The 57,671-nt window shown below is 44.2% G+C and carries 49 protein-coding genes and 1 tRNA gene (2 of these 50 running past the window's edge); 22 read left to right on the forward strand and 28 right to left on the reverse strand.

Annotated features, from left to right (window positions below; genetic code table 11):
• Together JW968_05550 and JW968_05555 are read right to left on the reverse strand one after the other, a co-directional pair.
• A protein-coding gene (locus tag JW968_05550; GenBank protein ID MBN1386408.1) for a hypothetical protein crosses the window boundary here: on the reverse strand, positions 1 to 7,194 show its 5' portion. 1,968 nt of this gene lie to the left of the window's left edge; 7,194 of the gene's 9,162 nt are visible here — the first part of the coding sequence; it begins with the start codon at positions 7,192 to 7,194; its stop codon lies off the left edge, out of view.
• A complete protein-coding gene (locus tag JW968_05555; GenBank protein MBN1386409.1) occupies positions 7,191 to 7,448 on the reverse strand; it encodes a hypothetical protein in 258 nt (85 codons plus the stop codon). The genes JW968_05550 and JW968_05555 overlap by 4 nt, the downstream gene beginning before the upstream one ends.
• A 352-nt stretch (positions 7,449 to 7,800) precedes the next feature.
• On the opposite strand from JW968_05555, the gene JW968_05560 reads away from it, so the two are divergent.
• On the forward strand, positions 7,801 to 8,580 hold the full coding sequence (locus JW968_05560) for a hypothetical protein (GenBank protein ID MBN1386410.1): 780 nt from the start codon (positions 7,801 to 7,803) through the stop codon (positions 8,578 to 8,580).
• Here JW968_05560 and JW968_05565 read toward each other — a convergent pair.
• Complete coding sequence (locus tag JW968_05565) at positions 8,577 to 10,703, reverse strand: FAD-dependent oxidoreductase (GenBank protein MBN1386411.1); 2,127 nt, start codon at positions 10,701 to 10,703, stop codon at positions 8,577 to 8,579. The genes JW968_05560 and JW968_05565 overlap by 4 nt on opposite strands.
• A gap of 98 nt (positions 10,704 to 10,801) precedes the next feature.
• Between JW968_05565 and JW968_05570 the strand changes: the two genes are divergently transcribed.
• Together JW968_05570 and JW968_05575 are read left to right on the forward strand one after the other, a co-directional pair.
• Positions 10,802 to 11,104 carry a hypothetical protein gene (locus JW968_05570; protein ID MBN1386412.1) on the forward strand — a complete coding sequence of 101 codons (303 nt, stop codon included), beginning with the start codon at positions 10,802 to 10,804 and terminating at the stop codon, positions 11,102 to 11,104.
• A 224-nt stretch (positions 11,105 to 11,328) separates the two neighbouring features.
• Positions 11,329 to 11,598, forward strand: coding sequence for a hypothetical protein (locus tag JW968_05575; protein MBN1386413.1), 270 nt, complete (start codon positions 11,329 to 11,331; stop codon positions 11,596 to 11,598).
• Between the two features lie 17 nt (positions 11,599 to 11,615).
• Here JW968_05575 and JW968_05580 read toward each other — a convergent pair whose 3' ends face one another.
• Together JW968_05580 and JW968_05585 are read right to left on the reverse strand one after the other, a co-directional pair.
• Positions 11,616 to 22,523: a hypothetical protein gene (locus tag JW968_05580; GenBank protein MBN1386414.1), complete on the reverse strand. Its 10,908-nt coding sequence runs from the start codon at positions 22,521 to 22,523 to the stop codon at positions 11,616 to 11,618.
• The gene (locus JW968_05585; GenBank protein MBN1386415.1) at positions 22,520 to 22,810 is read right to left on the reverse strand and encodes an AbrB/MazE/SpoVT family DNA-binding domain-containing protein; all 291 of its coding nucleotides are present in this window, start codon (positions 22,808 to 22,810) and stop codon (positions 22,520 to 22,522) included. Before JW968_05585 ends, JW968_05580 begins: the two co-directional genes overlap by 4 nt.
• A gap of 328 nt (positions 22,811 to 23,138) precedes the next feature.
• Here JW968_05585 and JW968_05590 point away from each other — a divergent pair, with 328 nt between their 5' ends.
• From JW968_05590 to JW968_05605, 4 genes are read left to right on the forward strand one after another with little or no spacing between them, the layout of a single operon-like run.
• Positions 23,139 to 23,774: a winged helix-turn-helix transcriptional regulator gene (locus JW968_05590; GenBank protein ID MBN1386416.1), complete on the forward strand. Its 636-nt coding sequence runs from the start codon at positions 23,139 to 23,141 to the stop codon at positions 23,772 to 23,774.
• Positions 23,771 to 24,280: a hypothetical protein gene (locus tag JW968_05595; GenBank protein ID MBN1386417.1), complete on the forward strand. Its 510-nt coding sequence runs from the start codon at positions 23,771 to 23,773 to the stop codon at positions 24,278 to 24,280. Before JW968_05590 ends, JW968_05595 begins: the two co-directional genes overlap by 4 nt.
• A 31-nt stretch (positions 24,281 to 24,311) precedes the next feature.
• Positions 24,312 to 25,061, forward strand: a complete 750-nt coding sequence (locus JW968_05600) for an alpha/beta fold hydrolase (protein ID MBN1386418.1) — start codon at positions 24,312 to 24,314, stop codon at positions 25,059 to 25,061.
• Position 25,062: 1 nt separating this feature from the next.
• Positions 25,063 to 25,356: a hypothetical protein gene (locus JW968_05605; GenBank protein MBN1386419.1), complete on the forward strand. Its 294-nt coding sequence runs from the start codon at positions 25,063 to 25,065 to the stop codon at positions 25,354 to 25,356.
• A gap of 1 nt (position 25,357) precedes the next feature.
• On the opposite strand, the gene JW968_05610 is transcribed toward JW968_05605, so the two are convergent.
• Positions 25,358 to 26,617, reverse strand: coding sequence for a HAMP domain-containing histidine kinase (locus JW968_05610; GenBank protein ID MBN1386420.1), 1,260 nt, complete (start codon positions 26,615 to 26,617; stop codon positions 25,358 to 25,360).
• 305 nt (positions 26,618 to 26,922) lie between these two features.
• Positions 26,923 to 27,456, reverse strand: coding sequence for a hypothetical protein (locus tag JW968_05615; protein MBN1386421.1), 534 nt, complete (start codon positions 27,454 to 27,456; stop codon positions 26,923 to 26,925).
• A 225-nt stretch (positions 27,457 to 27,681) separates the two neighbouring features.
• Between JW968_05615 and JW968_05620 the strand changes: the two genes are divergently transcribed.
• Positions 27,682 to 28,749, forward strand: coding sequence for a DUF1761 domain-containing protein (locus tag JW968_05620; GenBank protein MBN1386422.1), 1,068 nt, complete (start codon positions 27,682 to 27,684; stop codon positions 28,747 to 28,749).
• 49 nt (positions 28,750 to 28,798) lie between these two features.
• On the opposite strand, the gene JW968_05625 is transcribed toward JW968_05620, so the two are convergent.
• The 5 genes from JW968_05625 to JW968_05645 form a co-directional block, all read right to left on the reverse strand.
• Positions 28,799 to 28,996: a hypothetical protein gene (locus JW968_05625; protein ID MBN1386423.1), complete on the reverse strand. Its 198-nt coding sequence runs from the start codon at positions 28,994 to 28,996 to the stop codon at positions 28,799 to 28,801.
• Positions 28,993 to 29,247, reverse strand: a complete 255-nt coding sequence (locus tag JW968_05630) for a DUF4405 domain-containing protein (protein ID MBN1386424.1) — start codon at positions 29,245 to 29,247, stop codon at positions 28,993 to 28,995. The genes JW968_05625 and JW968_05630 overlap by 4 nt, the downstream gene beginning before the upstream one ends.
• Positions 29,244 to 29,525: a hypothetical protein gene (locus tag JW968_05635; GenBank protein ID MBN1386425.1), complete on the reverse strand. Its 282-nt coding sequence runs from the start codon at positions 29,523 to 29,525 to the stop codon at positions 29,244 to 29,246. Before JW968_05635 ends, JW968_05630 begins: the two co-directional genes overlap by 4 nt.
• 79 nt (positions 29,526 to 29,604) lie before the next feature.
• Positions 29,605 to 30,123: a hypothetical protein gene (locus JW968_05640; GenBank protein ID MBN1386426.1), complete on the reverse strand. Its 519-nt coding sequence runs from the start codon at positions 30,121 to 30,123 to the stop codon at positions 29,605 to 29,607.
• 68 nt (positions 30,124 to 30,191) lie between these two features.
• Complete coding sequence (locus JW968_05645) at positions 30,192 to 31,292, reverse strand: hypothetical protein (GenBank protein ID MBN1386427.1); 1,101 nt, start codon at positions 31,290 to 31,292, stop codon at positions 30,192 to 30,194.
• A gap of 63 nt (positions 31,293 to 31,355) precedes the next feature.
• Between JW968_05645 and JW968_05650 the strand changes: the two genes are divergently transcribed.
• The 4 genes from JW968_05650 to JW968_05665 are packed head-to-tail and all read left to right on the forward strand — an operon-like array spanning position 31,356 to position 33,782.
• The gene (locus tag JW968_05650; protein ID MBN1386428.1) at positions 31,356 to 32,072 is read left to right on the forward strand and encodes a hypothetical protein; all 717 of its coding nucleotides are present in this window, start codon (positions 31,356 to 31,358) and stop codon (positions 32,070 to 32,072) included.
• 10 nt (positions 32,073 to 32,082) lie between these two features.
• Entirely contained in the window at positions 32,083 to 32,511 is a 429-nt protein-coding gene (locus JW968_05655; protein MBN1386429.1) for an NUDIX domain-containing protein, read from the forward strand.
• Complete coding sequence (locus tag JW968_05660) at positions 32,495 to 33,043, forward strand: AAA family ATPase (GenBank protein MBN1386430.1); 549 nt, start codon at positions 32,495 to 32,497, stop codon at positions 33,041 to 33,043. Before JW968_05655 ends, JW968_05660 begins: the two co-directional genes overlap by 17 nt.
• A gap of 1 nt (position 33,044) precedes the next feature.
• Positions 33,045 to 33,782 carry a hypothetical protein gene (locus JW968_05665; protein ID MBN1386431.1) on the forward strand — a complete coding sequence of 246 codons (738 nt, stop codon included), beginning with the start codon at positions 33,045 to 33,047 and terminating at the stop codon, positions 33,780 to 33,782.
• A 915-nt stretch (positions 33,783 to 34,697) separates the two neighbouring features.
• Here the strand turns inward: JW968_05665 and JW968_05670 are convergent.
• Positions 34,698 to 35,144 (reverse strand): 23S rRNA (pseudouridine(1915)-N(3))-methyltransferase RlmH, encoded by a 447-nt coding sequence (locus JW968_05670; protein ID MBN1386432.1) that lies wholly within the window; start codon positions 35,142 to 35,144, stop codon positions 34,698 to 34,700.
• Between the two features lie 17 nt (positions 35,145 to 35,161).
• Complete coding sequence (locus tag JW968_05675) at positions 35,162 to 35,377, reverse strand: histone family protein (GenBank protein ID MBN1386433.1); 216 nt, start codon at positions 35,375 to 35,377, stop codon at positions 35,162 to 35,164.
• 200 nt (positions 35,378 to 35,577) lie between these two features.
• Here JW968_05675 and JW968_05680 point away from each other — a divergent pair, with 200 nt between their 5' ends.
• Entirely contained in the window at positions 35,578 to 36,264 is a 687-nt protein-coding gene (locus JW968_05680) for a serine protein kinase RIO (GenBank protein ID MBN1386434.1), read from the forward strand.
• A 14-nt stretch (positions 36,265 to 36,278) separates the two neighbouring features.
• Here JW968_05680 and JW968_05685 read toward each other — a convergent pair whose 3' ends face one another.
• Complete coding sequence (locus JW968_05685; GenBank protein ID MBN1386435.1) at positions 36,279 to 36,803, reverse strand: dCMP deaminase family protein; 525 nt, start codon at positions 36,801 to 36,803, stop codon at positions 36,279 to 36,281.
• Positions 36,804 to 37,373, reverse strand: coding sequence for an AAA family ATPase (locus JW968_05690; GenBank protein MBN1386436.1), 570 nt, complete (start codon positions 37,371 to 37,373; stop codon positions 36,804 to 36,806). It abuts the gene before it with no gap.
• 285 nt (positions 37,374 to 37,658) lie between these two features.
• Here JW968_05690 and nrdR point away from each other — a divergent pair, with 285 nt between their 5' ends.
• From nrdR to JW968_05705, 3 genes are read left to right on the forward strand one after another with little or no spacing between them, the layout of a single operon-like run.
• On the forward strand, positions 37,659 to 38,102 hold the full coding sequence (gene nrdR, locus JW968_05695; protein ID MBN1386437.1) for a transcriptional repressor NrdR: 444 nt from the start codon (positions 37,659 to 37,661) through the stop codon (positions 38,100 to 38,102).
• Positions 38,103 to 38,134: 32 nt separating this feature from the next.
• Positions 38,135 to 40,354: an adenosylcobalamin-dependent ribonucleoside-diphosphate reductase gene (locus tag JW968_05700; GenBank protein MBN1386438.1), complete on the forward strand. Its 2,220-nt coding sequence runs from the start codon at positions 38,135 to 38,137 to the stop codon at positions 40,352 to 40,354.
• A gap of 10 nt (positions 40,355 to 40,364) precedes the next feature.
• Positions 40,365 to 40,994, forward strand: a complete 630-nt coding sequence (locus JW968_05705; GenBank protein ID MBN1386439.1) for a cob(I)yrinic acid a,c-diamide adenosyltransferase — start codon at positions 40,365 to 40,367, stop codon at positions 40,992 to 40,994.
• Between the two features lie 23 nt (positions 40,995 to 41,017).
• On the opposite strand, the gene JW968_05710 is transcribed toward JW968_05705, so the two are convergent.
• The 3 genes from JW968_05710 to JW968_05720 form a co-directional block, all read right to left on the reverse strand.
• Positions 41,018 to 42,070, reverse strand: coding sequence for a hypothetical protein (locus JW968_05710; protein ID MBN1386440.1), 1,053 nt, complete (start codon positions 42,068 to 42,070; stop codon positions 41,018 to 41,020).
• 262 nt (positions 42,071 to 42,332) lie between these two features.
• Positions 42,333 to 43,952 carry an FAD-dependent thymidylate synthase gene (locus tag JW968_05715; protein MBN1386441.1) on the reverse strand — a complete coding sequence of 540 codons (1,620 nt, stop codon included), beginning with the start codon at positions 43,950 to 43,952 and terminating at the stop codon, positions 42,333 to 42,335.
• Positions 43,949 to 45,193 (reverse strand): serine hydroxymethyltransferase, encoded by a 1,245-nt coding sequence (locus tag JW968_05720; protein ID MBN1386442.1) that lies wholly within the window; start codon positions 45,191 to 45,193, stop codon positions 43,949 to 43,951. Before JW968_05720 ends, JW968_05715 begins: the two co-directional genes overlap by 4 nt.
• A 211-nt stretch (positions 45,194 to 45,404) precedes the next feature.
• Between JW968_05720 and JW968_05725 the strand changes: the two genes are divergently transcribed.
• Complete coding sequence (locus JW968_05725; protein ID MBN1386443.1) at positions 45,405 to 46,547, forward strand: bifunctional folylpolyglutamate synthase/dihydrofolate synthase; 1,143 nt, start codon at positions 45,405 to 45,407, stop codon at positions 46,545 to 46,547.
• Here the strand turns inward: JW968_05725 and JW968_05730 are convergent.
• The 6 genes from JW968_05730 to JW968_05755 form a co-directional block, all read right to left on the reverse strand.
• Positions 46,519 to 46,821, reverse strand: a complete 303-nt coding sequence (locus tag JW968_05730) for a hypothetical protein (GenBank protein MBN1386444.1) — start codon at positions 46,819 to 46,821, stop codon at positions 46,519 to 46,521. The two genes, JW968_05725 and JW968_05730, sit on opposite strands and share 29 nt — an antisense overlap.
• Before the next feature lies 1 nt (position 46,822).
• Complete coding sequence (pcn, locus tag JW968_05735; protein MBN1386445.1) at positions 46,823 to 47,569, reverse strand: proliferating cell nuclear antigen (pcna); 747 nt, start codon at positions 47,567 to 47,569, stop codon at positions 46,823 to 46,825.
• 200 nt (positions 47,570 to 47,769) lie between these two features.
• Positions 47,770 to 47,906 (reverse strand) — tRNA-Leu (locus tag JW968_05740).
• 164 nt (positions 47,907 to 48,070) lie between these two features.
• Positions 48,071 to 48,466: a hypothetical protein gene (locus JW968_05745; protein ID MBN1386446.1), complete on the reverse strand. Its 396-nt coding sequence runs from the start codon at positions 48,464 to 48,466 to the stop codon at positions 48,071 to 48,073.
• A gap of 1 nt (position 48,467) precedes the next feature.
• Positions 48,468 to 48,692, reverse strand: a complete 225-nt coding sequence (locus tag JW968_05750) for a hypothetical protein (GenBank protein ID MBN1386447.1) — start codon at positions 48,690 to 48,692, stop codon at positions 48,468 to 48,470.
• Between the two features lie 4 nt (positions 48,693 to 48,696).
• Entirely contained in the window at positions 48,697 to 49,356 is a 660-nt protein-coding gene (locus JW968_05755) for a hypothetical protein (GenBank protein ID MBN1386448.1), read from the reverse strand.
• A gap of 166 nt (positions 49,357 to 49,522) precedes the next feature.
• Here JW968_05755 and JW968_05760 point away from each other — a divergent pair, with 166 nt between their 5' ends.
• Positions 49,523 to 50,125, forward strand: coding sequence for a stage II sporulation protein M (locus JW968_05760; protein ID MBN1386449.1), 603 nt, complete (start codon positions 49,523 to 49,525; stop codon positions 50,123 to 50,125).
• A 73-nt stretch (positions 50,126 to 50,198) separates the two neighbouring features.
• Positions 50,199 to 51,470: a hypothetical protein gene (locus JW968_05765; protein ID MBN1386450.1), complete on the forward strand. Its 1,272-nt coding sequence runs from the start codon at positions 50,199 to 50,201 to the stop codon at positions 51,468 to 51,470.
• On the opposite strand, the gene JW968_05770 is transcribed toward JW968_05765, so the two are convergent.
• Positions 51,445 to 52,677 (reverse strand): metallophosphoesterase, encoded by a 1,233-nt coding sequence (locus JW968_05770; GenBank protein MBN1386451.1) that lies wholly within the window; start codon positions 52,675 to 52,677, stop codon positions 51,445 to 51,447. The genes JW968_05765 and JW968_05770 overlap by 26 nt on opposite strands.
• Before the next feature lie 269 nt (positions 52,678 to 52,946).
• On the opposite strand from JW968_05770, the gene JW968_05775 reads away from it, so the two are divergent.
• A complete protein-coding gene (locus JW968_05775; protein MBN1386452.1) occupies positions 52,947 to 53,354 on the forward strand; it encodes a hypothetical protein in 408 nt (135 codons plus the stop codon).
• Here the strand turns inward: JW968_05775 and JW968_05780 are convergent.
• Together JW968_05780 and JW968_05785 are read right to left on the reverse strand one after the other, a co-directional pair.
• Positions 53,323 to 54,729: a hypothetical protein gene (locus JW968_05780; protein MBN1386453.1), complete on the reverse strand. Its 1,407-nt coding sequence runs from the start codon at positions 54,727 to 54,729 to the stop codon at positions 53,323 to 53,325. The genes JW968_05775 and JW968_05780 overlap by 32 nt on opposite strands.
• A 64-nt stretch (positions 54,730 to 54,793) precedes the next feature.
• Positions 54,794 to 56,341, reverse strand: a complete 1,548-nt coding sequence (locus tag JW968_05785; GenBank protein MBN1386454.1) for an ATP-binding protein — start codon at positions 56,339 to 56,341, stop codon at positions 54,794 to 54,796.
• 530 nt (positions 56,342 to 56,871) lie between these two features.
• On the opposite strand from JW968_05785, the gene JW968_05790 reads away from it, so the two are divergent.
• Positions 56,872 to 57,417: a TATA-box-binding protein gene (locus JW968_05790; protein MBN1386455.1), complete on the forward strand. Its 546-nt coding sequence runs from the start codon at positions 56,872 to 56,874 to the stop codon at positions 57,415 to 57,417.
• Between the two features lie 97 nt (positions 57,418 to 57,514).
• A protein-coding gene (locus JW968_05795) for a minichromosome maintenance protein MCM (protein ID MBN1386456.1) crosses the window boundary here: on the forward strand, positions 57,515 to 57,671 show its 5' end (the start). 1,865 nt of this gene lie beyond the right edge of the window; the window shows 157 of its 2,022 coding nt (coding positions 1-157); the start codon lies at positions 57,515 to 57,517; the stop codon falls past the right edge of the window.

Genomic DNA, 57,671 nt, shown 5'->3' on the forward strand with positions numbered 1-57,671 from the left:
GACAGAATCTGATATTATGTTCTGCGAACCGCTGCCTGAGACAAATGACGTATCGGCAAATCCCGCATCTGAGAGAGCCACCCTAAAACCTGTTGACAAGGAGACAATATCCTCATCAAAGATGCCCGGCTTATAACCATCCATCACCAGCCTATTCCCTTCTTCAGACACGATAGTCAGCCTGTTCAGTGAGACATTTGAGAAAGAGGCCCTTGACTGGCCGCGGACAAGAGCATTCACCTTTGTCAGGGTCGTATTATGCAACACCAGATGCGTGGAGCCTGACGACAGATCCCGAGTATGCCTGCCTGATGTGAAATCCTCAAGGCTGAGGTCATAAGCATTGTCAGAGACAAATGTTGTCCTATTGAGATATGAATCCCTGAATTCAGACCATGAGCCTCCTTCTATGAACATCAGCACATTGACAGCAGAATGCTCAAATATGACCTTGGCACCCGGCTTGATGTAGACATGACCGTTAAGATCGATCACTGTATCCTTACAATACACCTCATGGTCGATCACCCAATCTGTGAGGGGATCATAGCTGCAATGGCCCACCTGGAACCATGATGAATACGCTTTCTCACCCAGTTTCCCATAATCATACGGGACAACAACCAGGCGATAATCAGTATCAAGAGACAAGAGCGTAGTATCCCATGCATAATGGATGATGCCCTGACCAGATATCGTGCCAGTGGCATTTGCAATGAACACTTCCGGACCGCCTTCTTCCTGGTAATACAATTTCAGCAGTATCTGCGAACTGTCAGGATCATAGACACTGACCTGAACATCGATGATATCACCATAGACACCGGAGACAGGACTGATGACAGCAGCACTGGGCGGTGTGCCTGAAAGATCGATAGGCAAAGTGAGCTCTGTAGAGTTAAATCCGTCAAATGCCTCGACAAAAACATCAACATCAGAGCCGGACTGATAAGTGCATGAGAATGAAGCCTGTGTGCTGTATTCTGAAAGCTGAGAAAGCGGATCATTGATGTTGCAGTCATACCTCAAATAAACAGTGTCGAGGTCATAATCCAGAACACCGGATATTGTGTAATCATAATAATATACCGACAAATCCTTTTCGGCGATGTAAGTCAGGGTGAATCCAGGCGGGCTGTTCGATATTGACTTGACAACCTCGGCTGTCTCTGATGAGAGATTGTATATGTCATAGGCTTTTGCGGAGCACTTCATCAGATCCCCTCTCTTAAAGAAGCCCTGAGATGCATTCAGCACCGGCTGAGAAGAGACAAACTGATACACGCCCTGAGAAGTGTCATATTTATACCAGCCGAACTCCCTCCTCGGGATGTCTTCAGGATTGTCATCAGGATCAGAATAGCTGAAAGAGCAGGAAAGGTCTGAATCTGACCTTGGGGATGATGGGGTTACGGCCAGCGAGACAACAGGCCTGTGATTAACTGAAAATCGGCCGTCAACAGCATCAGAGCACCTGTTGGTGGAATCACATACCTTGATGTAATAGTCAACAGATGTCTCCTGTGTCGGCAGGACAGCATAATCACAGCTTATCAGCATATTCGGAGTGTGGCCAGCAGGATATGGAGCATAACAATATTTCATATTATTGCCGCAGCCGTCGTTATAGGATATTTCCGGATCGCTGCAGACAAAGATGTAACCTGACTCATTCACATCAGGATCAGTCCAGTTGACGCTGAATGTGACCTTGCTTCCCTCGCCGACAAACAAGGGATCGGCAGAATGATTTATTATGTGAGGCGTATGGGTCTCATTCACATATGGCGGAGGCACAGAGCCAATAATCACAGAGACATTCCTGGCTGAAGATGAGTACGGGTCTGAGGCAATTATCTCACAAGTCCAATTATCACCAACATCTGTCCATGATGAGCCCAGATAAGGCTGGTCAGGATGATCAATCCAAGTCCCGTTCTGGTACCACCTGAATGCGAGTGAGTAAGTGTCACCATCAGGATCATCAATCGAGTAGATGCAGTTCAGCTGGTCATCATCACCAGGATAGGCCGGGGATATCGAACTCTGTATCACAGGAGGCCCATTCTGCACAAGAACAGAAGCTGAAGGACGGAAGACATCATCTGCAAGATCATAAATATCCTTCACCTTCACCTCACATTTTATCCTGTCATTCCTCCTGTAGTCTGAATAATCAAGCTTATCCTGCTGCACAAGGACAAAGCTGCCATGGCTGTTGGCCTGCTTGTACCAGTTTATGCTATGGGTCTCAAAAAAGTCATCTATGCCTGCATCATGGCTGATGTAAGTGTAATTGCATGTCAGGGTCTTATCAGAGGTTATCGGAGCAGGGAGGAGTGTCACATTGACAGCAGCCGGCCTGTGGTTTATTATCAGATCCCCGAACAGGATGTTTGAGCAGTACATGTCACTGTCGCATACCATCCCATAATAATCTGTGAATGTCGCAAGCTGATCCTCGATCACATAAGGCACTGACATCATGACGCCTTCACCTGATCCTGTGATGTGATGCTGGATGATCGGCTTGTCAATGCAGCCCGTAGGCTCAATGAGGCTTGAGTTGCAGATATAAAGCCAGAAGTCTGAAGAATCCGAGTCCTCGAACTCGAAATAGAACTCTATTGCCTGACCCACATTAGACGGGAGTATCTGGGTTGAGTCAGAGTACAATGAGATAAGCCTCGGGACCTCACCTGTATAGACAGCCGGTCTTATCCTGACAGGCAAGGATGAGACAGGACTGCCAGCCACTTCCCCGTCATGGGCAAAAGCAGAGCATCTCCAGTACTCGTTCTCACTTGTCCAGCCATGCGACAAAACATTGGACGATGAGTTGATGAAATGCTCAAATGTTCCTGAATTGTTGTTCATCCAGACATACCTTACCGTGAAATTGTCACCATCAGGATCATATGAACTGTTGATATTGCAGTAGAGGTTAGCATTGTCTGCGAAATCCCTGTCTGAAGTGATATAAGCATACTGAAGCACCGGCTTATGGTTCACTGAGACCTCCTCTTTCATGAGATTGGAGCACAGCCATGAATCATCACAGACCACAAACCATACATCACTGAACCAGTCTTCACCTGATATCACGTGCTCGGCCAAAACAGGATTATCACCTGTGAAACCAGCCCTCATTATCTCGGTCTCAAGGCACCCGCTCGGATTATAATAGGTGGTGTTGCAGACATACATCCTGACCTGCTGAGAGTTGGCATCTGACCAGTAAAGCGTTGATATCATCTTCTGGCCCTCATTGAAGAAATCAGAGTTCAGGGAAACATTGATTATCTTAGGATAACCAAAAACAGCAGGACCGATCCTTATCTGCCCTGACTGCTTCCACGAGCCAAAACTATTATAGTCATAAGGCCTGACCCGGCAGTACCAGTAATCATTCTCCTGGGTATTCCCGTTTGCAAGGGTGTCATTAAGTATGGTGATATAATACTCAAACACATCTGAACCTCCCCTCTTCACATACCACTCATACTCAAAGAAGATCTGATCGCCATCCTTGTCAACGGGAGCATGCACATCACACACAATATTCTCTGTGTCCAGGGCATAATCCGGGGAGCCGGACTCGGCACTTATTGATGCAGCAGAGATCGACGGCTGATGATTGACAGAGAAATTGCCCATCTTCTGATTGGGATCGAGAGTGAGATAATCAGAGCACAGCCAATCCCCCCCGACCTTCCCGCCTGTGTCATCACAGACCATCAGCCAGTATGGAAGTGTGCCGAAATCCTCATCTTCAACCTGGTATGAGACTGTCAAGTTCTTCTCTGACTCCCACCAGGTCTCATGGAATATCTTCTGGAAACAGCCGGTCTTGTCGATAGCAGTCGAATTGCATATGTAGAGCCTGACCTCCTCATCAGGGGTCGCATCATCCCAGACAACAGTGAAATTAATTTCGTCCCCGATGTTGAGCGTAGTGAGGGGAGAGTGGCTATAAGAGACAATCCACGGCGCGTGACCGCCAGTGCCGTCATCATTCGTGATCAGGTACCAAGGAGAATAGACAGTCATGCCATTCATCGTGCCATCATCGGGAGTGACTGCGCACTGCCACATATCACCATTCAGGGTGTTGCCGTGCGTCACAATATTATGATCCGGGGCATCATAAGGATACATGACTCCGGAACGGTTCACGAACCAAGCATATGAAAGCGTGACATTCTCGCCATCGACATCAAGCAGGCTGTAATCCACAGTGCAGTTGAGGTTGGCGCTGGTCGTGAAGTTCACCTTGTCAGAAACTATAGTGACCGCGTCTATCACAGGGGCGCGATTCACCCAGAACTTATCTGACTGCACAGACGAGCATCTGCCATGATCGCAGATCCTGTAATAATAAGTGTTCTCGGCAGAATCAGAAGACCTCGTCTCATATGTGCATGATGAAGGGGATGAACCCAAGGAGGACTGGCAGTACACTGAAGCAGAGCATCCTGAAACACCAATATCAGGCGATGAGCAGACAAACAATCTCGCCTGGTCGCTGTCTGTATCAGTCCAATTCACAGTGATGGCGAGATCATCGCCCTGGTTTATCCTCTGGGATGAATTACGGGAGTTATCAGAGTGGCCGGTGATGACAGGCTCATGATTGCCGCCGATAGTCACATTCGCTGAATCCGCAAATGAATCATCGCCGAAACCATGGTTATCATAGACCTTCACTTCACAATAGATCATGTCATCCAATGCGAAGTAAGAAGGGCTGAGTGTCTCTGATGTGACTGCGAGCTTCTGCCACTCATCATTGACAAGCTTGTACCACTGGTACTGCACCAATGAAGTATCTTCCCAGTCATGATCATTTGTGTAGATGCCCTCATTGTCAGGATCATTGAATGAGTAGGCACATGACAAAGTACTGCCGATGCCGGGTGAGGACGGGATTATCTGAACAGATGAGGCAAAAGGCCTATGGTTGATATGAAGCGGAGACTTGCAGGATGAAGTTCCTGGATCACATTGCAGGGGGTTACATAATCCATAATTGTCACAGATGAAGCCCCACCACTCCACAGATTCAGGACTGCCTCCCCCTGTGAGCGCATTCAGGGTGTTCCAAGAACATGTGGCCTGGGTGCCGCTCTGCACAAAACCAGAATTACACATGAATGTACCTTCACCCTCTTCCATGCACTCATCAATCTCATCAGGACAGCCACTGTAAACCCTCAGCTCATAAGTATTCGGGGAAGGTTGGGTGTTTGGATCAGACGCAGTAACTGTGAACACGACATTATCACCTTCATCTGTCGGATCAGCGGCAGTGGATGAGTCCTCTGTCATCACAGTCTCGACCGGCGGGTTATTGACATAAAAATAACCATAACCCAGGCCTCCTGACACAGCAGCGCTCACAAATCCGCCAGTATTGTACTGCTCTCCGTTAGAGCATGAGCCATCCTCATCACAGAGCATGACATAATAATCAACCCTGTCAGACATGCCCAGCGTATCTATCTGGCAGGTTCCTGTCGGGGCCTGCATATTCTCCTGATAGCAATAACAGCCAGTATAAATGCCGGGATTGCCGGGATGGCAATTATCAAAATCCTGGGTCGGAGCCACAAGCAGCTGGACATTATCTGAATCAGAGAAAGTCACATTGATATCGACAAGAGTGCTCTCATTGACCACAGAGCCGTCAGGTACTGACTGGAGCCCGAGGAATTCCGGCTCATGGTTGACAATGAATAGGCTGGATTTCTTCACAAAGGAATTATCATTAATGGTGTCGACAGCGCTGCAAGTAACAGTATAACGACCTTCATTAAGATCATCAAGACCGGAGCAGGTTATGGAAGATTCAGGATAACCATTTGCCCCATAAGATACAGTCTTTGGACCAGCACATGGCAACATTGGATCAAGATGATTACCTGTCAGGTCAGTGACCTCGCATGTGACAGTGACAGGATTCCTTGATGGATCCCCTATCCTGAACTTTGTCTGGAAAGCATCAGTGGTTATTATCTGATTCAAGGAAGGCTTGGTGAAGTTCAGCTGGAGACCATTTACAATCGTGATTGACTTAGATTTCCAGCCGACAAGACCATACCCCCCATCAAATTCTGATGCTGTGCAATTCACAGTATATGCACCGGCTGCGAGATTCTCAAGACCTATGCAGTCAATCTGCGCGCCTGATGATGTCTCTGATATTTTCACATTTTTCCAATTGCATGCAACATCGGGCTCATCAAGCACATAGCAAGTGGCATTCATCTTCTGGTTATCATTAGCATGACTCACCACCAGTGATATGTTCATGAACCTCGCAAGGGAAACAGGCTCGATCTCAGAAATGGAAACAGAAGGCCCCTGAGCTATATCATAGTCAACGCAATGAACCCCTATCAAAACATCAGTCGGGTCATCACAGCATCTTGAATAATCATCATTAGACTTTAGGTATTCGCCGTTATCATCGCCGCAACACCCCGTACTTGTACCACTAATATACTCCCCAAATGCAGAAGTCTCACCACCAAAGACCCAAGCATCTTCATACCCGCAATATACTTCATCTTCGCAGTAATTATTACCATTATCACAGTCTACCCAAGCGCCATTATATGTACCTGGCACGCATACATCATCTGGTTTGGCACTGTTCAGGCCCCAGTTATCGACGCTAAAAAGCCCTGAGGCAGGGTCAACACATACTGGATCAGAACCGAGTTCCATATAGATACATGCTTGGGGATTAAGGCAGCATGCTGTATGGTTTATATTAGAAAGGCCATATGTCCATTCTGTGCCATCACCCTTGCAATTAGCTAATTTTGAGCAAACCAGCCTTGTGTTATACACAGGATCAGGAGAGATGTCCCAGAAATTAGTCAGATAATTTGTATTGCAGAAAAAAATCGTGTCAGATGCTGAGTGCATCTGACAAAGCCCGCCTACACCATATAGAATGCTGCACAAGCGGAATGTAGTGCCAATACAAAGATTCTGGGGCGCTTCAATATCATCTGACTCAACACACATATCCCCTTCAGTCTCGAAATAACCGATGTTGCCGCTATCCTGATACTTGCCACCATCCCAACATTCCCAACTATAATATGAAAAATTACTGCAGACCACACCAAGCACAGAAGGCACTGCAATAACTGCAATCAACAGCAAAAGAGGCAGCTTCTTCATGATCCCGCCCCCTTTATTTCCTTAACATATTTGCCCTGGGCCCTGCGCTTCTGCTGGGTCCTATGATAGACAGTCCATATCGTGCGGTCATTACGGTTGAGAAGGACTGCGATCTCGTGGAATGAGAGCTCTTTCCTGTCCTTGAGATACTCCACCATTGCCTCGAGAACAGAGATAGACCTGTCTTTGAAAACCTCAGAAGGGATGTTGACTGATACTATATTGCCTGCTTCTTTTTCTCCTGACGTTGTCACAACCTCTTTTTCTGAAAATCACAAAAATAAAAAATACTTACATTGTAAGTAGGAGGTATATCAAAAATCCGATAAAAACCGGGTTTTGGATTTCGTTGCGGGTTATTACTCACAATGTAAGTACGCAATAAAGCGATGCACAAATTCTATTACCTACAATGTGAGGTATTTTTTATAAAATTTTCGTTTTTTACTTACATTGTAGTGTATACTTAGCATACATTACTTACAATGTAAGTAAATTGAAGTTTGCTGGTTAATACTTACAATGTAAGTACAAAATGAAGTATTTTACTTACAATGTAAGTAATAATTGAAAAGATATTTAACTGAATAAAAGAAACCAGCAAAAATGGAAAATCAGGCAAAAAAGAAGTTCGAATACCACAAGAAAAAATTCGGGATTGAGGATTCTGAAGAGCTCAGGAAATTCGAAAAGCTGCTTGAGCTGACAGAATTCGACAAGCTGGAATGCTCAGTAAAACTAGAAGATGGGAAGATAAATGCGAACAGATTCCACCTCATATGCTGGAATAAGCCTGACAAGGATTTTGTAAAAATATTTTATGCAATCAGAGAGTTCCTTCAGATAAAAGGGATAAACACTGAGATAATAACAAATATGATGCCGAAGCTTGACCTTGACAGGACAGAAAAAATCGGAGTGGGGATAGATCTTAGGGAAAAAAGGGAGGAAAGCAGGGCAAAAATATGGTTCAAGATAAAGGACTGGCCTGGGAAGGTTGAAGATATAATAATAAAATACACGAAGACCAAACTTGAGCATCTTTCAGATAAGAAAAGTCTTCTATTTGGGATAGATTTCGGATTTGATGGAAAAAATTCAGTAAAGACATATGTCAAATTCAACGAGAAAGCAGCTAAAAAACATCTCTCCAGAGAAACCTTAGAATTAAGCGGATTGTCAGAAGAAATTTTAGTGACACAAAAAGATGATGAATACATAATTAATTTCTTTACAAAAGAAAGGTCAAAGATAGCAGAAAAAACAGGGAACAAATATCTCATACAACTTAATGAACAGATAGATTACCAAGACGGCGGATTCATAACATTGTCAGAGAGAGAGATTAAGCAAGGCGAGGTAAGAAATGCAACAATATATTATTAATATTTCATACCTTCTAATTTCTTCAGAGCAAGCTCGGCCCAAGCAGAAGTGATCCTGCCCTTGTCCACACAATCATAAAAGCACTTATCATGCCCATCATCAAACCAATAATAAAGAACAGGCTCACCTTTCCAACCATCAGCCCCCTTCTTCGAAATAAGCCACCCCTTTGCCCTTTCCTGACTTGCCTCGCCCACACCTAAGCAATTCAATGCCAAGACCGCAGCGGAGGTATCAATAACTGAGCCATTCCAGCTGCCATCATCCTCCTGGGTATTAAGAATAAACTTTCCGGCCTTATCAACACTATCATGGAACCCCAAATCATGGAGCAACCTGACAGCATAAAAAGTGGTGATCATAAGAGAAGGAAACCATTTGCCTCTCCAAAATCCCTTAGACTCCTGAGAGGATGCCACAAAAGCTGCACAAGCCTTAATCTCTGATGAAAAATTATCAGGGGATATCTTGTTAAGAAGATAGCCAATATGCGCAGTTGCATCAATTGAAGGACCTTTCCAGTAAGGCGCCCTGCCTTTCTGTGTGGTAAGAAAAGCTCCGTGCTCAACATTGTAAAATAATTCCTTAAGCCTCTGTAAGCTGTACTTCAAAAAAGCCTTATCTTCACCGAACTCATACAAGCCTTCAATAACCAAAGCACTATCCTCGGCAGTGACACCAACTCCATGCTGGTACTCCCACAAACCATCTTTAGAGATATATATCAAATAATCTCTAAGAGAAGCATCATGATTGGCCTTAAGAATGAGCCCATAAAAAGCTATGTCGCCTTCCTCCTTTGTGCAACGATAGACCGGCTTGTCTGCCATATCAAACACAGAAGCTCTCACCAGATAATCTGACCTAAACTTGGAGCATACATCTTCCCTCTCAAGATACCTCCTGACACCCCTGCCAGATATCTTACCAGCATTGAGGGCTGCCCTCATGCCATAAGGCATCATGGAATCAACATCAATGTATTCCCCAGAAATGAAAATCCTTTCAGAAGGCCTCTTCACCTTACCTATATCCTCTTTCATCCTCAAAAAACTCTCATCAATCACGGGGCCCACAAAAGGCCAATAATGCACATCAGAAAAAACCAGCACTTCTCTCCCTACAGGACCTATATTCAACTTGGAAAGGCAATCCGACGATGTCTCTGTCAGCTTATCCTCAGATAAACATCTCACACCCTCACATTTCTCACCAGCAAAATACACAAGAAACAAAGTATGGTCAGCTTTCCTCTGCTGCATCACAGTACTTGAAGCAAGATCAGGGGTGACAATGTAAGAAAAATCCTTGAAATCCACGTCCTTAAAACAAAGAGCGACAACAATGCCTGAGCCATATCCCAATGATGCAAGCAGTGAATCAGGAGGTTTATATCCCACCAGATCTGCTGCAATAGGGGCAGGAACTGTGATTATGACCGCCTTTGCGAAAATGGATCTCACTAAACCATCGTTATCAAAAATCACCTGGACATTGCCCCCAAATTCCTGGACCAAAAGGACATCAGCTGAAAAATGAATCCTATCCTTCAATACATCCATAAAACCATCAATCACTATTGAATTCCCAGCCACACAGTAAGGTGATGAGAAATTGACAAAGGCATCACCCTGCCTGATAGGCAGATATTCTCTGATATCACCTGGGTGGATGACCTGAAAAAAGGAATTCAAAATCTTGTACAAATTATTAGGAAGATTGCCTGCAGATATCTTGCCAGACCTGAAATCATCAATTATTCTCATATCCTCTGGATCTAAACCAATACCCCTTAAACAACCCAAGACAGAATCACTGAAAAAAACAGACCCTTTATGCAATATTCCAATATCCTTTGAGGATGGCAACACCTTACATTTCATATCAAAAGGCACCCACCTCTTATCAAAAGCAAAAACAGAACCCAAATCATAATAAATCCCATGCTGTGAGCGAGTCAATATCCTGCCACCTGGGACCAGGGCCTTCTCAAGAACAAGAATCTCTTTGTCCTTCAACTCAAAAGCGGCATTCAAACCAGAAAGACCTGCGCCGATAATAACCACATCATAGACCCTGCCTGGATCAATCTGACTTGAACATAGAGCATTATTGATTTTCATCCCCCAACCATAAGTATAAATCAATATTTATTAAGATTACTGGCTTATATCATTCCAAATCCAATAACCTATATAAAGGCCAGAAGAGTGACAATATCATGGATGAGTGGCAAGAAAAAATTGAATTCCACAAGAAGATCTTCAAGATAGAGCCAAATAAAATACTGGAACAATTTGAAGACCTGATGAGATCATCAAAAGCTCTTAATTTAGAATGCTCATACAAGATTGGGGAAAAAATCCATGCAACAAGGCTCATTGCATTATGTCAAGATGTCAACAGACAAAACCCCCAAGTAATATTTGATACATATTTCAACTACATAAACAAATTATCGGAATCCGGAGCAAAAATCAACCTTAGCCTTATAAAGGGCATATTTGGAAAAATATCGACCTAAACAAGATACATAAGGTTTTCTTAGGAATAGATTTAAAAGAAGAACTAAAAGAAAGCAGAGTGTAACTATATTTCAAGATATACAATTGGCCAGAAAAAATAAGCAAATTAATTGAAATATCACAATTCCGGGAAGTTTACACACATAAAGAGCTATTATTTGGGATAGATTTCAAATTTGACGGCACAACAAAACTAAAAGTATATCCTGATCTAAGCAATGAAGTGATACTAAACATAGTCAGAAACAGGATAGGCCGAATACCAGAAGAGATAGAAAGCCTGATGAATCAGAAAATGCATATAACCCCAAGAGATGGAGATATGATACTGGCTTTTAAGACAGACAATACCCTTGAATTAGCAAAAAAATTAGGGAATCAAAAACTCATGGAAATGCAAGAAAAAAACTGTTCAAAATATAAACAAGTGATAATCGGATTCAAATTGAAAGAAATAAAAGAAAAAAACAGAGAATATGCTGTGTATTATTGATCAAACTTCATATCTAATCACAAAAACTCCTTCATGACCTCATCAACCTCATCCCTTGACCAACCCCTGCTGATCAGGACAGCCCTGATATGGTCGGGGTTGAAGCCTTTGGTGTAGAGATCAAGGACAGATGAGCGCGCAGCACCCATATCCTTAGGATGACCGAAGAGACCATGCTTATCAAGCTCAGAATCGATGCTCTGATGCATGCCTTTCATTGCTTCATCAATCATCTCAGGCTTCCAGCCGCAGTTGATCAAAGCTGTCCTGAGCTGCTGCTCAGTAAAACCATTCTCCCATAAGGACTCATAGACCTGAGGCAGGCCTTCCTTCAATGCTCCGGATGAGGAAGGCTTTGAAAGCCGGGCAAATGCGATATCAGCATAAAGCCTGTCCATCACCTCTGAAAAAGCCTTGACAATGGTTTCTCTCGGATAACCCATCCTCAAAAGCACAGGTATTATCATCTTCTCAGTGTCACCCTTATGCCAGTTGGCCCTGAAAAACTTCTGCAGAGTGTGAGCAAGCTCCAGCTCATCATCAGTGGCCTTGAAACCATGCTCCTTGACCCCTCTTTCCAGATCCGATATCATCATGAAGACATAATCCACTTCCTGAGGGCTCCAGCCATGCATGACAACAGCCTTCCTTATCATGTCCTCCTTGAATCCAGAAGAGAGCTGCTGATATATGTAATTGAAGAGCAAAGTCACTTCCCTCCTGACACCTGCCAGAGTCACGGCAGCACTGCCTGCTCCGGGCTTTGCAGCTGCCAGAGAAGCCGGCGCTTTATGGAAAATCTTCTCCCTCTCAAGATAGACCCCCACTCCTGCGCCAAGCAGAACAATTATCAGTATCAATATTATTATCGGCCAGAACCAGCTGAATCCTGAAGGAGCCTCGACAACCTGGCAAGGCCTGCAAGGACCGCCACAATCAACACCAGACTCTCCCTGATTCTGGATACCATCAGAGCATGAGACCTTCGGAGCACAAGCAGCACATGGGCCGCCACAATCAATGCCTGACTCACCCTGATTCCTGATCCCATCATAGCATGTAGCTGCAGGAGCAGGCAAATCAGAACATGGCTGGCATGGACCGCCACAATCAATGCCTGACTCACCCTGATTCCTGACCCCATCATAGCAGGATGGGGCTACAGACGGAGCCTTCGGAGCACAAGCAGCACATGGGCCGCCACAATCAATGCCTGCTTCCAACTGGTTCTGGATACCATCAGAGCATGTCGGCCTGACAAAAGCGCTTCCGCCGCCTTTCAGGACAAGAGGAGAACCCCCCTTCATTACCAATGGAGAACCACCAGTAGACTGCTGGCAATCCGGATCATCTGAATCTATGTATCCATCAAAGTCATCATCAATCCCATTAGTGCATTTCTCAGTGACTGAATTGTCGAACACCAAAAGGAATGCAGACAATGAATTTACATTGACAGCGAACTGGCCTGAAGAAACAAGAGTCGTGGGCGTCTTCCTTGAGGCATAATCCACAGTACCATTATAATCAAACTGCCAGATCTTATACTTAGATGAATCCGGGTATGAATCATTATAGAAGCCTAGTGTGAATGGCTTCGTGAATATGGACTCATTCTCCACAGAGAACTCAGCTGCATCAACCGAGGAATATCTCAATCCAGGCCCAAGCAGCATGGAACTGTTGGCAAAAGAGGAAGCAGCCATATCATTCACAGTTATATTGGGAGTCATGGAAGATGCGACATTCTTCATGTACAGGTATGACCGTCCATCAGCGCTCACAATCCTGAGATTGTAATTGCCGCTGGCAGGCACAAAGAACTCATTCTTACCTGAGACTGCAGTAAAAGGCGAGCTTGGAAGCTCTGCGTCTGTAGTCAGGTTAAGGACATGGACAGTGGCAGTCTGATCGGTGTTTATTATTATGCTTGAAGCGCCGCAATCCGAGACTGAAAATGATGCAGTATCAGTGACCCTGTTGCCCTGAGAATCATTGGCCCAGAAAACAACATTATAACTGCCGACAGGCAAAATAGGTATGCCTGACACAAGGGTATCATAATAAGCATACTCATCAACAATAACACCCAGCGGAACAGGCCTTGGAGTGAAGAATGAACTGTCCAAGTAGGCTTTGAGAGTCCCTGAAGATGTTGATATGTTCGCATGCAAAGAGATATCGTACAGTGTCCTAAGACTTGCCACCAATGTGAGATTGTCACCGAGACAGATGCTGGAATGGACTGTGCTGAAATCATAAAGCGCGAGAGGCGAGGTGCTGTAGATGAATGAAAGATTCCTCGTGTCAGTGCTGAAATTGACATACCCGACTGTCTCATGGCCGAAGTCAGTCACATTGACCGGATAAGATCTCAGTCTCGTGGCATTTGTGTGCACTATCGGCAGTATGGCATGACCATCTGAATCAGTCACACCGACAGAGGAAGCAAGCGCAACATTCCTATCAGGCACAGGGCCTGAAGTGCTGTTAATCAGCCTGAACGGATAATACCTTGTTACAGTCGATGTGGCAGGCCAGCGCAGCAGGCTGTTAATCAACATGCCACCATAGAGCGTTATGTCAGAGTTCTCAGCAACAAACAATGACAATCTTGAGTCTGATGCATTGAAGACAGACACACCGGACATGTTGAGCAGGTTGAAATAAGAATCCTGCGATGACATATATGAATCTGAGGTCAGGCGCACATTATTCAGAGTGGAAGAGGCCATCGAAGCCCTTGAACCTGCAAAGCCGATGTAATTATTCGGAGCAGTCACATTGATGAAGAAAATATTAGCACCCGCCTGGGCCTGTATGAGTGCAGATTGTATGGCCTTATCCACACAGATGACAGTCCTGTCTATGTTCCATACACCAGCAGGATTATTGCAGTTCAGATCGCCCTGCTCGAAAACCAGCGGTGTCGAGTTCAGGAAAGTGAACTGGCCCAGATAGATCGAGGATACATTCACCCTGAATGCATCTGCTATCGAATCATTTGTAGTGACAATGACAGGCCTGATATAACCATCTGAGTCAGTCACCCCTGTCTTCATGACAGACGATGAGTTATAGACCTTCATGGTGACCCCCGGCAGAGGATTCTGCCTGCCCGGTGTCATGAGCCTGATCGGATATGCCCTTTCCACAGATGAATTAGGCCTGAAACTGACTGAACCGAAAGCCAATGAACCCTTCAGGAAAACCCTTGCCCCATCCATGACACTGAAGCTGCCAAGCGTGCTCTGCTCATAGGATTCGACTGATGATGAAGAGTGCATATTGACATGGCTGAAAACTGAACCACCCATATAGACCACAGATGAGCCATATGACCTGAGAGCATCAAGCGAAGAGCCGACAACATAAGTCCTGGAATCCATGAATGAATGGAGATTCACATGTGACACATCAGACCCGCGGATATCCAGCCGGACATTGCTGCCAGGAGAGTATATATCCTGTATCGTGAAAGTGACATTGCTTCCGGATGATATATTATCAAAGAGCAGGTCCTTCCTCTTCTCGGAATACACAGTCAGGTCAGCAAGGGTGGAATTCACCACATAATTATTAGAGGCCTGCCTAGCAACCAGCTCAAGCTCCCTGAATGTCGTATTACTGAGATAAGCATGGAAATGATCATTGGTGAGGTTCCTGTCAACGTCAGTGAAATCATTGAAATCCATCAACCCGAAATAATAATTGTTCCCGTTCTCCAGGATCAGCCTGTTGAAGCTGACATTATCCAGCCTCAGTGTCCCTGAATCAGACACCCTGAAATTCACATTACCTATATCTGTATCGGACAGATTAGCAGACAGGCTTGATGAGGATGAGCCTATCTCATCAGTGACCACGGAATTATGGAAATCCTCAAGCACGATGTTGTTGTTGCCATTGGAGTCTATCGTAAGATTCCCTATTGTCGAGTTGACGGCGATGAGCGTGGCATTATCAGCCAAGAGGACATCTGTGAAATTAGACCTGATGAATCTGGCATAAGCGCTCCCGACAATCTCCACATCAACTGTTATGTCCTCATCGACACAGAGAGCCAGGGTGTCTATCACCCAAGGATCAGAAGACGGAGAGCATGGACCTATGCCGAACATGCCGGTGACCCACGGCGTGCCATTCACAAAGAGGTCAGCAGGCAGTATCTTCACCCTATAGCTGAATGACGGCTCAACTGATGAAGTGTCCCAAACATAGGTGTACTGGCCGGATGACGGCTGACCTGTTATGGCTGTAATGTTAGTCCATGTAATATTATCTGCCGAATAGAACAGATAGAAACTAGCCGCATCTGCATCAGGATCAGTATAATTCCATCTTATCGTAACATTGTCCGAATAAATCCGGCCTACAACAGGAAGATCCACACCCGTGATATTCGGGGGCAAGTTATTCGCGTTGACCTGCATCACAATATTTGTCCTTGTGATGTTATCTGTGACAAGCACATAAGCAGTCCTCGGATAGGAATCAGGATAAGAGCAGGCAATGGCAATATCGGCATTGTCTGAACCGGTCGGGATCAATGCAGTGTCCCACTCAGGCAGGCCATGGACATCACAGTCATACCTGTACCATATATCATCAGAATCAGCATCCCAGACAGTCAGGTTCAGCCAGACATCCTCCCCTGGCAATGCAGGCCTGGCATTTGTGACACTGCTCTCAATGTAAGGCGGGGCGTTGCCCACAGGCATCAAAGTCGAATTCTCATATGTAAGATCCTGATTTGAATAATTATCTGCGGGAGAGACAGCGCATTTCAGGGTATCATCCTTCCTGAAGATGAAACTGTTCCTGTTAGCTGCAGTCAGGGGAAAGTTGAAAATGGTGCGGTTTGTCTGGCCAGCCATCAACTGGTAGCTGCCGGCTGTCCTATTCAGCTTATACCACATGAATAAGGCGGCGGATTCATCCTCAAGATCCCCGTCAGGATCAACATAATCATACTTGCACTCGAAAACTGACACTGAAGACATCTCAGAGACGACAGTGTCCTGGCCATAATTGGCAAATGAAGTGCGCCTGATATCCCCGGTAGAGACCTCATAATCATTGTCTAGGTCTGCATATAACGGCTCACCGTCATCAAACACACTGTCCTTGTCCTTATCAAAATACCTGTCAAGCTGATGGAAAGCCAAAAGCAGACCAGCTCCCGGGGTGCCTGAGACAATATTGTCTCCGCCGAACACAATTGACCCGGCACCATATTCCGGATCAGGATCATAAAGCCTGATATCCCCTGCTGAGACATCGCCTGACTCATCAAGGTCATTATATATCGGCTCATGATCTGAATAAGTCGCATTGATATACGGATCTATGGAATTGACAAAACCGACAGTATAAGCAAATGACTTCAGAGACGAGCTTACATTTATTATGCAACTCAGAGGGAAAACCTCCTCCCCGGCATCATACCTGAAGTTACCATTTGTATCAGAGACGATGCAGTCTCCAGGGGTGTACACGCCGGTCTTGCTGCTAGGATAATATTTCTGATCAGTCGACTCAAATTTGACCAGAACTACACCGATATCTGAATCCGGAGGATCATAAACACCATTGGAATTTGAGTCAATCACAATCAGCTCCCCGCCTGTGTAGTTGCCGCTTGAATCCCCATCGACATACCTCTCAACTGAGAAGCCGCGCAACGGGAATCCTATATCAGTCCTGAAATCAGAATCAGGGAAGAGCTCTTCCTGGCTCTCATAAGTGGCAGGTCCGATCCTGACATTGGCCGCGTCGGGCGCATGGTTTATCGAGATGTTCTTCGACATCACATCACAGACACCTGAAACACTGCACAGGCCGAAATAGACTGTAACATCATCAAATTTGGCGAAATTCGAAGAAGTGCAGTCAGGCCTTGATGCGTTTGTCGTGCCTGAAGGCGATGGGGCATAGCAGAACATATGATTCTGGCCGCAGCCATCATCAAGCGTGATATTGGGGCTATCACATACATACATCACGAACCTTGTAGCATAGTTCGCAGACCATTCAAGAGAGAAGTTCAGGACCTCGCCGGTATTGAACAGAGTATTGTTGTCATACATGCCAAATCCTGACAGAGTCCTAACCGATGTGTTTGTGATCCCAAAATGATTGGCCGGGACCGGGACAGCATTCGGCACTGAATCCTCCCATGTGGTGTTGAACCCGTCATAAGCAGAGACATTGCAAGTCCAATTCCACCCCAATGTGAGCCATGATGAGGTCAGCTTCTGGGCAGCCGGGGGATACTTGGTGCCGTTCAGATACCATGTGAAGTTTATCTGGAGAGGATCGCTGTCTGCATCAACAGCTGTGTAATTGCAGATGTAATAATCTGTGTGATTATCCAGCCAGACATCCAATACAGGCAATGCATTCTGGATCACTTCAACTGATGAATTATAGAATATGGAAGACTTCAAACCATAAACATCCTTAGGCTTCACACCGCAGAAAACAGCATCATACCTGCTGAACTTCTGCGTCTGCTGATTGCTGAGTGTCGAGGCATTATAAGGCAGCTTATTGAAGACACCATTATTATCATATGATATGAACCACCCGAATTCTGTCTGATGATCATCCACATCCTGGAAAATGGTATCAGAGCTGTTATAATCATAGCTGCAGTTCAAGGTGGTCCCGGCATCAAAGTAGTAAGGATCAACGACCGATGAATCCAGAGCAGTCATGTTGAATGGATTTGACTTAGGCTCATGATTCACATAGAAAACATCATCATAATTGCCTGAGCATTCATTATCCTCATCACAGAGCATCATATAATATCCCTGGGACCCATTGTCAGATGATCTTGTGGTATAATTGAAACTTATTGGATATGCAGAAGCAAGGCTTCCCTGATAGATAGTGCGATCTATGCAGCCTGTCGGCTGGATAAATGGGGAATCACAGACAATCAGCCTGACCTCAGAGCCATCATCCTGCCAAAAGACATCGAAAGGCAATACAGAACCCTCATTCCAGGGATTATAGAATGTTGAAGGCTCATAAACAAATGTGATGCTGGGTGTTGTCGTCGCCGGAGGCACATCAGAGATGTTGAGAGTGCCAGATGATGCACTGTGGCCATAAACCCATTCATCATGGGGTGTCACAGAACAATACCACTGGTCGCCTATCTCTATATTGCCATTTGTCATGATGCTGTAATTCCTGGACAGATTCGTGTTGTCATAGCTGAAATACAAGCCGAATGCGGTGTCAGAAGCACGCTTCACGAACCAGTCAATCCTGAACTTCGAGATATTGCTGTCCGGATCTGCTCCAGTATAGCTGCAGTTAAGGTTATCAGACTCCAGATACAGCAAGTCCCCATTCATGTCTGTTATGCTGACAGATGTCGTGTTCGGCCTCTGATTATAAAAAACACTCCCCCCAACCCATGTGAGACCAGAACACTCATAGCTTTCATCACAGACAATAACAGTATAATTCTCTGAACCGGCTGAACCGAAAGGAACAGTGTAAGTCGCTGTAATCGGATCAGCAGAATCCAGGGCATGAGACTCATGGAAAGTTCTGGCCTTGCATCCAGAAGCGAAAGCGCCCTGACTGTCGCATATATACAAATAGACAGCATCGTTATCCTCATCTATCCAGTCCACTGTAAAGGTTATGTTCTCATATTCGCTGGTCATTGATGCATCTGACGACGTGTCTGTAACCTTATGAACCCTGGGCTTGCCATAATCATTGGCCACAAGATGAGCGGCAGATGAATTAACTGGGGTCCCGGAAGACCATGCATCTGAAGGAGTTGCTTCACATACCCAGTAATCACCATACAAGGTGTTGCCATGCGACAGGTATTGGGTATTGGCAGTATTGTAGAGCACATAACCACCAGCACCCCTCTTCAGATACCATCTGTAGGTGATGCCCAATTTTGTTGAAGCATTATCATCCTGGTCAGCCAGTGTGACGCTGCAGTTCAGGTTGTCAGATTCATTGGCTCCTGACGGCAAGATCTCAATTGACTGGACCTGCGGCTGATGATTCACAGTGAAGTTGCCCATTGATTCTCCTGGCAGTGTCTCAAAATTAGAGCAGAGCCAGTTGCCACCAACCTTGCCACCTGTGTCATCACAGATCATGATCCAATAATGCATAGTACCATTGTCAGATGGCTGGACTGTATATTCAAGCTCGAGAGTCCTGTCAGATGTCCAAGCCTGATAGACATACTGTGAACCTGGGTACAGGCAACCGGTCTTGTCGATGGTCGAGTTAGAGCAGATATATACCTGGACCTGCTCATTCGGGTCAGCATCATCTTCCCACTCGATGCTGAAAGTGACCTTGTCGCCCACATTAGTCCTGCCGACAGAATCATCAGAGTAAGAGACAATGTAAGGGGCTAATCCTCCCTGGCCATCATCTGTGGTGATAGTGACCCATGGAGTTGAGTACTGGTCACCATAGACATGATCATCGAAAGGAGTGATGCGGCACTGCCACTGGTCGCCGGGTAGGGTGTTACCGTGCGCAACATAAACATGACTCGGAGCCTGATACGGATATTCCTGGCCATTCCTTATTACATACCATAAGATGTCAGATGTGACATTGTTCGGCCATTCTGCATCAGTCACATTCTGCACTTCACAGAAGAGATTCGAGTAATCAGGATAAGTCGAAGGCCTTGAGATATAGGTTATGTTCAATGAAGGATGAGTGTAAGTCGATCCATCCTGCGCGATGTACAATGTCCTCTTGCTCCCCAGTATCATCCTCGGCAGATAAACATAATAGATGCCCCTATCTGTCGTCAAAGTCAGTATCTGGGGCTTGGTTGTGTTGGCTGTCACAGAGACAGAAAGGTTGCCATCATCATTCTTCTGGTTCAGGTCATAGAAGAACAATGTATCATCCATATAACCAAGACTGTCCGATGAGCCTCCCCTTGACCAGTTTATATACAACCTGCCTCCTGATGATAATATTCCTGTGGTCTCATCTGTTGACATGAAAATCAAGTCCTGAGCAAGCAATGGCTGGACCTGCCTGTAGAACGGATAAGGCATGATCCTCAGGCTCCCGACTGTAGGCTTCATGTTGATGCTGAAATTGTCATGCCATGGAACAGAGCACTGGCCGCTGGAATCACAGATCGCAGCCCAATACTCTATAGGTGACCCCGGGTCTGAAATATTCATGTGCGGCTCATCCCCAACAACAGTGTAAGTGCAGGAAACCGGGGTGGATCCTGAAAATGGGGATTCGCAATAAGCGTGGCCGAACTGGCACCCTGAGTGGGTATAATTCTGCCGGAATTCCTTATCGCAGATGACAAGCCTTGCATCCTGATTATCAGAATCTGACCAGTAAGCAGTGAACTCAGCCTTCTGCCCCACATTAATCCTTGCACTGTCAGAGCCATCAGAGTTGTCCACGAGGTTCCAGAGATCAGGCCTGTGATTACCTCCCACAACAAAGACAGAAGACCATGCATTCTTGGAATCATCATGGAAATGATGCTCATCCCAGACTGACACCCTACAACGGATCCTGAAGCTGATATTAAACTCAGAATCATCCAAGACATTAAAGGGTGAAGTAAAATTCCTTACCAGTACATCATTCTCATCCTTAATCTCCCACCAATAACCGCCAAGTGTATGTACAACCGGGCCACCCTCATCATCGCCATCCTTGTCATAGAATGTGTAATTGCAGTAAAGATCTGTGTATGTGTCTGCATCCTCAGGGGTAATGTGTACATCCTGCGCTTCAGGTGCGTGATTCACAACATACTGATCATTGGATGTCGTCATGCTATTATATATCTGCGACCAGGTGCCGAAATAATAATCCCTGAACCTCACATAATAAGTGTTGAGGGGATCATCATCCTCCTGAGCAGTGTAGAGACAATAGCCACACCCATAAGGACAGAGGAACTGCATATAATCATAGCTGCTATAAGGAGGACCGAGTTCGCAAATCATGCCTGAGTCATCCTTTATAGTGCACAGGCATCCTGATTGGTCAAGCTCATTGCACCCTGCACAGTTGGATTCCTTGCAGAAGTAGACCTCTGCATATGAATAAGAAGTCCAGGAAGCCTGGAACCTTATCTCATCTGAGACATTCGTATAAGGAGCGCCAGTATCATTATCAAAAGATGAGAGTGTTATCCCAGTCACAGGGGTATAACCATAGCAATCTCCTCTCCAGCCGACCTTATCATTCGGGTTATCACAGCAGACAGTTATGTTCATGACATTGGGCGCTGTAAGATTAGTCGGCGTGCCATTTATCACACTGCCTGTCTTCAGATATTCACCTGCATCATCACCGCAGCATTCCAAATCAGTGCCTGTATCATACTCACCAAAGATGTGATTCTCAGAGCCATTGACCCAGGCTCCCGCATAGTCACAATAATTCACACCTTCGCAAAAGTTAGCACTGTTATCACAATCATACCAATCATTCACAGAACAGGAAACCCTCTCTCCTGAAAATGTGTATGATAAACCGCTCGTGTAACATACATCATTATGGACACAGTCGCTCTGATTATCACAGCAGGCATCATCAGAAGGATCATCACCCTGCACCCTGATCCCCGGGTAGTCATTCTCTGCAACACAATGGCCGAATGTCTTCCAGATATATGCTTCCTTATTGCCGGAACTGAAATTCCCGCAGCATCCTGGCTGGCCACCGGAGCCGACTTCCCAGTCAAATTCATAATATGGGTCAATGACGCCTCCATCCCAATACCAGTCATGATTCTCACAGAATTCCTCATTGCCATCTTCTGGAGTCAGCATTTCATATTCTTGAGCAAAAACTAAAGGTATTATCAGAAGAATAATCAGTAATGCATACCACAATTCAACCTTCCTGCCGGTGTTTGCCTTTCTCATATCACATCAAGGTTCCCTTTCTTCCTTCTCCTGTAGCTCTGCACAGAGGCCTCCAGATTCTTCTTGCTCATCCTGATCCTGTCAGCTTTCTCGAAAAGCTCTGGCACTATCTTCTCATCTGACTCGAGATCATGCGGACTTATCTTCTTCAGGAGAATTCCCTCATCTGAAATCGAATAAACATAGAAACCTGTACCTTCGTCTATATCAAGCTCAGACCGTATGTCTTTCGGGATGACGATCTGACCCCTTGCGTCTGCCTGCACTATCTTTGGGTATCGCTTCAAAAAAAACCCCTATTACCTCTTTTCCTTAACTTTTACTGATATTCAGATAAAAATATTGAATATTTGATATAATGTCTTATTTTAATCCGAATATTTGGATTTTAAATGATTTTTATCTGAATGTTGACTATTTTTTCTGAATTTAGGAAAACTTCTATTTAAAGCTATTTATTTTAAGCATGAGAAGGGCTTGTATTTATATTTTTCTGAAAATCAGATTAATTATCTGATAAAAATACATATTATCTGAAAATCAGAATTATGGTGATTTCAATCAGGACTGAAGCCAAGAATAACTATATATAAACAACAGATAATTACAATTGATATGGCAAAAGAGACATTCATGCTGGTGTCGCTGCAGGAAGCGAAAGCCAAGAAACTCGCACAAGTGCTGAGCAATGAGACATCGAGACAGATACTTGACTTACTGGCCAAAGGGGACAAGACAGAGAGCCAGATAGCGAAAGAGCTCGACCTCCCGATATCGACAGTGCACTACAATATGAAGCATCTGATGCAGGCAAGGCTAGTGAAGGCTGATGAATTCCACTATTCTGAGAAAGGCAAGGAGGTGCTCCACTATTCTTTGACAAACCAGTTTGTCGTGATTGCGCCGACATCAGAAGAGGGCATGCTTGACAGACTAAAGAGGATACTGCCTGTGTTCGGCTTTGTAATAGTCGGGGCCGGGATTGTAGGATTGCTTTCAAGGATGTTCACCGGATTCGGGGCATCCAATACAAAGATGCAGACAGCATCACTTGGGGTGATGGCAGAAAGAAGCGCAGATGCTGTGGCCCCGCTTGCAGCTGAAGCAGGAGACATGGCAGCAGCCGGAGCCAATGCAGCATCTGGTGTGCCTGCAGAAATCAACATCATCATCTGGTTCCTAGCAGGATCATTCTTTGCACTGATAACCTACCTCATATGGGAATATGTATACACCAGGGTGAGAAAATGAGAAAAGAGGCAATAATTCTTACAGCAATATTCACAGCATCCCTGCTGATATTGGGAGGGTGCCAGAACATGCCATCAGACAAGGCAGTCCCGCCAAAAGACTTCTGCAGAGAAGATGCAGACTGCATATGCCAAGGCATAGACCTTGAAACAAATGACTGCTTCCTCGGGAACAGGGAGTATCACCAGACTGACAAGGTGGACAAAGAAAGGGACTGCGCAGACTTCTGCACAGGATTCGCGAACAACCTCCAGATAAAATGCCTTGCAAACAAGTGCCAGCAAATAGTGAAAGAGGAGTTCAGGGAGAAGACAAAAAGGTGTGCAGAAGATGCAGACTGCGTGCCTTCAGAATGCTGCCATGCGACAGAATGCGTACACAAGGATTTCGCGCCAGACTGCTCAGGCATAATGTGCACAATGAACTGCGAACCAGGCACAATGGACTGCGGTGGCAGATGCGTGTGCGAAGCAGGAAGATGCACGGCGCAGATACCAGAGCAATAGCTTTTTAAATTATTATGTCTTTTCGGCATAGATGAGAAAAGAGGCAATAATCATCATATTCTTCTTAATGATATCCCTGAGCGGGTGCGCTGAAGTCCGGGATGACCAAGCAGATGAAATCCTGCAAGACATGACAAAGGAACAGATGAGACCTGATGAGACAGCACATCGCGCAGAACTAACAGCAGAAGACGGGACAAGACTGGCTGCATCATACTATGACAGGCCAAGCACAAAAGGCATAATCCTGCTGCACATGCTCAATGGGAACAGGAATGACTGGCATGAATTCGCAAAATACATGAAAGATTATCAGGTGATAGCACCGGACTTCAGAGGGCATGGAGAGAGCGAAGGAAACCTGAGAGAGTTCTCGGAAAATGATTACAGCAACATGGTGCTTGATGCGAAGGCTGCAGGGGAGTATCTCAAATCAAGAGGGGTTGAAGAGCTATATTCCATAGGAGCATCCATAGGTGCAAATATCGCACTGCAGTACGGAATACAGGAAGACCTTGTGAAAAAAGTTGTGATGCTGAGCCCCGGACTTGACTACAAAGGGGTCACCAGCGAAAACATAAATGATTTTGACAGACCAGCATACATCATAACGAGCAGTGAAGACACATACTCAGCAGAGAGCTCAAAAGAATTATACGGCCTGGCAACAGACCCGAAGAAGCTCGAGATATACTCAGACATAGGGCATGGGACAACGATGCTCGAAAAGAGACCAGAACTCATGCAGGAAATCAAAGCATGGATAGAAAAAGGTGGATAAGATGAAAAGAATAATGATCATATGCCTGATCGGAACCCTGTTAATGACAATGGGTTGCACACCAAAATACAGCCAGCCATTGGAAGACATGACATTCTGCACAACAACAGACGAATGCACAACAGTCATACCCAGGGGGTGCTGCCAGTGTCCTGTGGCTATCAACTCCAGGTATTTAAACCAGATAGACCAGACCATTGAAAACTGCGATGCAGTGAGATGCGCGGCATGCCCGGATTTCGTAGTCGAATGCGTGAGCGGGAAATGCGCATTGAGGACATACCGAGAGAGATGAATCAAGCCACTTTCAAAATATGATATGGCAGGGGACAATGTTTCACTGTCCTATTGAGACCAGGCAACCTCTTATTGTCTTTCGGCAAGACAAGAATGAAATGCTGATTAGCACCATACACATGAGGTGCATACAGCTTCCCCCCTAATTGCTCAACAAACCTCCTGACACCAAACAAACCAAAACCTGTACCTTTGGAAGATCTGCCTGTCTCAACACGCTCATCACCTATCCCTGTAAGACCCTGGATCATACAAAGAGATGCCAGATCACCAGCAGAGATCAGATACATATGCAAAGGATTATCAAGATAATTGACAAGATTCTGCCTTAAATTCTGATCAATACCGACAATATCCCTGCCCTCCTTAATCATCAAGCCAACCTTCCTCATGATAGAATCAAGAGAAACACCCCCACCAGAATCAGCCACAGAGAGATAATAAGCATCCCTTATCTCACGTGTCTCAATTGACATCATCGGAACATATGGCATGGCATCTGATCCATGCCTCCAGAAATCATCATTAAATTTCTTTGCAGCATTATTAGTCAGGTTGTATAAAATGCTAAGAAACATGCTTTGAGAACCACAAGGGAGATATTTCAATTTATCATCAATAATAATCTTGCCGCCCCCTGGAATATCATCAGGACCAACAATAGGCACAAGACCAAAATTATGGAAGAGACGCCCTTGCGCCAAAGAAGATACATCAGTGGAGATGGCCCCGATATCAATATCATTCTCTGAAACCGGAGCAACAGCATGATGCATGAGCAATTCAACAGCAAAATATGCCGGGAACTTGACAACACGACTGACAATAGGCTCATCAAACATCCTAGCAAAACCATCCATAAATCCTTTATCGGCAGAGTAAATACCTGCAACAAGCTCTCCTAGATTTGAGAATACATGGGCTAAATCATGATCAAACTGAACCCTGTAATCAGAGAGGGGGGTATCTTCGTAAACAGGATCAAGATCCCAACTAAGCGAACCTGGAACAATCTCTTCAACCCTACCAGCTATACCAGCGCATTTTAAGATAACAACAGAATATTTCAAGAGCTTTTGTGCAATATTTGGACTAAAAAAACCAAACTTAGCAGAATCTGAAATGTCTTCAGCGTTGGCAATCATATTGTATCTTCCCATATCTGAAGCAAAAACTGAAGGGATATCAGGAGTGAAAGAATTAATCCGATCATATGATTCCTGCACACGCTGATTCAAGATGCTGTCAGATAAGCTCATTCGGATATCTTAACATGACTTCTTTAAATATTTTATTATTATTACTATCTAATAGTAGTATAAAAAAGAATATAATAAAATTAATCATGTATGAAAATTAATGGGGACAATGAGGCTGTTTAAGAGATTAATAAACCAGAAACCCTGTATTTGTGTTGAATTCTGCCTGGCCTGATAATCACAAAGAAAATTTGACAGTCCTGACTTTGTTTATCAAATTCGCTGCGCGAATTTGGGCTTTATCCAGTCAAATTTTCCAGCCAGTAAACAAGAAAGGCAGAGAAGCATGCGCTTGATGTCAGCGTTTATTTACAATCTTCTGGACAATTACAATCATTTTCTAAGTAAACACCCCCATCACAGTTTCCATCCCCACATTTAAAACAAGCCATTCTTGATGCACCTATCGTACTCGGTGTCACAGAACAATCTTTTTCATAATGGGCAATTTTTATTGCTTTTAATCCGGGGCAACATGATTCAGAATTATCCAAATCCACTGTCTGATAATCCCTGATACACGGTTTTTCTTCACCAGTACAATCTTCTGGGCAGTTACACTTATTCTCTTCATGTTCAGTATTGCAAACACCATTACCACAAGGTGCGCAAATTGATAATCCACCTATGGAAATAGGTCCGGGACACTCACCTTGATATCCTCCCTGCCCATTGATTGGTTTTAGGCCATTACAGCAAATTTCATTTGGGATGGGGATTGTGTTACCCTCTGAGGAACATGATTTTACTGATGGCTTGTTTCTAATAACAAAAGCCCCGATTGAGATAATGCTAATCATTAATAAAATGAAGATAAATGTGATTGTTTTTTTGCTCATATAGATATAAATAAGTGGATTCTTTATAAAATTTACTTACAGCTGGTTTGTAATTGCACATAATCCAGATTCATCATCACAGAGAAGGTGTAAATTTTAACCCATCCTGAAGCTTACTTTCTGATATAAATAGAGGCATCACATTTGTGATTTTTGGTGATGCAAATGAAAGCCATAAATTGGACAATAATCTTGATATTTTTGGCCAGCTGTGTGACAGCCTCAATGCCATATCCAGCCCAAGGATTTGGAGTGAGCGAATATTATTCAGTATATTTTGACGGAGAGGGAGAAGCCACAGTAGGAGCAAAACTGCAAGTAACTGATTATGATGGAAAGCTTGAGAAGATAACAATAGAGGTGCCAGGACAATCAAGGATGATACATACACTCCAAAGAGTCGGCGCGGGATATTCCAAGATAGAATACAACAAAGAGACCCTATCAAAATCAGTGAAGTACACACTCTATCTTGAAGATGAACTGGAAGAAGGAGAGATGGGAGATATAATACTCTACTATAAAGCAACAGGATATGCAGATGAGAAGTTAGGGGTGTTCGGGTTTGACTTCGAAAGCATCAAATGGAAGTATGACACAGATTATGCAAGAGTGGCTGTGAATGTCGGGCCAGATTTGTATCTCAAAGGAGGGGAGAGCAGGATAGACTATCGGCAGAACCTTGTCTCATTCGAAGCAGCATCAACAAAGATGGATTCTGCTGCGATAGAAGGATTCGGCAATTCAATAACATACCAAAGCGGGTATGTAAAGGAAGCAAGAGGACTTGATCCATGGGAGAGCTTCCATGTAGAAGGGGAATACTCAAAGAGCCGGTTCTCAATCCACAAAGGAAAGATAATATTAGGCCTTCTAGGAACATGCATAGTAGTGTGGCTGCTTGTGCTGATTATTGGAAAGATAAAATTAAGAAAGCCAAGGAGCAAGACTGTCAGAGTGATAGGAGCTGGGGCAGCATCTGCGTTTTTATTCACAATCAGCTGGAGCCTGATGTACTACTCGATCAGGTGGATGGACAGGATGATGAGAAGCAGGCAAGAAGAGCTCATCATGCCACTGATTGCTGTGATGGCAGCAGGGCTGATGCTTGCAATAGTGTTCGGACCACCAATCTATATCGGACTGAGATATGGATTTGGGAGTGGATTGATGACATTCATCTCATTCATTGCAGCATTATTCCTGATAATAATATTTCTGGTTGTCTTCATTAATGGAAGCAGCCATATAGGGCCGATGCATGCAGTTGCTGAAATAGCAATGAGTGTCTAGACGCGACTAAACGGCAGCAGAGAAGGTGAGGGATTAGTCGATTAGACGCTCATTCGCTATGATCACAGAAACCAGAATCATCTGCATCAATAAACCTGTTGCATGAACCAGGAGCAGGATCAAGAGCCATACCAAAAGGACAGGATGATTGCGGCTCTGGAGCTGAGGGCCCGGTGACTTCTGCAGCAGTGCAGCCTGCCAATAATATCATGCAAACAATAAGAATGGGCGCGACTAAACGGATCATTGAGACCTCCTGAAGAATGATCTTGTCATTGCAGCAATCCATCCCCAATGGAGGATCAGATGGACAAGGACAAGAAGACCCATGACAACACCAGACAAATCATGAACAGGGTTGATAATCCTGAAATCAACCCAGCCAAAGATGATGCCAAACTTCACAGCCAAGAACTTTATGAGACCTGTGAAGAAAACCAGGAAAAAAGAAATTGCCAGCAGGAGATCTACAAAGTAATTGAGCTTAGCCCTATTCATCTTTTCATCAACTCTTTCATCATCCCAGGGATGTCCTTCTTTGAGATATCATCAGTCTTCTTTGCCACAGCAAACAATGGAAGACCCAGGACCATGATGATCGCAAGAAAAAGGCCCATGCCGAACTGGAAATCAATGCCCTTGTAGATGCCGAAGATGATAATAACTGCAAAAAGGAAAGAGACAAGAACAACATTCCTTATGATGCGCTCATAATGGTCATACCTTATCCAAAGATCAAACAATCTCAACACAAAAACCTTATCCTGCTTGTTCATGCATATCACCCTTCTTTCAATGCCAAAACATCATTCCCAAAATATTATTTTAAAATAATATTATCAATCACTTTGCCAATCACTTCGATAGCTTCTCAAAGAGATGCACAAAGACATCCTTCGGGACATCAAGGCCGGCTGCAACAAAAGCTTCAGCCAAGGCCTTAGGCCTCTTATCATCATACTCATCATATCTGCCTGGAAGCCTGAAATTATACAGATTCGAGATGGTGTGCTCATTCATGTGACCCTCATTGATCTTCAGGGACACAGGCTTTGAGTTCTCCCTGATCATCCTGGCATCCTTGTCATAATGATAGCCATCCAGATGGACTTTCTCATCAATCATGAAGCCATGCTGGGAAAGCTCAAAAAGAACAAGGTCACCCACTATCTTATCATAATCATTCTCAGAAATATATGCCTGGATATCCTTGTTTATGAAGCTCGAGAAATCCTTCTTTGCCTTGGGAAGCTCAACAGTCCTGCCAAGATACTTGAGTGTCTTCTGCCGGGCAGTCTTCCGCTTCTTGTCCCATGTATTGGAGACAAGATAAGAATACCGCACCCCCTTTATCTTCTTCAATCTCACAAACATTTTCTGGCTTAGGCACCAGTCCTTTTAAAAAGGTTATTGTTTTGGAGAATATAAAAGAAAATGAAAAATCAAAATTTGAAGCGCTTCTCAAGCCTTATTGCAGAGTTGATGTCCCCAGAATCTAAGTCCTGGGAAAGCTCTAATCTAACCTGGAGATCATCCCTGGTGTAACCGCCGATGAGACCGGCAGATCTTGTGTGCGAATCAGGATCCCTGACATCTGAGTATGAAGCGCCAAGCCAGAATCTGCCGCGGACAAACTTCAACACTTCTCCGCTGACATCTCTTGTGCCTTCGGATGGGCTGATATATCTAAATCTCAAACAGAGATCCTTACCTCTCTGATCCATCTCCGGCACAATGTACCTGAATGGGTTAGATGCGATGAACTCAGCATCATTGCCCATGAGATCATCATCCAACATCCCTATTGAATCCCCGAGCGTAAGGGCATCAACACCAGTTGAATCCAAGGAAGCATCCACACCATAAATCCTCAGATCAGAACACCGGCCTCTTGTAAAGAATGCCTTGAAGACAGGTCCATGGTCGTTCGGCATGGAAACAACGTAAGTGTCTGAGCTGTTGCGATGCGCATAACCCAAGAAAACAGGATCGAAGAAGATGAATGCATCACCCCTGAACTCATCCTTGCCACCCTGCCTGTTGATGAGTGCATCAAAGCCATAAACACCATCCCTGAACTGCACACCACCAAAAGCTGCATCGGAATCAGGCAAATCTGCGTGACCTGCAACAATGGTGAGCTGCCTGATAGGTGAGTAGAGCAGCTTGAATACTGGGCTTGAATCCCCCGCTGTATCAGAGGCAACAGCCTTTAGTGTAAGGTCATTCAGTTTCAGATCCAAAGCACCTGTTGAGGTGTCTGAATCTGTGTGATGCTCTGCACCTATCTTGAAACCATCTGCAGTGTAAAGCAAGGTGGTTGCGGACTCCAGATTCAAAGGAGTATCAACCACAGTCTCCCAGACCCTGAACTCATCTGCATGAGCTGAAGGCACAAGATCTGCCCTTAGAAGCTGGCCAGCAAAAGGAATGGCAAATGTAGCAGCTAAGGCAAGTGATGCGGCCTTCCTAGCCAGACCATAATAAGCATCCTTAACATTGTGATATAATCCACTTAGCTGGTTTTGGGTTTTGTTGACCATTGTAGAGTAGTTAATAATTTGGGGAATATTTAAATATTTGTTCTCCAATTATAGATACCAAAAATGGATGTTTCAATATTTGAAGAAATAGGATTCACAAATGCAGAGACCAAAGTATATCTGGCGCTGCTGGAACTAGGGAACACAACAGCGGGCCCTGTACTGAAAAAAACAGGATTACAAAATTCAGTAGTGCATCTAACATTGAAGAAACTTGTGGGAAAAGGGTATGTCAGCTTTGTGCTCAAAGGCAAGAGAAGATATTATCAGGCAGCGGATCCTAAACACATACTGACATCAATAAAGGAAAGAGAGAGAAAATTCCAATCAATATTGCCTGAATTGGAATTAAAAAGAGAAATGAGCACAAATCTGCCAGAAGCAGAAGTATATGAAGGCCTGGCAGGATTCAAGAACATGATATATGATGCGGTGGGATCCTTGAAGAAAGGGGATGAATGGCTGTTCTTCAGCTTCTATTCTGAGGACCAAAAATATGATATTGTACATGAATTCTACAAGAACCTAGATGAAGCAAGACTACAGAAAGGAGCAATAGTCAAGGGGCTTCTACCAAAACACATACAAATAAGAGAGCGAGGGGCAAAGGTCAAACTTAAGATTGCGGATTTCCCGATATTGACCAATATCACAATACTCAAAGACAGGGTGCTGTTCACGCCGTTCGGGGAGAAGCCTATAAGCTTCATGATCAAATCAGGAGAACTGTCAAATATGTTCATAAATTATTTTTATGAAATATGGAACAAGGTGGATTGAGATGAAAAAAATGGAGAGACCGGGAGTCGGACTGGGAGTGGTCATTGAAAAAGAGGGCAAGATAGTCCTTGGCAAAAGAACTAACACCCATGGAGATGAGATGTGGTGCTGCCCAGGGGGACATCTGGAGCTCAATGAGAGATTCGAGGAATGCGCAAAACGGGAAGCAAAAGAAGAGACAGACATGGATATCGGAGAGGCAGAATGCTTCGGGATCACAAATGACCTAGTCAAGGAATGGGGCACACATTATATCACAATATGCATGAAAGCAACACAATTCAAAGGCAAGCCAAAGGTGATGGAGCCTGATAAATTCATTGAGGTTGGCTGGTATCCATTGGACAATCTGCCGAAGCCTCTCTTCCCTCCAACAAGGAAGATGATCGGATTATTCAAATCAGGAGGAGTCTTCAACAAAGATGAGCAAGAAGCATAAAGTCATCACAGTCACAGGGACGCCAGGGACAGGCAAGACAACCATAGCCAAGAGGCTCGCAAAGATGTCAGGATCCAGGTATGTTGATGTAAATCAGATAATCAGAAAAGAGAGACTGAGCGAAGGCTTTGATCGCAAAAGGAGATGCAAGATAATAGATGCAAAGAGACTGAATAAGGCGCTGATCAAGGCAATCAGGGAATCAGAAAAAGGGTTAGTCATTGATTCTCATCTTTCACATTACCTCCCAAAGAAATATGTGGATCTTTGCATTGTCACGAGATGTGATATAAAAACCTTGAACAGAAGACTGAAGAAAAGGGGATACACCAAGGCCAAGATCAGAGAGAACCTGAATGCAGAGATATTTGACACAATATGGCTTGAAGCAAGACAGGTTAGGCACCATGTAATCAGTGCTTATACAAGCAATAGGTGGGTTATATCTCACTTTCTATCAGATTTTGACAAATTTATTAAAGGGAAAGGCAGCTTAAAAAAGGAATATAAAAAGGGAAAAATAGGGGTGTAAAATGGGTTTATTTGACCTATTCAGAAAAAAAGAGACAGCAGAAATCGTCAATAAGGATGATATGCACTATGCATTCACAAAAGTCAAATATGATGTCTCTAATATAAATAATTGGCTAAATTATCTTCATTCTGAAAATAAAGATGCAAAAAACACTTTACATGAGCTAAAGCAAGGACATTTCATCTCTAAAACAGACATAGAGCATTTGAAAGGATGGATTGATCATTTCAACCAATTTAATGGCCAGATGATTGGTTATATAAAGGAATTAAACCATAATTTAGGGGAGCTTAACTCTCACTTTTCACATATTTCTACTGAAATTGAGGCTCTAAAAGCACAAAAAGGAGTTCCTGAGCATGAGAAAGAGGCTATAAAACATGAATTAAAGGCACATATTACAGAATTCTTAGAGCAGGAACTCTCTAAAAGGCCCATAGAGAAGGCCCCGGAACCTATATCCCCACCTGTCAAAACAGCTCCTGAAGGGGTATTAGACGAGTTTAGACGGGATCTGAGCATATCTGAGAAGACCATACTTCTTGAGCTCTGCAAGACAGAAAAAGGCCTTACCTATAAGGATCTGGCTATTCTGACCAATAAGAGCCCAAATACTGTCAAAAACCAGATAAACAGCATAAAGAACAAAGGATTCCCCCTAAAAGAGCATATAAGCCTTAAAGGAAAGGTATTTTACCTTGAAGAGCGCTTAAAGAAGATACTTCTAAACAGCTAATCGCGTTTAGTCGACTAGTTTGGCGTTTAAACGCGTCTAAACGGCTTTAACCTATTAATATTTAGTTCTCAAGACATATGGAGCAACTTTATAAAATATAATTGTTTAGTCGACTAAACGGGTTTAGTCGTATCAATAGGCTTTATAGGCTCTATAATGGCTTAATTATTGAGACAAGACTGAGACAAGTATAGTCGACTATGGTCGACTAGTCGACTAAATTAGACGCGATTAGTCGTTTAGACGGGCTGTTTTGATGGTTTTTATTATTTCTAGGATATATGGATTGGAGAATATATTAGATCTGCCACTTTAAATCTTTTCCATATAGAAGAATATTTATTATCCATATTTCTTAATTTCAATATAGTAAATAATATTGATCAAAAAAGTATGGATTTGAACAAAAAAGCAAGGTTTCTTGATGAAATTTTGAAGATATTATTTTCCATAATGTAAATAATATAGGTTGAGTGGATTATGCTAAATAATTAATTTCTATATAGATAATAACAAAAATCACACTAATTTCCAACCTAGAGATATACTCAGTTTAAAGGATCAGAAAAGACAAAGAGTGAGGAGTTATGGATAGCTTAGAGATATTCCTGATATTCTCATGAAATCCCATCTAAGGCCTTTATGTGGTGTATGAACAAGGCTAACTAGGCAAATTTGATCTAGAAATATATTATTTTCAATATTATAAACAATAAAAGTGAGGTCTAGATATATGAAAATAATTAAGATGAATATCAAACAAAGGACATGAAAAATCAATAAAATAGTTAAATTTCAATATAGAAATTATAAAAAGTGAGAGTTAAATGAATAATATGACTCACAATTGACGCAAAAATGAGGGAAAATAGGGTCGAGATAGGAAAATGAGGATAGAAGAGCTGAGAAGGTGGATCACTTATGATAAGGGTGGTTATTGATGATTGTGAGGGCGCGGTATAGTTGTTCAGCGAGAATTAGGCGGCTCAAATCATGAGAAAAGGTCAATTTTGACAGTGAAAAGGCGAAATGTGAGAGTTCCCTGACTTTTGTGTCCCATCCATAAGGGCCTCCGATGAGAAAAGATGAATCAGGGTGGGTCTTCAGAAGGTCTGCCAGCTGATCAGAGGTCAATTCTTTGCCTTTTGGATCCATGCAAACAACGTAATTTGAGGTCTTTTCAATATATCTAGATGCGGATTCAGCTTCTGAAGCCTGAATCTTCATGGGATTCTTGTCCTTTGCTTCTTTAAGCTCTATTGAACTCACTTTTGAGAATCTTGATATGCGTTTCAGATAATCCTGATAAAGAATCCTGAGATTCTGATTCTTAATCTTGCCAAAAGCAACAATCTCAATCATAAAAAAGAAAAAGTGAGTTATTGGCTCTTAGAAGCAAGCTTGATATCCTCTGCTTTAACTGTCTTCCTGCCGCTGTGGCGGGCAAATTCCACGCTTGCTTTAGCAATCTTTGAAGCGAAGTCTTCAACAACTTCCTTTAAAACTTCTTTTGCCTTGTCAGAAACTCTCTCTGCACCGACGTTCTTCAATATGTGCTCCATAGCCGCTAAGGGTAATAATTTTTTTGATACCATTTTAATCCTCCTAAATTTGCCTGTTTTTAAGCAAAAAAACCTAAAATCATTAATAAATGTTACTATTGCTCATGGTGCCTAATCGGCCCGGTCAGATTTAAATAGTGATTATCTCAATACATATCACTTAAGACAATCACTTAATACAGGAAGCATTTTACAGGAAGCATACACGAGAGATCAACAGGTATCAAAAGACCATGGGAAAAGAGAAATTCAAGACTTACGGGAATGTATTTGATGAATTCACAAACAGGAACCTGTTCAAGCTGCTCTCGCAGGGGCACTTCGAAGGCATGGAGAGCCCTGTAGCGACAGGGAAAGAGAGCAATGTCTTCACAGCAAAAAAAGGTGATGAAAAGGTCATAGTGAAGATATACCGCCTTGAGAACTGCGATTTCAACAAGATGTTCGATTACATCAAATATGACCTAAGATACCAGAACATAAAGAAACAGAAAAGGACTGTCATTTTCTCTTGGGCGCAACGAGAGTTCCGCAACCTGCACAAGGCACGGGAAGCTAATCTGGATGTGCCACTCCCCATAACGAGCATGCACAACATAATCGTGATGAGCATGATAGGCGAACCTGCGCCGAAACTGAAAGACAGGGTGCCGAAGCAGGCAAAAAAATTCCTCAAACTGATCATCGAACAGATGAAGAGGCTGCACAGAGCAGGCCTGGTGCATGGAGACCTGTCTGAATTCAACATCCTGAACCACAATGAGAAGCCATATCTCATAGATTTCTCCCAGTCGACCACAACAAAAAGCATCAATGCAGAAGAGCTTCTCGAAAGGGACTGCAAGAACATGACACGCTATTTCAAGAAGATCGGCGTCGAGATCGACTGGGAAAAGATAAAGGAAGAAGTGAAGAAATGAATTAATTGACTTTTCTAAACATCCCTGTCCTTATACTCGAACAACTCCACGCCTGCTTCCCGGAGGATTGACTTAGACTGGTCATCCATGGCATAAGAGCCGCTGTAAAAAACCTTCACAACACCTGCATTGATCAGATGCTTTGCACAGTAGATGCAAGGGCACAGAGAAGTGTATAAAGTCGATCCCTTGACAGGCATCCCATTGTAAGCTGCCTGCAATATGGCGTTCTCCTCAGCATGGACACAGGTGCATTCGCCCAAGCCAGAACCGCTTGGCACATCAGGATTCGCACATCTCCTGCAGCCGCCTTCATCACAGTTCGTGGTGCCTCTGGGAGTCCCGTTATAACCTGTTGATATTATCATCTTATCCCTCACAAGGACTGCACCGACCTGCCTCCTGAGACAATTAGACCTTGTCGCAACAAGCTTTGCAATCTTTATAAAATACTCATCCCAAGTCGGCCTGACAAGCTTCTTCGTCTTATTCTCTGACAAATGCTCTTTCACACAAGCCTCTTTCCTGATAATCTCCATCTAATCCACCTTCTTCATCTTATTTATCTTATCCAATATACTATCGAGCCTTATCCTGACATCACCCAATGCCTCGGTATTCTCAATCTCAAAGTCACGCAAGGCAAAGCAATTATCAAGCTGCTGAAAATTTGAGTTAGATGTGTTCTCCTTAGCTTCCATGTCAAGCAGATCCTGAGGAGTCTTCAGATGCTCTGCACGCCCATTTGCCTTAAGACGCGCAAGCCTCACATCTGGGGGGGCAGAGACACCTATCAGAAAAAAATCCCTGCTCTTGCGGAGCTCCTCAATCTCTATCGGATTCCTTATAGAATCAATGGCAAAATCCTTACCTTCCTGCTGACCCATAAAAGCAACGGCAAGCCTGCCCAGAACCCCGGGACCATGCTTCTCCCTCAGCTCATTCCCCTTATCAATAAGATTCTGGCGAGTCATATCCTTACCCTGTTTCCTGAGCTCATCCCTCAAGATATCGGAAAGAGAGAAGAAAGCAAAACCATTCTGCTTAAGCATCCCGCCAACAGTGCTCTTCCCAGAGCCATTCCTTCCAGTAAGACCTATTATCATCATAACCCCCTTTACAGACTTTTTGGCAGATTATATAAAATTTGTGAAAGGGCATCAGGCAATCCCCAAATTAATTTCCATATGATAATATTTTTTGGAACCTAAATCTATATAAACCAATCCTGAAAAATTCACTACATATAGTATTTCAATCTATTTATAGGCACTAGATGTTGTGTTCTGCAACTATCGTGCAATAGTTAAACAGTTGAACAAGATAGTGTGATGAATGATGAAACAGCAAAAAACCACAACCACAGAACCACGTCTTCTCCATGAAGGTCAAAAATGAAATGCCCATACTGCAAGAACGAGGAAACAAAAGTCCTGGATTCCAGAGACACAGAAGGCAGCGTGACAAAGAGGAGAAGGGAATGCCTCAGATGCCAAAAAAGATTCACCACATTCGAAAGGGTCGAAGACATAAATATCGTGATTGTCAAGAAAGACAGCAGAAGAGAGAAATTTGACATAGAAAAGCTCAAGAGAGGACTGCTGAAAGCGTGCGAGAAAAGACCTGTCCCCACAGAAAAGATCGATGAACTCGCAGAGCAGATAGAATCAGAGATAAGGAAACTTGACACAAAAGAGGTCCAGAGCAAGAAAATAGGCGAAATAGCGATGAAGAAGCTCAAGAAGCTTGACAAGATCGCATATATCAGGTTTGCATCAGTATATCGCGAGTTTGAGGATATCAGCTCATTCGAGAAAGAGCTCAAGATGCTGAAATAGACACAAAATCTGCGGGAAAAAGGAGGTATAAAATGAAGACGTTGTCAATCGGGAAAATCAAGAAAAGGGACGGAAGGACAGTCGAATTCGATCCGGCCAGGATCTCCAAAGCGATATTCAAGGCGGCACAGTCTGTAGGCGGGCAGGATGAGAAGACTGCAAATGATCTTGCCGAAAAGGTCGTTGATGCACTTGAAGAAAAATTTGACAACAGGACAATACCGACAGTCGAGGAAGTCCAGGACGCAGTAGAGAAAACACTAATAGAATCAGGGCATGCAAGGACAGCAAAAGCCTACATATTATACAGGGCAAAGAAATCAGAAGAGAGAGGGAGGCGCGCAATCCTCCTCGGCGGCATAGAGAAGGCAGACACGAACCTCAGCTTCACAGAGAACGCGCTCCATGTCCTTGAGAAAAGATACCTGCTGAAAGACGAAGAAGGCAACCTCAAAGAGACACCTGAAGAGCTTGTCAGGAGGGTCGCGAGGAATATCGCGACAGCAGACAAGAACTACGGGCAGGACCCAAAGCAGAGCGAAGAGAAATTCTACAGCATGATGGCAAACCTTGAATTCCTGCCAAACACACCCACACTCATGAATGCAGGGACAGAGATACAGCAACTGAGCGCGTGCTTCGTGCTACCTGTGGATGACTCCATGGAAGGCATATTCAAATCACTCACAGATGCAGCAATAATACACAAGAGCGGAGGAGGGACAGGATTCTCATTCTCAAAACTTCGCCCGAAGAATGACCTTGTGAAAAGCACAGCAGGGGTCGCATCCGGGCCTGTAAGCTTCATGAAGATATTCGACGTATCCACAGAAGTCATAAAGCAAGGCGGAAAAAGGAGAGGGGCCAACATGGCAATACTCAGGGTGGACCACCCTGACATCATAGAATTCATCAACTGCAAAAACGACATGAAAAGCTACACAAACTTCAACATATCAGTGGCTGCAACAGACAAATTCATGGAAGCGGTGATGAAAGACGACTACTATGACCTGCTCAACCCGAGGAACAGGGAACCGGTCGGAAGGTACAAGGCAAGGAACATCTTCAACATGATAGTCCAGAACGCCTGGAAAAACGGGGATCCCGGGATGATATTCTTAGATGAGATAAACAGGACCCACCCAGCAAAGAACCTCGGAGAGATAGAGAGCACAAACCCCTGCGGCGAACAGCCCCTCCTCCCATACGAATCATGCAACCTGGGCTCGATAAACCTGCAAAGGTTCCTGACAGAAGACGGAAAAAACATAGAGTGGGAGAAGCTCGGAGAATGCGTTGACAGCTGCATCCACTTCCTGGACAATGTCATAGACATGAACAAGCTTCCGGTAGAAGAGATCAATGCGGCAAACAAGAGAACAAGGAAGATAGGCCTTGGAGTGATGGGATTCGCAGACCTGCTCTACGAGCTCGGCATACCATATGACTCAGATGAAGGGCTCAGGATGGCAGAGAAGCTCATGGGATTCGTGAAAGAAAGAAGCTACATGATGAGCCAGAAGCTTGCAGAGAAACGGGGGACATATGAAGCCTGGAAAGGAAGCGACCATGAAAAGGAGGGAAGGAAAATGAGGAACGCATGCTGCCTGACAATAGCACCTACAGGCACAATAGGCATGCTTGCTGAGTCATCAGGAGGATGCGAACCCAACTTCGCCATATCATACATAAAGTATGTGATGGACGGCACAGAACTCGTATACACAAACAAGATATTCGAGAGAATTATCAAAAAAAGAGGCCTCGACTCCCCTGAACTCATGAGGAAAATCGCAAAAGCAGGCACAATACAGGGATTCAAGGAGCTGCCGGAAGACATGAGAAAAGTCTTTGTCACAGCGCAGGACATAACACCTGAATGGCACATAAGGATGCAGGCTGCATTCCAGAAACATGTGGATGCATCAATATCCAAGACAATAAACTTCCCGAGCAATGCGACAATCGAGGATGTGGAGAAGAGCTATCTCCTGGCATACAGGCTCAAATGCAAGGGCATAACAATCTACAGGGACAAAAGCAGGGAGAATCAAGTCCTGAACATAGGCGAAGTCAACAAGAAATCCACAGAGATGGAGAAAGCATATGCAGAGAAGAAACAGCAAGAGGCCATGAGCAAAGCAGAACTCCTGGACAAAGGCATCTGCCCGGAATGCAATACCAAGCTGTCACGGGAAGAAGGATGCGCAAAATGCCACTCCTGCGGATTTTCGGTATGCTCTGTCTGATCAGCCAGGTCTGACCAAGATGTACAAGAAAAAACTCGGGCTTGTGCATGTATACACAGGCAATGGAAAAGGGAAGACGACAATGGCGATGGGCATAGCACTGCGCTCAGCAGGCCAGAACCTCAATGTCCATGTGATCCAATTCCTGAAAGGAGGCTATTATACAGGAGAGTTCCTCGCCATATCAAACTATATACCACAGATAACATTCGAGCAGTACGGAAAACCATGCATAAAAGAGAAGAAACAGCTGAAACTCGGCGGGTTCGAAGGCATACCCAAAGTGGAGTTCTACAGGGAAGATGTCGAATGCGGAGAATGCAGGTGGTGCTTCCTGCAGGATGAGGAGGAGAAAAGACTCGCACTGAAAGCATTTGAAAGGGCGAAAGAAGTGATAAAGGACCCGAACAAGAATGTAGTGATACTGGATGAGATAATAGTCTGCCTTGCGAGGAACATATTCACATCAGAAGAACTGCTCAATCTCATAAAAAGCAAGCATGAACACTGTGAACTCGTGCTGACAGGCAGATATGCACCAAAAGAGATCATAGAGCAGGCTGACCTGGCGTCAGAGATGAAACTGCTGAAGCATCCATTCATGAAGGGTATACCTGCAAGGAAAGGGATAGAATACTGAATGGACGCAAGAAGACACAGACCCTAATTCTTCAGCAGACCATCGAAAAGCCTGCTTATCCGAGCATCATAATCAGCGACTGCAAAAAAAGCCCCCACAGCCAGATCATACCGGCTCTGAGAAGAAAAAATCTTATCAGACAGAAGATAATGATGCAACTCTGCAGAAAGCACGACAGCCCTCCTGTGATTTGAAGCAGCAGACCTTATCATGGCCACTGTGCCAACATCCACCAATTTCTGCGCCTCGCTGCGACTGCTGACACAGTAAGGCATCACATGGGGGAGGTCAGCGCAGAGCATATCCACAACCTCACCATGAGAACCCATAAGAGAAAGCAAGACAGACGGATGGAGCCTGACAAGGCCTTGAGACACATCACCAAGACCAAACAGAGACCTTAAATCAACAGCCCGCCCCCCTTCCAGACAACCCTGGCCATCACTGTCAATGAGCTTGACACTGTTCCTCTTCAGGTCATCTACATGCTCTGGGGAAACAGAAGATGAATTCAGCGAAAAGATGACAGAAGATACAGGAACATCCCCGCCTGCCACAGGCTGCGATTCAATATATCTGGCGATACACCTATCATATCCTGATGTCGACTTGAAAACTGCAGAAGCCATAAGAAGCCTGTCATCAAGACTCAGGGATGCAACACCTGTCTTATACTTGCCCTTCTCAAGCATCATCAGCAAAGGACCATACTGCCCCGGGTCAGCAACAGAAGCACATGAACCGAACATCTTCCCTGACAGGCGCAACAAGGCATGCGGGTATATGCTGATGTCCTGAAGAGAACCTGGATGACCCGGCAGATCAGCAACAACGAGATCAAAACCACCATCATAAAGCCTGGATATCATCCCATAGAGATCTGAATGGATAACCCCCGGCCTGAGATCCTGAGAGCTGAAAAAGGATGCATCCCTATCCTTAAAATAGGCTGAATTTGAGTCAGAAGCATAAACCTTCAAATCAGGATTAAGAGAAAACAGCGCGGAACTGAAATCAGCCAAGCCGCGAGTATCATTCATGCAGACCAATACATTCCTGACAGGCACAAAATCCATGTTCATACCCCCAAATAAAAAGAGGGGAGGGCAATATTTGGAGAGGCGACAAAGCCAAGGTCACAGACTGAGGAGGAAACAAGCTTCGCAATGCTCAATACTGACATACCCCCAAAAGGGATCATATTACCAACACTAAAATGCATAATGCTCACAACCCACCCCCCAAGACAAAAGTGGGATGATTTGCAGTATAAAAAACTTTACCATGCAAACCATATAAATTTAAAACAAGAACTTATAGTAACATATTAGTGAAGAATCATCTCTGGTCCTGGGCAAGCCTGACCTCTTTGCCATACTTCCTCTTAGCCTCTTCCAAAACCTTTTCTGTCTGAAGCTCAGCACCGATCCTCTCAAGAGCATAATCCTTCTTATCGACACGCAGATATTTCGCCAACAAAGGGAACCTCTTCTCGATCTCCTCATGGCATCTAATGGCAATGCGCCTGTATGAAATATGACCCTGCTGAGAAGACCTTATCCTGATGAAATGCTCAAGCTCTCTCAAGTTCCATGTAAAAAGAACCCTCTTCCTGAAAGCAAAAGGAACAACATACTGGGCCTCGTGAGGATGCTTCTCCCTGATCCTCCCAAAAAGGGATCTGGACCTCTCCATCAGATCCCTGAAACGCCCCTCCTCCCCGATCTCAGAAATCTCTGACGGGACATCATAACCAAGGTCAGCATTGAATAACTGGCTTGTCTGAGTGCACATCCTGTGACGCTGGATGTCCCTGAAAGCACCGTAATCGACCACGATATCCATAGTAAAATAAGCATGCTCAAGAGCCCTCAAGGGATAATCAAAGAACTGCATCCTGGACATGTATTCGTCTAAAATCCTCTCTTTTGCAGCCTGATCAAGCTTATCAACATACTTCCTTATCTGACGATAAGAAAGATTAGTGTATTCATACAAGATCGCGGTTATTATCCTCATGTCTGGATCAGGATCGCACCCGACAATATCAACATCAGACCCGACAACAGGACTCGTGCCTTCAAAAATATCATCAGACAAGGACATCATTGACCTGTTTGTCTCATCGATATACTTGTTGAAGAGAGCAAACTCCAGAAGAGTGGGACATATCTTCCTGCCTTCCTCAAGCATCCTCCTGCCTATATCCCTTATCTCAGACAAGGGATGAGAAAGAAATTTTGTTATCGCCCTTGAAGCCACACGGGCATTGAAGCTCATACCCAGCATGCTATAAGAAGAAGCCGGCAGGATGTACCGCAGGATATCACAGACCTTTGCCTTGACAGAAGCCTCATAAGGCCTGTCCTTCATATCATCAGGCTTGGGATTCTTCCTCTTGATATGCTCAGTCATGACCGGTATCAATTCCTGATAGAAAGCAAACAGAGACCCCATCAAATCCAAAAAATCCTGCCTAAACTCAGAATCCATGATGACCGGATCCTTGTAGAAATGATTGAAATCAAAGATCTGATACCTTGAAGATTTCTCAGTATACCGGCCAAGCCTGTTATCCTCAAGCACCTTAGTCGCTATGATAGAGACATTCTCGACCGCAAACTTCAGGTCAGCGTGCTCAGCAACAGAGCTATGACCATAACCGACAACCCATTTATCATGGAACTTCTGCGCCTTCTCTTTCGCCCCTTCAATACCTTTTGCATCATCAGAGTAAATGTCCTTGACCTCGTGCACATCAAGGTCCCCTGAACCTATCAAATTTATCAGATTCCTCCTGAAAGAAAGAGGGCTCCTTGAGACATAAGCAAAGAGAACAGCAATGACCTCTTCAGGCAGGTTCTTGATGCAATAAATATCCTTATCAATATTAGTGACGTGCTTGGACAGAAGGGACTTCTCCTCTCCAGAGAAGGTCTCTGCATTAGAAGGGATCATAAGACCAACCCCCTGTATATCGGGAACTCATTGCAGAGAAGCAAAACATCCTCCCTTATCTTCAGCAGAGACGCCTCATCATTGTGGCCATCAAGAGCATCACAGATCAGACCTGCCACAAGCTCCATCTGCTTCTGCTTCATGCCTCTTGAAGTCAGGGTCGGTGTGCCGAGACGGATGCCAGAAGGATCAAAAGGAGTCCTTGGATCAAAAGGGATAGTGTTCTTATTCACATAGATACCTGCCTTATCAAGGGCTGACTCAGCAACCTTGCCAGGAATGCCCTTATTAGTTAAATTAGCAAGCAAAAGATGGGTGTCTGTACCGCCAGACACAAGCCTGATACCTCTCTTGACCAAGGAACCAGCAAGAGCCTGTGCATTAGAGACAATCTGCTCAGCATAATCCCTGAACTCAGGCTTCAATGCCTCGCCGAAAGCGACAGCTTTAGCAGCAGTGACATGATCATGAGGACCACCCTGCAGACCAGGGAAGACAGCCTTATCAACAGCCTTAGCAAACTCTTCCCTGCACAGGATCATAGCACCCCTGGGACCCCTCAAGGTCTTATGGGTGGTGGTGGTGACAATATCAGCAAAAGGGACAGGATTCGGATGAGCCTTACCGGCGACAAGACCAGCAAAATGAGACATGTCGACCATCAGATAAGCGCCAGAGCTATCAGCTATCTCCCTGAATCTCTTGAAATCTATCCTCCTCGGATATGCTGTGAAGCCTGCCACAATCAACTTAGGCTTCTCCTTGACAGCCTGCTGCCCAATAACATCATAATCAAGCATTTCAGTATCCTTAGAAACTTCATAAGGGACAACATTATAGAGCCTGCCAGAGAAATTGACCTTATGGCCGTGAGTCAGATGGCCGCCATGATCCAGCTTCAAACCCATCAGCTTGTCACCTGTCTCCATCATGGCATTGTATGCTGCCTGATTGGCAGGAGAACCGCTCAAAGGCTGGACATTGACATGCTCTGCACCGAAAAGCCTCTTCGCACGCTCAATGGCCAACAGCTCAATCTCATCGACAAACTCATTGCCACCATAATAGCGCTTCTTGGGATAACCCTCAGAATACTTATTCGTAAAAACAGAACCGAGAGCCTCAAGGACAGGGATAGAAACAATGTTCTCAGAAGGGATCATCTCCAGACCATTCTGCTGCCTGGCAAGCTCCTTCTGAATCGAATCAAAAACAAGTGAATCAGCAGATCTCAATAACATAAATACCCCCTTTTAGCACTTCTCCTCATCAAGGGTCGGTTTATAAAGATTTCTGTGAAAAATCTGCACTCATTTATAAGCGCAAAACAAGCGCAAAAATTCCATATTGCAAAAAAGTTCCATCAGGTATAAAAATAATATAATGAGATATAAAAACAATATAATAAGGCATATAATAAGGTATAAAAAGAACATAAGAAGAGAGACTAATATGGGATTAGAATATCTATGGAGCCTTGAAAAATTCGGGATCAAACTGGGTCTTGAGAATATGAAGAAAGCACTTTCTGAGATAAAAAATCCGGAGAAGAAACTCAAAGTGCTGCATGTGGGAGGCACAAACGGCAAAGGGAGCGTTTGCGCCATGCTGAACTCCATCCTCACAGAGGCCGGATACAAAGTCGGGATGTACACAAGCCCGCATCTTGTAAGGGTGAATGAACGGATAAGGATAGGAAGTGAAGAGATAAGCGACAAAGAGCTTGAAGAATACATCAACAGGCTCCGGAGGATAAAGACAGAGCTGACATTCTTCGAATTCCTGACACTCGCTGCAATACAGTACTTCACAGACAAGGAAGTTGATTATGCAATCATTGAAGTCGGAATGGGCGGAAGGCTTGATGCAACAAATGTATTCGACAGCAAACTGACAATAATCACGAGCCTCAGCCTTGACCATACAGACCATCTGGGGATGACACTTGATGATATAACAAGAGAAAAAGCAGGGATCCTCAGAAAAGACACCCCCTTATTCACAGCAAACTTCAACAGGAACAATGAGACACTGATCCATGAATGCAAAAAAAGGGGGGCGCCGCTGATAATCTGCGGATTGACAGAAACAAAGACAAACATGAAAGGGGATTTCCAAAAAGAGAATGCAGCGATAGCAGAAGAAGCAAGCAGATATCTCGGAATCAAAGAATTGCATATCAAGAAAGGACTGATGGATGTCGACTGGAAAGGCCGGGCATATCATCTGAAGAAAAACATCATATTCGACTGCGCCCATAATTCAGACGGCATAAAGGCCATCAGCGAATACATAAAAGGGATCAAACATGAAAAGCTCAACATAATATTCGGATGCTCAAAAGACAAAGACTATGAAACGATGCTGAAAAACCTGCCGAGATATGATGAAATAATCCTGACCAAGTCAGACTACAAGCCGTTAGAGCTGGAAAATTACAGCATAAAAGCAAAGAAATTCGAGGAACCGACCAAAGCCTATGGATATGGGATCAGCATCACTGGAAAGAAAGACATACTCCTGATAACAGGAAGCTGCTACCTGGTGGGAAACATATTAGAGAAAATCAGTAAGACTTCAGCATCATCCTTATAGAGAACCATATAAGGACCAAAAGAAGGACAGATATGAAGCTGACATAATACTTCAATGGGATGGTCTTGTGATGGACCTCAGCATGCCCATCTTCAGCATCCTCAGGGGCTTCTGACCCTGATGGCCCGTCGACAACTGCATCATGCTCATCCAGCGGCTGTAAATCCTGACCAGAATTATTGGGAACAGCCCCTTCGATCTCAAAATCAAGAGATTCAGCAAACACAGATGAAGAAACCAATACAAGCAACAAAGCAAACAAAAAAAATCTCATCTCAATCATTCTCTACCCTTGGAGCTAAGATAAAAGCGAGATGGACCCTGTCAATGGCGCTATACTCTATCCTGAGAGGATAATCTGAATTGAACTGGACCTTGACCTTATCCGCCAATTTGGAGCCAGCCATCATCTTCTTGAGATATTCGATAGAATACTTGGCCTTCAAAGTGGAGCCTGTCTCATTCAGGATCTTAGTATCATCATCAGGAGGTATCTCTATCTTGGCCTTGGAGAGATCACCTTCTGCAGAAACAACAAACTTCCCAGGCTCGCAGATGAACTGCACAGACTCAGCAACGACATCGACATCCTCGATAGCAGCATTCAGGTTATCACTTGAGGTCATGATAGATATCGGGAATTTCAGGTCAGGCACTTTCTGCTCGCGCTCATCGAGCTCAATTATCGGAATGCTGAAAGTCCTGGTGGCCTTCCCTTTCAAGATTATCTTGAGCTTGTTGTTATCCTCCATCTCCAGAGAAAGCATGTCACTGGGACCGCATCTCTTAAGGATGGACTTGAGATTAGAAAGATTGATGCCGAGCTCAACATCGCCAGACACGGCATACTCAGTGAATGTTGAAGAAAACAGCTTGAAAATCACCATGGCAACATTGGCAGGATCCATGGCAACAAGCTCAATGGCCTGCGGTGTGATCTTGAAACGCGCCTCATTCACCAGATCTGATATGATCGAGATGCTATCCTTAAGATATTTAGGTTCAGCCAATGTCAATTTCATAATAATCCCCCCTACCGATACTCTGGCTTGGTCCTATTTAAATATTTTTATGCTGGAAAGGTCAAACTGCATATAAATAGACAATAAACAAAATAAAAAAGAGACAAAATGGAAAAGAAACAATGCGGAGTGCAGATAAAGATAATCCCGACTCGCAAGCTCATCGAGATTATCAAACCTGCACTTTTTAAAGAAAAATATGCGGAGTGCAGGGTTTGAACCTGCGTAGGCACTAAGCCAACAGATGGCTCACCCGGGCTGCTTCATAGTATCGCCATCAGCGAACCTCAGCACCCTGTCTTGAGTCTGCCCCGTTTGACCACTCCGGCAACTCCGCAAATGATATCTCAGTTGACATACGGAAGCACGCTTCCGGATATCTGAAAATCAAAGATTTCCGTATATACCATTCCAGTTGGATTTTGTTACGCTCCAATCCCATGGACATCGCATACAAACAGCTAATCCTTTTTAAAAGGGAAGAGAAATAGTATTTAAAAGTTAAGGTTTTGTAAGGTTATCAAGCTTGCTTTCGATGTAATTGAGCTCTTTCTCAAGCCGATCAATCTCACTGGCTATATAAGGGTCTGGGGCTGATCTAGGCTCTGTCTTGAGCTTCACAGCCGGCTTTGCAGCAGAGGAAGCAGAATAGGACTTCGGATGAGAAGCTCTCAGGTTGGTCTTGGGAAGCTCCCTCTCAAGGCCTTTCATAAGCTTGGCTATCTCACGCATCACATGCCTCAGCTCAACAACCGCCTCAATCTTCTGGATCCTCAAAGCCTTGAAACGCTCATAAGAATGAAGGGCCTCAACAAGAGACTTCGATGCCTCAAGCAAGGTCCGCCTAACAAGAATAGGTTCATTAATCCTTATATGAAAAACACCATCAGTCTGCATCTTAAACAGTCTCTGGCTCAAACAATGACTTATCTATGTAGACAACCTTCTTGTCAACATCATCCAACGCATTCTTCCAATAGGCAAGCTCATTATCCTCTTTGTTCTTGAGCTCATTCAGCTTCGCAAGCGTAGCCTTTGCCTTGTTTATCTTGGCCTTGATGATGTTCATGGCATCCAAGACATCACGATATTCCTCAACCCTAACATAAACCGGAGCATTCATAATATCACCTTTCAAACAGAGTATTATCAACAAAGACAAGCTTCCTCTGTATATCCTCTAACTCATCTTTCCAGACAAGGAACTGCCTGTCTTTCTCATTCTTCAACTCATTCAACCTTATCATGACAGCCTCAGACTGCTTCACATCATTCTCTATGACGACAAGATCCTCAAGAATCTTCCTGAAAGCCTCGACCCTGACATAAACAGGACCGGAGATCTCTTTCCTCTGCTTGTCCGGCTTGCTTTCAGGCAAAGAAAGCTCAGGAAGAGCAGAATCCTTCAATGACTCTGGGATCGGCATCTTCTTCTGAGGCTTATGGAGATCAGAGAAATCATGCTTGATCCCCTGCAAAACAGGAGATACTTCAGAAGAAAAATCAGGCATGGCCCCTGTAGCATGAACAGGCGGCGCCATCCCCATCCTTGGTGCAGGAGGGACAAATGCCTTTGGAGGGGGAGGGACTGTTGACTGAGGAACAGCTGATCTTGGAGGGGAAAAAACAGGCTGCGGAACAGGCTGCTGCTGAAATTCTGATTTTGGAGGAAGAGGGGGCATAGGCATCTGATGCATCTGGCTCACCACAGATGGCTTAGGCGGGTTCAGCATATGAGAATCATAACCGCGAGAATCATATGAATGCGGATCAGGCATATCAGGCATAGAAGCATCTGTATCACTCTTTTTTTTAGCAAAAGACAACAAGCCCATTTTTTAAATCCCCCATAATGATTAATCCCCCACTCCTATTAAAAGGTTTATGAGTATTGAAAAGTAATGACAAATAAGAAGATAAGTTAATTAATGGCAATAATATGGACAAACAACCATGATGAAAAAGAACATCCAAAAAATCGGGGATGAATACAAAAATCAGTGGAAATATTTCAAAGAACACAGAAAAATCTGTTATCCTGTCATCACACTATTCGGGGCAATCACAATATTGGGCCTTGGATATGACAGAATCCTGATAGGGATCCAGGAACAGATCGTGAGCGAAATAATCAGCATGGTCACAGGGAAGACAATGATCGGGACAATAATCATGATAATAAGACAGAACCTGATCAGCAACATCCTCGCATTCCTCCTTGGATTCACCATCATATACCCGCTGATTGTGCTGACTACCAATTCATACCTCATAGGAGCAATAACGTCGAGAAAAATTGAGGAACTTGGATTCTGGGTCGCACTCAGACTCCTGCCGCACGGCATATTCGAAGTGCCTGCATTCATACTCGCCATAACTGCAGGACTAAGTGTCGGCCTTTCTGTGTTCAAGGCAGACAAGCATCCATACAGAAAGGAGTTCATCAGCGGCCTGAAATTCTTCCTGCTTGTGATAATCCCGTTGCTCATAATCGCAGGGATAATAGAAGGGATTCTTGTGTTCGAGACAGGAAGCACATTGACCACAATCGCATGATATGCGACACTTCTGAAAATACAACACAATTTCTCTGATCTGATTTAAATCAGGAAAAGCATACAACAAAATCATGGAGGATCATAGTATAATCATAGTCCTGATTACAGCATTCATAGCATTATCAATAATCCCGCAAACAGGGGCGCAGCTCTCAATCAGACTCCTGAAGACAGAATATTACACACAATACCAGTATGAAGACCTCTTCAGGATAGACAACAGAGGCAATGTCACAAATGCCACAGTCTGCTATTCGATAATCGGGGATGGCCCGATAAACCGGAATGAAACACAGAAAGGACAGTTCACAATCGAGGTCAACAAATACAAGACAAAAGGGACAGGAGAAGCCCACTTCAGATACCCCGGCCAATACAATGTCACTGCTGATATAACCGGAACAAACATATCACTGGCACAGGAGATAAATGTGACTGACATAACAAAAGAGAACTGCAACATAAGCCTAAGCATAATACCTGACCAGACCTTTTTCCTGAATGAGAAGATCAGCTACAAATTCGGGCTTGGATCAGGCAACCTGACAGAATTCCCTTACATAATAGAATACTGGATCGATGATCATTTCAACAAGACCTACAAGAAGAAGCTGAATACGACAAACACAAACAAAAAAAGCTATCAGCCAAAGGAAAGAGAGAAGATATTCATGATAAAAGCACGACTATATGTCTTATGCAACAATACAGGAAAAGAACATGATGAAAAAATCATAGGCTACACGCAAAACATCCCGCAAGAACAATGCCCAAAATGCGAAAAATGCCCTGCATGCACAACAGAAGAGAAAGCACAGCAAACAAATGCAAACAAGATATGGTTCAACTACACAACAGCAGATGAGCACAAGGAAGATATCAAAACCAATGTAACCATAAACAACAACAAGGAAGACCACATCTTTGAGGTGTGGAGCTATGTATACAGAGGAAGCAAAGTCTATTCAGGTGAAAAAGAGGACAACAAGGTGAGCATCCTTGTCGAAAAGGGCACAAAGAAGACAATACAGCTCGAAAACAGGTTCACAGGAGAAGCAGGAGATTACAAGATAAAAGTGCAGATAAAAAGGGATGACAGGAAGACGAGCGATGACTATACAAAGGAGATCAAGATAATGCAAGACAAAGAAACCCAAAACAAAGAAACCCAGAAATGCCTTACACAAAGACAAGAACCATACCCGACCAAATACTGCATAAACAGGGAAGATATCACAGTCTACAAGGCAAAGAATGCCAGAGACAACATCGCACAATTCATGATAGCATTCCTGGCAATACTCAGCATATCAGTGATCATCTCAAAAGACCTAATGAATTAAGAAATCCCCTAGTCTCCTTGTCGATCCTTTCCTCAAAATCAGAAGCCTTCTCGCCATCAAGCCTCTCAGCAGAAAGGATAGAAAGCATCCTCCTGGAGAAATCAGTTTCGGGCCCGGACAGATCCATTGGGAAACTGCCCGAATGCTCCCTGAGGACATCATCCTCTATCTGCTCAACAGATGAGGCCTTGGTCCTTATCTCCTCAAACTGAGGAGAAGAGAGAGCAGAAGTGCTGCGCATTACAAAATAAGCCCCACCAGCATAAAGAGAATCAGCAAATTCCTTAATCCTTATATCAGATATCCTGCCAGAAGACAATCTACCATTGAACTTGAGCAGAAAAATCCTGTCCCTGCAATCAAGAGGGATGCTGCCTGAAAGCAAGAGATTGACCTGCTCAGGATTCTTCCTGTCACAATCAAAACTCAGGAGAGATGACTCGTGGAGCTCGACAGGGATCCTTGTGAGCTTCAGGCCCTGCTCAACCTTCTCGATGATATTGAAACTGCCGTGGCCCAGATTCTCCATCTCCCTGAAATTACAGGGAAACAAAGGACCGGGAAAAGCGATCAGGCCATAACCAGGCTCTTGCTTCTGGAAAACATAATGGACATGACCGGCGGCATAATAATTGAATCGCTTCGGCAGGAAAGAGAGAGGCATTGAATCCATCATCGCCAGATCCTGAGGCATGTACTCATTGATCGCAGAATGGAACATGAATATCTTGAAGCCATCCTCGCTCTCGAGATGGTCCCTTGCAAGAAGCCCATAATAAGACTTCTCGAGAGTTCCGGCCTTGCCGAGCATGCCTGTGATCTTTGCACCGGTCTTCAGATCAATGGTGAAATCAAGCTTGAGCCTTTTGCCCTCATCCACTGAGCCTTTCAAAACATTCATCCAAAGGCCTGCTTCCTCAAGAACATCAAGCATGGTCTTGCCAGAAACAGAAAAATCATGAGAGCCCGCGATGATATAAACCGGAATGCCCTTGTCCTTCAGCTGCCTGAGCTTGATGGTGACATCCTTCAGCAGATCCAGACCAGGCATAGCAGTATTGAAGATGTCCCCTGAGATGAGGACAAAATCAACTGCCTCCACAATGCAATAATCCACTGCATAGATGAAAGACTGCAAACCAAGAGCCTTCATCTTGGGATCCCTCCAAGAGCCTATGTGGATATCAGCCAAATGCGCGAATTTCATGCTTATAAGACGTACAAAGCAGCATATAAATAGATTTATGGCATGGAGTAAATTATAATATTGAAGCTAAAGATGGAATGAAGTTTGATAATATATATAAACAAGGCTCCATCCCACCCCGCATGGCAGGGACTGATACGATCAGGATATACAAGCCTGATGAGGCATGCGCTTATCTCAAGAAAGCATAGGGAGAGGATTTTGCCAGCACAGAATTCTATAAAAAAATCACACAACTGCCTTTAAACGGGACACCCCCGAGCATAGATATGCTTGTCACAGAAAAGGAAAATGAGATCGGGCTGGGAGGATTTTTGCATGACCTGATTGTGAATGCGGGGACAGGAGCATCAACAGCAATACCGATCGGGTATGCACCAGTACAGATCCAAACAGGAGAAACACCGCTCCGCAGATATGCATTCAGTGCGGCCTATACAGCACATGCAGTCCTTGCACACGCAAGCAAAAAGGCAATGCCTGTAACAATCATCTATCAGTCAGCAGACCTTTATCCAAGAAGTGCCACAGTCAAAGAACCTGAAGAAGAATTCCATAAGAATCCTGAAAAATCCACAGAACCAATGATCCTCAGAGATGTCAGGGCAGAGAATGCATCTGAATTTGCAGGATTATGCATAGAAATCATTTCTGGACTGCAAATGTATGTAAATTGAGATATCTTGAAAGCACCAGATGACCTTTAATTGTCAAATCTGCCAATTCTTTGCTTAACCTGCCTGTAAGCTCCTCATCATTGATCGGAGCAGAGATAATATGACGCATCCCGACAATGAGTGTGTTCAGCTTATCAAGCTGCTCACCAACCTGATCCAGCAAAGAAAACAAAGTGACTATCCTCTGACCGTATGACCTAATATTCTCAAACTTGGTGTTGAGCAGACCAAAGAACTTACCAAGATTGACAACAGTGATATTCTGGGTGGCATCTGTGACTATCAAAGAAGACAAACCTTTAAGCTCAAGAGATGCATTGAAAGAGGATCTCAACAAACCCTCCATGTCTTCGAACAACACATGAAAATCCTCGATCCTGGAGTTCAGCTTCCTGATATCATTATCATCAGAGACAAAAGTCTGAGTAAGCTTGATTTGAATATCATCCAGTGCACCAACAAACCGCTTCTCATAATCAAGATCAGAGCGATGAAGACCGATCATCGCATTGAAAAGACCTAGCCTGTGATCCAATATGCTGATGCGCTGATTGGCCAGATCCCTGACAAGCTGCCTCTCATCCACAAGCATATGGTCGTCTTCTGCAATATATGCATTCAGCCTTGACACATCATCAGAGATCCTCTTCATGAGGACAAGCATCCTTGACCTGGAATCCACGCATGAAACAAGGGACGAACTGAGGCTTGAAAACCCTTCCTTGAAAAGATCCACATTCGACTGCAACTGGGCCATGTTCTCTGCAAAAACATTCAGTAATGACACAATTGACTGCCCATTAGGAAGCTTCTGAGAGTTAGACTTATACCGGTTAATCAAGGGATCCCTCAAAAAAACATCAGCTGCTCCTGCCAGATCATTCATGCGAACCTCGACAAGAGACTTCTGAGACTGGACATCACCGCTGGAAAAAGAAGAAAAAATCGCAGCTACCTTAGACTTCACCTCAAGCACAGAGCGCCTTGTGGCAAAAGGCCTTGTTGCACCTATCCTGAATGAAGACAGAGCAGTGATCCGCGCCATCAAAGATGACAAGATATTATTCAATGATGAGGTAACCTGAGACCATCGGGAATAATAGGACCTGAATACATTGGCAGACTGCAGGAAAAAATCAAAAGATGACTTCAGCTCTTCGCAATCCTTGAGTAAAGCACCTATCAGGTTCTCCTTTGTCGAATCCTCAACAGCCTTGTTTATGCTCTCGAGCTTCTTCAGACGGGCGATTATCTGAGCATCTATCCTATGGCTGACAGCATCCCGCAAAACACTTATCCTGTCAATCTCATCATCCAGATACCTCTTATAAGAACCAGCATCCTTCTTTTCCAACAGACCCAGATGAGCTTCCATAAACCCTTATCACCTCTTTTAAAGAACAAAAGAAGCATTGTTTTTTAATGTTGTGATGCAGAACCTAAAACGGAGGCTTGATATCGGGCTTTTCCCGGGCTTTTGCAAAATCCCTGAAATCAGGAATCTTGATTGGCATTGCGAACCTTGCAAAATTAGAGCTGACAATGGCCTCGCCGATATCCAAGGAAGCGATGTTGCGCGAATCAGTGCTCAGATCCTGGCTTGCACTGTCTATTATCGCCTGGCGCTCAGGAGCCATCTCCAGACCCAAGATTATCTTTGTATTCATATTGGCCAGGATCTCTCTCGGGATCAGGGAAGGGAGCTGGGTGATCGCAGTGAGACCCACCTTGAATTTCCTTCCTTCTCTTGCAATAGTAGAAAAAATGTTGGAGCCACGCTCAAGAACATCTTTGCCAAGAACCCTAGGGGCCTCTTCAAGGACAACTGAGATTACAGGTTTCGAGTCAAGCTCTCCTGTGACCTTGAAATGCTTATATCTGGAGAAAACCTCGGATGCCACCAAAGAACCGATAAGAAGCTCAACAGACCCAGAAAAACTGGAAGTGTCAATTATGACCGTGTTTGATGAAGAGAGCTCCTTTATCATATCAGGGACAGTAGACTCGCCGGCATTGAAATCAAAGACAGGACCTGAAAAGAACCTGCCTTCGCTGTAAGAGATGTCCAGCAATGAAATGATGATCCTCTTGACCACAGCAAGAGTTGCTTCCATGAAGCTCCCTTCGACAGGCTTCTCGAGCAGTATGGCTTCAATCCACTTCCTGCCATAGACCTTGTAATACATATTCAGGGCCTGATGCTGGGGATCAGACAAGAAAACAACACCATTAAGATGATGGGGCTTCAGCTTCTCGACATTTATCTTAAGAGTCCTTGCGCCAGGAGGAGGATTCCTTGCGGTGTAATAAATTACCTTACTGGATTGGGGGTGGTCCTTCAGGCCAAACCTTGTCCTGCCATAATACTCATCGTGAGGATCAAGGACGAGGATGCCGCAGTAATCCTTATCGACTGCATCCCACAGGATGCAGCTTGTCAGATTAGACTTGCCCCTGCCGGTGGTAGCTGGTATGAGGACATGATGCGAGAAAATCTTATCCCCCGGAAGAAAAATATCGACGTCAAGAGTCTTGGAGCCAGACCTCAGCTTGCCGAGGAATATCGAGTTCTCCGGCTTGGTCAAGAAAGTGAAATCGCCAGGAGATATGGCACGCACACCTGAAAAAAAATCAGGAAGGACCTTGACAAGCCTGGCCTTGGAACTGGTGATCGACACAACAGGCTTGGCAAGAGCAAGAAGATAATTCCTCAATGACGGATCCATAAAATCAAGATCTGCGCCTTCATCCAATTTAAGGCCAGAGATTAGCTCAAGATTCTGCTGGGATATCTGGCTCCCGTAAAGAAGATCATAAACCTGCAGGATAATCTTAGAGCCAGCAGAACCTGCAGAACCGGCAGAGTCAGCAGAACCTGCAGAATCAACAACAAGAAGCTCGCCAAGCTCAAGAGACTGATCAGATTTCTGACGCAGGACAATCTTCCCAAACTCCCCTGACAATACCTGGCCTTTCATCATATCCATCCTATCTCCCACATTCTTCATATTTCATATCCTTCATATTCCCTATCCTTCACATCCCATATCCTTCATGTCCCACATCTTCTGATCTGAACAAGATGATCTGAACCAGAAGGTATATTAGATTTTGGTTTTGGCTGGGGGAGGGGGGAAAAGAGAGAAACAATTTTTATTTTCAATATTGAATAATATTTTACGGAAAATCTCTGGAAATTTAGCCACAAAATTAATTAATTTCATATATGGATAAGAATTTGTGAAAAAAACTTAAAATGCAAAATATCGTTTATATAGGCTTTGAGAAGGCAAATTTCCAAGAGAAATCATGGGGGCATATCATTTAAAAAATATAGTTTCAGACAATCCTGTTTAAAAATAAAAGTATTTAAATATTAAGGCTTTTTTAAATGGTTTATAAATCATTTATAATGATTTCATTGGTTAAAGGGTTTTCAGTCGGGGGGTGGCATCTTAACCAATCAAAATAGAATATAATAGAACACAAAATAAAACAATCAACGCGGGGTGTTTTTATGAGTGAAGAAAAAAATGACATAAAAGTCGTGAACATTGTCGTGTCAACTTCTCTTGAACATGATATACCATTGGAAAAGATGGCAGCAACACTGTCGAACACAGAATACAATCCTGAGCAGTTCCCCGGACTTGTGATAAGGATAAAGGAACCGAAGACATCAGCACTGATCTTCAGCTCAGGAAAAATCGTGTGCACTGGGGCGCGATCAATGGAGAAAGTCGAGGAGAGCATCAAGAAGATAATCAAGAGCCTTGAGAAGATCGATGTCAAGATCACAATCACGCCAAAGATAAACATACAGAACATAGTGGCATCGGGAAGCGTTGGAATGGACCTCAACCTGAACAAGCTGGCGATGAAACTCGAGAACACCGAGTATGAACCTGAGCAGTTCCCGGGACTTGTCTACAAGCTCGCAGAAGCAAAGGCGACATTCCTCCTGTTCTCAAACGGGAAGGTAGTATGCACAGGGACAAAAAGCGAAGCAGAGGTCCATGAGGCACTGAAAAAGCTGAAAGAGAATCTCAAAGCCATAAAATAAAGTCGCCAGAAACTTATTTTGCCTTTTTATACCTTAAATACAGACAAACAGCTAATTAGGAAAGCAAAAAAAGAGAAACATAAAAAACGGTGGGAAGTTGGATCCGACAGAACAAGTCAAGAAATTCGAGGAATTCCTGGAGCAGAACTACCTCGCCAAACTTCTTGAGAATGCCAGGAAAGGGCTGAACTCACTCACAATCGACTTCGGAGAGCTCTCGAAATTCGACCCTGAGCTGGCAGACGAACTGCTTG

The sequence above is a fragment of the Candidatus Woesearchaeota archaeon genome (genome assembly GCA_016928155.1).
GTDB lineage: Archaea > Nanobdellota > Nanobdellia > Woesearchaeales > JAFGLG01 > JAFGLG01.

Excerpts from the sequence above, each read along its gene's own strand:
- JW968_05630 (MBN1386424.1), bottom strand. The coding sequence starts at position 29,247 with ATGAATAGGGCTAAGCTCAATTACTTTGTAGATCTCCTGCTGGCAATT.
- JW968_05590 (MBN1386416.1), top strand. The coding sequence starts at position 23,139 with ATGGCAAAAGAGACATTCATGCTGGTGTCGCTGCAGGAAGCGAAAGCC.
- JW968_05720 (MBN1386442.1), bottom strand. The coding sequence starts at position 45,193 with ATGTTATTGAGATCTGCTGATTCACTTGTTTTTGATTCGATTCAGAAG.
- JW968_05775 (MBN1386452.1), top strand. The coding sequence starts at position 52,947 with ATGCTTGTCACAGAAAAGGAAAATGAGATCGGGCTGGGAGGATTTTTG.
- JW968_05650 (MBN1386428.1), top strand. The coding sequence starts at position 31,356 with ATGGATGTTTCAATATTTGAAGAAATAGGATTCACAAATGCAGAGACC.
- JW968_05600 (MBN1386418.1), top strand. The coding sequence starts at position 24,312 with ATGAGAAAAGAGGCAATAATCATCATATTCTTCTTAATGATATCCCTG.
- JW968_05785 (MBN1386454.1), bottom strand. The coding sequence starts at position 56,341 with ATGGATATGATGAAAGGCCAGGTATTGTCAGGGGAGTTTGGGAAGATT.
- JW968_05670 (MBN1386432.1), bottom strand. The coding sequence starts at position 35,144 with ATGATTGAGATTGTTGCTTTTGGCAAGATTAAGAATCAGAATCTCAGG.
- JW968_05605 (MBN1386419.1), top strand. The coding sequence starts at position 25,063 with ATGAAAAGAATAATGATCATATGCCTGATCGGAACCCTGTTAATGACA.
- JW968_05765 (MBN1386450.1), top strand. The coding sequence starts at position 50,199 with ATGGAGGATCATAGTATAATCATAGTCCTGATTACAGCATTCATAGCA.
- JW968_05655 (MBN1386429.1), top strand. The coding sequence starts at position 32,083 with ATGGAGAGACCGGGAGTCGGACTGGGAGTGGTCATTGAAAAAGAGGGC.
- JW968_05570 (MBN1386412.1), top strand. The coding sequence starts at position 10,802 with ATGGATGAGTGGCAAGAAAAAATTGAATTCCACAAGAAGATCTTCAAG.
- JW968_05755 (MBN1386448.1), bottom strand. The coding sequence starts at position 49,356 with ATGCCTGATATGCCTGATCCGCATTCATATGATTCTCGCGGTTATGAT.
- JW968_05725 (MBN1386443.1), top strand. The coding sequence starts at position 45,405 with ATGGGATTAGAATATCTATGGAGCCTTGAAAAATTCGGGATCAAACTG.
- JW968_05595 (MBN1386417.1), top strand. The coding sequence starts at position 23,771 with ATGAGAAAAGAGGCAATAATTCTTACAGCAATATTCACAGCATCCCTG.
- JW968_05625 (MBN1386423.1), bottom strand. The coding sequence starts at position 28,996 with ATGATCCGTTTAGTCGCGCCCATTCTTATTGTTTGCATGATATTATTG.
- JW968_05760 (MBN1386449.1), top strand. The coding sequence starts at position 49,523 with ATGATGAAAAAGAACATCCAAAAAATCGGGGATGAATACAAAAATCAG.
- JW968_05715 (MBN1386441.1), bottom strand. The coding sequence starts at position 43,952 with ATGATCCCTTCTAATGCAGAGACCTTCTCTGGAGAGGAGAAGTCCCTT.
- JW968_05620 (MBN1386422.1), top strand. The coding sequence starts at position 27,682 with ATGCCATATCCAGCCCAAGGATTTGGAGTGAGCGAATATTATTCAGTA.
- JW968_05710 (MBN1386440.1), bottom strand. The coding sequence starts at position 42,070 with ATGGATTTTGTGCCTGTCAGGAATGTATTGGTCTGCATGAATGATACT.
- JW968_05780 (MBN1386453.1), bottom strand. The coding sequence starts at position 54,729 with ATGGAAGCTCATCTGGGTCTGTTGGAAAAGAAGGATGCTGGTTCTTAT.
- JW968_05770 (MBN1386451.1), bottom strand. The coding sequence starts at position 52,677 with ATGAAATTCGCGCATTTGGCTGATATCCACATAGGCTCTTGGAGGGAT.
- JW968_05680 (MBN1386434.1), top strand. The coding sequence starts at position 35,578 with ATGGGAAAAGAGAAATTCAAGACTTACGGGAATGTATTTGATGAATTC.
- JW968_05690 (MBN1386436.1), bottom strand. The coding sequence starts at position 37,373 with ATGATGATAATAGGTCTTACTGGAAGGAATGGCTCTGGGAAGAGCACT.
- JW968_05565 (MBN1386411.1), bottom strand. The coding sequence starts at position 10,703 with ATGAAAATCAATAATGCTCTATGTTCAAGTCAGATTGATCCAGGCAGG.
- JW968_05745 (MBN1386446.1), bottom strand. The coding sequence starts at position 48,466 with ATGCAGACTGATGGTGTTTTTCATATAAGGATTAATGAACCTATTCTT.
- JW968_05560 (MBN1386410.1), top strand. The coding sequence starts at position 7,801 with ATGGAAAATCAGGCAAAAAAGAAGTTCGAATACCACAAGAAAAAATTC.
- JW968_05675 (MBN1386433.1), bottom strand. The coding sequence starts at position 35,377 with ATGGTATCAAAAAAATTATTACCCTTAGCGGCTATGGAGCACATATTG.
- nrdR (MBN1386437.1), top strand. The coding sequence starts at position 37,659 with ATGAAATGCCCATACTGCAAGAACGAGGAAACAAAAGTCCTGGATTCC.
- JW968_05700 (MBN1386438.1), top strand. The coding sequence starts at position 38,135 with ATGAAGACGTTGTCAATCGGGAAAATCAAGAAAAGGGACGGAAGGACA.
- JW968_05645 (MBN1386427.1), bottom strand. The coding sequence starts at position 31,292 with ATGGTCAACAAAACCCAAAACCAGCTAAGTGGATTATATCACAATGTT.
- JW968_05730 (MBN1386444.1), bottom strand. The coding sequence starts at position 46,821 with ATGAGATTTTTTTTGTTTGCTTTGTTGCTTGTATTGGTTTCTTCATCT.
- JW968_05660 (MBN1386430.1), top strand. The coding sequence starts at position 32,495 with ATGAGCAAGAAGCATAAAGTCATCACAGTCACAGGGACGCCAGGGACA.
- JW968_05580 (MBN1386414.1), bottom strand. The coding sequence starts at position 22,523 with ATGAGAAAGGCAAACACCGGCAGGAAGGTTGAATTGTGGTATGCATTA.
- JW968_05665 (MBN1386431.1), top strand. The coding sequence starts at position 33,045 with ATGGGTTTATTTGACCTATTCAGAAAAAAAGAGACAGCAGAAATCGTC.
- JW968_05615 (MBN1386421.1), bottom strand. The coding sequence starts at position 27,456 with ATGAGCAAAAAAACAATCACATTTATCTTCATTTTATTAATGATTAGC.
- pcn (MBN1386445.1), bottom strand. The coding sequence starts at position 47,569 with ATGAAATTGACATTGGCTGAACCTAAATATCTTAAGGATAGCATCTCG.
- JW968_05685 (MBN1386435.1), bottom strand. The coding sequence starts at position 36,803 with ATGGAGATTATCAGGAAAGAGGCTTGTGTGAAAGAGCATTTGTCAGAG.
- JW968_05635 (MBN1386425.1), bottom strand. The coding sequence starts at position 29,525 with ATGAACAAGCAGGATAAGGTTTTTGTGTTGAGATTGTTTGATCTTTGG.
- JW968_05640 (MBN1386426.1), bottom strand. The coding sequence starts at position 30,123 with ATGTTTGTGAGATTGAAGAAGATAAAGGGGGTGCGGTATTCTTATCTT.
- JW968_05790 (MBN1386455.1), top strand. The coding sequence starts at position 56,872 with ATGAGTGAAGAAAAAAATGACATAAAAGTCGTGAACATTGTCGTGTCA.
- JW968_05610 (MBN1386420.1), bottom strand. The coding sequence starts at position 26,617 with ATGAGCTTATCTGACAGCATCTTGAATCAGCGTGTGCAGGAATCATAT.
- JW968_05750 (MBN1386447.1), bottom strand. The coding sequence starts at position 48,692 with ATGAATGCTCCGGTTTATGTTAGGGTTGAGGAATATCGTGATGTCTTG.